General features: G+C 57.7%; 56 protein-coding genes (1 of these 56 cut by a window edge). 42 read left to right on the top strand and 14 right to left on the bottom strand.

The features are described 5' to 3' along the window. The first annotated feature begins 15 nt into the window (after positions 1-15). The gene (locus BN3796_RS17000; RefSeq protein ID WP_061709543.1) at positions 16-684 is read left to right on the top strand and encodes a YecA/YgfB family protein; all 669 of its coding nucleotides are present in this window, start codon (positions 16-18) and stop codon (positions 682-684) included. A gap of 28 nt (positions 685-712) precedes the next feature. Here BN3796_RS17000 and tyrP read toward each other — a convergent pair whose 3' ends face one another. The 3 genes from tyrP to yecR all read right to left on the bottom strand — a co-directional run bounded on the left by tyrP (position 713) and on the right by yecR (position 3,268). Continuing rightward, complete coding sequence (gene tyrP / locus BN3796_RS16995; RefSeq protein ID WP_238379243.1) at positions 713-1,864, bottom strand: tyrosine transporter TyrP; 1,152 nt, start codon at positions 1,862-1,864, stop codon at positions 713-715. 370 nt (positions 1,865-2,234) lie between these two features. Then, a complete protein-coding gene (gene ftnA, locus BN3796_RS16990) occupies positions 2,235-2,732 on the bottom strand; it encodes a non-heme ferritin (RefSeq protein ID WP_061709541.1) in 498 nt (165 codons plus the stop codon). Between the two features lie 200 nt (positions 2,733-2,932). Further along, complete coding sequence (gene yecR / locus BN3796_RS16985) at positions 2,933-3,268, bottom strand: YecR family lipoprotein (RefSeq protein ID WP_061709540.1); 336 nt, start codon at positions 3,266-3,268, stop codon at positions 2,933-2,935. A 263-nt stretch (positions 3,269-3,531) separates the two neighbouring features. Here yecR and BN3796_RS16980 point away from each other — a divergent pair, with 263 nt between their 5' ends. Beyond that, entirely contained in the window at positions 3,532-4,170 is a 639-nt protein-coding gene (locus BN3796_RS16980) for an RpiB/LacA/LacB family sugar-phosphate isomerase (RefSeq protein WP_061709539.1), read from the top strand. Positions 4,171-4,201: 31 nt separating this feature from the next. On the opposite strand, the gene BN3796_RS16975 is transcribed toward BN3796_RS16980, so the two are convergent. After that, positions 4,202-5,620, bottom strand: coding sequence for an MFS transporter (locus BN3796_RS16975; RefSeq protein WP_061709538.1), 1,419 nt, complete (start codon positions 5,618-5,620; stop codon positions 4,202-4,204). A 216-nt stretch (positions 5,621-5,836) separates the two neighbouring features. Here BN3796_RS16975 and azuC point away from each other — a divergent pair, with 216 nt between their 5' ends. Both azuC and BN3796_RS16970 read left to right on the top strand, forming a co-directional pair. Continuing rightward, positions 5,837-5,920, top strand: coding sequence for a stress response protein AzuC (azuC, locus tag BN3796_RS20770; RefSeq protein WP_148381824.1), 84 nt, complete (start codon positions 5,837-5,839; stop codon positions 5,918-5,920). Positions 5,921-6,026: 106 nt separating this feature from the next. After that, positions 6,027-6,278: a DUF2766 family protein gene (locus tag BN3796_RS16970; RefSeq protein ID WP_061709537.1), complete on the top strand. Its 252-nt coding sequence runs from the start codon at positions 6,027-6,029 to the stop codon at positions 6,276-6,278. 134 nt (positions 6,279-6,412) lie between these two features. On the opposite strand, the gene BN3796_RS16965 is transcribed toward BN3796_RS16970, so the two are convergent. Further along, positions 6,413-6,916, bottom strand: coding sequence for a non-heme ferritin-like protein (locus tag BN3796_RS16965; protein WP_061709536.1), 504 nt, complete (start codon positions 6,914-6,916; stop codon positions 6,413-6,415). A 496-nt stretch (positions 6,917-7,412) separates the two neighbouring features. Between BN3796_RS16965 and BN3796_RS16960 the strand changes: the two genes are divergently transcribed. The 6 genes from BN3796_RS16960 to otsA all read left to right on the top strand — a co-directional run bounded on the left by BN3796_RS16960 (position 7,413) and on the right by otsA (position 14,223). Continuing rightward, positions 7,413-7,970, top strand: coding sequence for a DJ-1/PfpI family protein (locus BN3796_RS16960; RefSeq protein ID WP_061709535.1), 558 nt, complete (start codon positions 7,413-7,415; stop codon positions 7,968-7,970). Between the two features lie 310 nt (positions 7,971-8,280). Continuing rightward, entirely contained in the window at positions 8,281-9,270 is a 990-nt protein-coding gene (araF, locus tag BN3796_RS16955; protein ID WP_061710049.1) for an arabinose ABC transporter substrate-binding protein AraF, read from the top strand. 66 nt (positions 9,271-9,336) lie between these two features. Further along, positions 9,337-10,851 (top strand): L-arabinose ABC transporter ATP-binding protein AraG, encoded by a 1,515-nt coding sequence (gene araG / locus BN3796_RS16950; protein WP_061709534.1) that lies wholly within the window; start codon positions 9,337-9,339, stop codon positions 10,849-10,851. Between the two features lie 14 nt (positions 10,852-10,865). Then, positions 10,866-11,846, top strand: coding sequence for an L-arabinose ABC transporter permease AraH (araH, locus tag BN3796_RS16945; RefSeq protein WP_061709533.1), 981 nt, complete (start codon positions 10,866-10,868; stop codon positions 11,844-11,846). Positions 11,847-12,020: 174 nt separating this feature from the next. Beyond that, the gene (gene otsB / locus BN3796_RS16940) at positions 12,021-12,824 is read left to right on the top strand and encodes a trehalose-phosphatase (RefSeq protein WP_061709532.1); all 804 of its coding nucleotides are present in this window, start codon (positions 12,021-12,023) and stop codon (positions 12,822-12,824) included. Continuing rightward, entirely contained in the window at positions 12,799-14,223 is a 1,425-nt protein-coding gene (gene otsA / locus BN3796_RS16935) for an alpha,alpha-trehalose-phosphate synthase (RefSeq protein ID WP_061709531.1), read from the top strand. Before otsB ends, otsA begins: the two co-directional genes overlap by 26 nt. A gap of 19 nt (positions 14,224-14,242) precedes the next feature. Here the strand turns inward: otsA and uspC are convergent, their stop codons facing one another. Next, the gene (gene uspC / locus BN3796_RS16930) at positions 14,243-14,671 is read right to left on the bottom strand and encodes a universal stress protein UspC (protein ID WP_061709530.1); all 429 of its coding nucleotides are present in this window, start codon (positions 14,669-14,671) and stop codon (positions 14,243-14,245) included. A gap of 787 nt (positions 14,672-15,458) precedes the next feature. Here uspC and flhD point away from each other — a divergent pair. The 22 genes from flhD to bglB all read left to right on the top strand — a co-directional run bounded on the left by flhD (position 15,459) and on the right by bglB (position 39,548). After that, a complete protein-coding gene (flhD, locus tag BN3796_RS16925; protein ID WP_061709529.1) occupies positions 15,459-15,809 on the top strand; it encodes a flagellar transcriptional regulator FlhD in 351 nt (116 codons plus the stop codon). After that, positions 15,806-16,390 (top strand): flagellar transcriptional regulator FlhC, encoded by a 585-nt coding sequence (gene flhC / locus BN3796_RS16920; RefSeq protein WP_187374045.1) that lies wholly within the window; start codon positions 15,806-15,808, stop codon positions 16,388-16,390. The genes flhD and flhC overlap by 4 nt, the downstream gene beginning before the upstream one ends. Positions 16,391-16,512: 122 nt before the next feature. After that, positions 16,513-17,400 carry a flagellar motor stator protein MotA gene (gene motA / locus BN3796_RS16915; protein WP_061709527.1) on the top strand — a complete coding sequence of 296 codons (888 nt, stop codon included), beginning with the start codon at positions 16,513-16,515 and terminating at the stop codon, positions 17,398-17,400. Next, positions 17,397-18,326, top strand: a complete 930-nt coding sequence (motB, locus tag BN3796_RS16910; RefSeq protein WP_061709526.1) for a flagellar motor protein MotB — start codon at positions 17,397-17,399, stop codon at positions 18,324-18,326. Before motA ends, motB begins: the two co-directional genes overlap by 4 nt. A 4-nt stretch (positions 18,327-18,330) precedes the next feature. Beyond that, complete coding sequence (gene cheA, locus BN3796_RS16905; RefSeq protein ID WP_061709525.1) at positions 18,331-20,337, top strand: chemotaxis protein CheA; 2,007 nt, start codon at positions 18,331-18,333, stop codon at positions 20,335-20,337. A 19-nt stretch (positions 20,338-20,356) separates the two neighbouring features. Continuing rightward, the gene (cheW, locus tag BN3796_RS16900; RefSeq protein ID WP_061709524.1) at positions 20,357-20,860 is read left to right on the top strand and encodes a chemotaxis protein CheW; all 504 of its coding nucleotides are present in this window, start codon (positions 20,357-20,359) and stop codon (positions 20,858-20,860) included. 387 nt (positions 20,861-21,247) lie between these two features. Continuing rightward, positions 21,248-21,817: a Csu type fimbrial protein gene (locus tag BN3796_RS16895; protein ID WP_061709523.1), complete on the top strand. Its 570-nt coding sequence runs from the start codon at positions 21,248-21,250 to the stop codon at positions 21,815-21,817. A gap of 12 nt (positions 21,818-21,829) precedes the next feature. After that, a complete protein-coding gene (locus tag BN3796_RS16890) occupies positions 21,830-22,366 on the top strand; it encodes a Csu type fimbrial protein (protein ID WP_061709522.1) in 537 nt (178 codons plus the stop codon). A gap of 15 nt (positions 22,367-22,381) precedes the next feature. Next, a complete protein-coding gene (locus BN3796_RS16885; protein WP_061709521.1) occupies positions 22,382-23,128 on the top strand; it encodes a fimbrial biogenesis chaperone in 747 nt (248 codons plus the stop codon). Continuing rightward, positions 23,104-25,482, top strand: coding sequence for a fimbria/pilus outer membrane usher protein (locus BN3796_RS16880; RefSeq protein ID WP_061709520.1), 2,379 nt, complete (start codon positions 23,104-23,106; stop codon positions 25,480-25,482). The genes BN3796_RS16885 and BN3796_RS16880 overlap by 25 nt, the downstream gene beginning before the upstream one ends. Continuing rightward, positions 25,479-26,438, top strand: coding sequence for a Csu type fimbrial protein (locus BN3796_RS16875; RefSeq protein ID WP_061709519.1), 960 nt, complete (start codon positions 25,479-25,481; stop codon positions 26,436-26,438). Before BN3796_RS16880 ends, BN3796_RS16875 begins: the two co-directional genes overlap by 4 nt. Positions 26,439-26,520: 82 nt before the next feature. Next, on the top strand, positions 26,521-28,182 hold the full coding sequence (tar, locus tag BN3796_RS16870; protein ID WP_061709518.1) for a methyl-accepting chemotaxis protein II: 1,662 nt from the start codon (positions 26,521-26,523) through the stop codon (positions 28,180-28,182). Positions 28,183-28,225: 43 nt separating this feature from the next. Continuing rightward, on the top strand, positions 28,226-29,824 hold the full coding sequence (tap, locus tag BN3796_RS16865; protein WP_061709517.1) for a methyl-accepting chemotaxis protein IV: 1,599 nt from the start codon (positions 28,226-28,228) through the stop codon (positions 29,822-29,824). Positions 29,825-29,842: 18 nt separating this feature from the next. Next, positions 29,843-30,709 (top strand): protein-glutamate O-methyltransferase CheR, encoded by an 867-nt coding sequence (cheR, locus tag BN3796_RS16860; RefSeq protein ID WP_061709516.1) that lies wholly within the window; start codon positions 29,843-29,845, stop codon positions 30,707-30,709. Further along, positions 30,706-31,755 carry a protein-glutamate methylesterase/protein-glutamine glutaminase gene (locus tag BN3796_RS16855; protein ID WP_061709515.1) on the top strand — a complete coding sequence of 350 codons (1,050 nt, stop codon included), beginning with the start codon at positions 30,706-30,708 and terminating at the stop codon, positions 31,753-31,755. The genes cheR and BN3796_RS16855 overlap by 4 nt, the downstream gene beginning before the upstream one ends. A 16-nt stretch (positions 31,756-31,771) precedes the next feature. Next, entirely contained in the window at positions 31,772-32,161 is a 390-nt protein-coding gene (gene cheY / locus BN3796_RS16850) for a chemotaxis response regulator CheY (RefSeq protein WP_061709514.1), read from the top strand. A 10-nt stretch (positions 32,162-32,171) separates the two neighbouring features. Further along, on the top strand, positions 32,172-32,816 hold the full coding sequence (gene cheZ, locus BN3796_RS16845; RefSeq protein ID WP_061709513.1) for a protein phosphatase CheZ: 645 nt from the start codon (positions 32,172-32,174) through the stop codon (positions 32,814-32,816). Between the two features lie 134 nt (positions 32,817-32,950). Further along, entirely contained in the window at positions 32,951-34,099 is a 1,149-nt protein-coding gene (gene flhB, locus BN3796_RS16840) for a flagellar biosynthesis protein FlhB (protein ID WP_061709512.1), read from the top strand. Next, positions 34,092-36,170, top strand: a complete 2,079-nt coding sequence (gene flhA, locus BN3796_RS16835) for a flagellar biosynthesis protein FlhA (protein ID WP_061709511.1) — start codon at positions 34,092-34,094, stop codon at positions 36,168-36,170. The genes flhB and flhA overlap by 8 nt, the downstream gene beginning before the upstream one ends. Continuing rightward, positions 36,170-36,562 (top strand): flagellar protein FlhE, encoded by a 393-nt coding sequence (flhE, locus tag BN3796_RS16830; RefSeq protein WP_061709510.1) that lies wholly within the window; start codon positions 36,170-36,172, stop codon positions 36,560-36,562. Before flhA ends, flhE begins: the two co-directional genes overlap by 1 nt. Before the next feature lie 258 nt (positions 36,563-36,820). After that, on the top strand, positions 36,821-38,404 hold the full coding sequence (locus BN3796_RS16825; RefSeq protein ID WP_061709509.1) for an MFS transporter: 1,584 nt from the start codon (positions 36,821-36,823) through the stop codon (positions 38,402-38,404). A gap of 4 nt (positions 38,405-38,408) precedes the next feature. Then, positions 38,409-39,548 carry a beta-galactosidase BglB gene (gene bglB / locus BN3796_RS16820; protein ID WP_061709508.1) on the top strand — a complete coding sequence of 380 codons (1,140 nt, stop codon included), beginning with the start codon at positions 38,409-38,411 and terminating at the stop codon, positions 39,546-39,548. A gap of 525 nt (positions 39,549-40,073) precedes the next feature. On the opposite strand, the gene argS is transcribed toward bglB, so the two are convergent. Continuing rightward, the gene (gene argS, locus BN3796_RS16815; RefSeq protein ID WP_061709507.1) at positions 40,074-41,807 is read right to left on the bottom strand and encodes an arginine--tRNA ligase; all 1,734 of its coding nucleotides are present in this window, start codon (positions 41,805-41,807) and stop codon (positions 40,074-40,076) included. A 238-nt stretch (positions 41,808-42,045) separates the two neighbouring features. Here argS and BN3796_RS16810 point away from each other — a divergent pair, with 238 nt between their 5' ends. Both BN3796_RS16810 and cutC read left to right on the top strand, forming a co-directional pair. Further along, positions 42,046-42,606 carry a VOC family protein gene (locus BN3796_RS16810; protein WP_061709506.1) on the top strand — a complete coding sequence of 187 codons (561 nt, stop codon included), beginning with the start codon at positions 42,046-42,048 and terminating at the stop codon, positions 42,604-42,606. Between the two features lie 86 nt (positions 42,607-42,692). Next, the gene (cutC, locus tag BN3796_RS16805) at positions 42,693-43,436 is read left to right on the top strand and encodes a copper homeostasis protein CutC (protein WP_061709505.1); all 744 of its coding nucleotides are present in this window, start codon (positions 42,693-42,695) and stop codon (positions 43,434-43,436) included. 107 nt (positions 43,437-43,543) lie between these two features. Here the strand turns inward: cutC and BN3796_RS16800 are convergent, their stop codons facing one another. Then, the gene (locus tag BN3796_RS16800; RefSeq protein WP_061709504.1) at positions 43,544-44,665 is read right to left on the bottom strand and encodes a YbdK family carboxylate-amine ligase; all 1,122 of its coding nucleotides are present in this window, start codon (positions 44,663-44,665) and stop codon (positions 43,544-43,546) included. A gap of 209 nt (positions 44,666-44,874) precedes the next feature. Between BN3796_RS16800 and BN3796_RS16795 the strand changes: the two genes are divergently transcribed. Both BN3796_RS16795 and BN3796_RS16790 read left to right on the top strand, forming a co-directional pair. After that, a complete protein-coding gene (locus BN3796_RS16795) occupies positions 44,875-45,348 on the top strand; it encodes a cold-shock protein (RefSeq protein WP_061709503.1) in 474 nt (157 codons plus the stop codon). A 42-nt stretch (positions 45,349-45,390) separates the two neighbouring features. Then, positions 45,391-46,089 carry a GNAT family N-acetyltransferase gene (locus BN3796_RS16790; protein WP_061709502.1) on the top strand — a complete coding sequence of 233 codons (699 nt, stop codon included), beginning with the start codon at positions 45,391-45,393 and terminating at the stop codon, positions 46,087-46,089. Between the two features lie 97 nt (positions 46,090-46,186). Here the strand turns inward: BN3796_RS16790 and betA are convergent, their stop codons facing one another. From betA to betI, 3 genes are read right to left on the bottom strand one after another with little or no spacing between them, the layout of a single operon-like run. Then, complete coding sequence (gene betA, locus BN3796_RS16785) at positions 46,187-47,851, bottom strand: choline dehydrogenase (protein ID WP_061709501.1); 1,665 nt, start codon at positions 47,849-47,851, stop codon at positions 46,187-46,189. Positions 47,852-47,864: 13 nt separating this feature from the next. Continuing rightward, the gene (gene betB, locus BN3796_RS16780; protein WP_061709500.1) at positions 47,865-49,337 is read right to left on the bottom strand and encodes a betaine-aldehyde dehydrogenase; all 1,473 of its coding nucleotides are present in this window, start codon (positions 49,335-49,337) and stop codon (positions 47,865-47,867) included. A 13-nt stretch (positions 49,338-49,350) separates the two neighbouring features. Beyond that, positions 49,351-49,938, bottom strand: a complete 588-nt coding sequence (gene betI / locus BN3796_RS16775; RefSeq protein WP_061709499.1) for a transcriptional regulator BetI — start codon at positions 49,936-49,938, stop codon at positions 49,351-49,353. A 128-nt stretch (positions 49,939-50,066) separates the two neighbouring features. Between betI and BN3796_RS16770 the strand changes: the two genes are divergently transcribed. From BN3796_RS16770 to nadS, 3 genes are all read left to right on the top strand, one after another. Further along, complete coding sequence (locus BN3796_RS16770; RefSeq protein WP_061709498.1) at positions 50,067-52,100, top strand: choline transporter; 2,034 nt, start codon at positions 50,067-50,069, stop codon at positions 52,098-52,100. Positions 52,101-52,235: 135 nt separating this feature from the next. After that, the gene (locus BN3796_RS16765; protein ID WP_061709497.1) at positions 52,236-52,541 is read left to right on the top strand and encodes a type II toxin-antitoxin system RelE/ParE family toxin; all 306 of its coding nucleotides are present in this window, start codon (positions 52,236-52,238) and stop codon (positions 52,539-52,541) included. 81 nt (positions 52,542-52,622) lie between these two features. Next, positions 52,623-52,907, top strand: coding sequence for a NadS family protein (gene nadS, locus BN3796_RS16760; RefSeq protein ID WP_061709496.1), 285 nt, complete (start codon positions 52,623-52,625; stop codon positions 52,905-52,907). A gap of 280 nt (positions 52,908-53,187) precedes the next feature. On the opposite strand, the gene BN3796_RS16755 is transcribed toward nadS, so the two are convergent. From BN3796_RS16755 to BN3796_RS16750, 3 genes are read right to left on the bottom strand one after another with little or no spacing between them, the layout of a single operon-like run. Then, positions 53,188-53,688 (bottom strand): Hcp family type VI secretion system effector, encoded by a 501-nt coding sequence (locus tag BN3796_RS16755; protein WP_061709495.1) that lies wholly within the window; start codon positions 53,686-53,688, stop codon positions 53,188-53,190. Continuing rightward, positions 53,688-54,044 carry a putative T6SS immunity periplasmic lipoprotein gene (locus tag BN3796_RS20375; RefSeq protein ID WP_073885263.1) on the bottom strand — a complete coding sequence of 119 codons (357 nt, stop codon included), beginning with the start codon at positions 54,042-54,044 and terminating at the stop codon, positions 53,688-53,690. The genes BN3796_RS16755 and BN3796_RS20375 overlap by 1 nt, the downstream gene beginning before the upstream one ends. Further along, positions 54,041-54,601 (bottom strand): hypothetical protein, encoded by a 561-nt coding sequence (locus BN3796_RS16750; RefSeq protein ID WP_061710048.1) that lies wholly within the window; start codon positions 54,599-54,601, stop codon positions 54,041-54,043. Before BN3796_RS16750 ends, BN3796_RS20375 begins: the two co-directional genes overlap by 4 nt. Positions 54,602-54,811: 210 nt before the next feature. On the opposite strand from BN3796_RS16750, the gene BN3796_RS16745 reads away from it, so the two are divergent. The 3 genes in view from BN3796_RS16745 to sitC are tightly spaced (at most 2 nt apart) and all read left to right on the top strand, a layout consistent with a single transcriptional unit that may run on beyond the window. Beyond that, positions 54,812-55,717, top strand: coding sequence for a metal ABC transporter substrate-binding protein (locus BN3796_RS16745; protein ID WP_061709494.1), 906 nt, complete (start codon positions 54,812-54,814; stop codon positions 55,715-55,717). 2 nt (positions 55,718-55,719) lie between these two features. Further along, a complete protein-coding gene (gene sitB, locus BN3796_RS16740; protein ID WP_061709493.1) occupies positions 55,720-56,526 on the top strand; it encodes an iron/manganese ABC transporter ATP-binding protein SitB in 807 nt (268 codons plus the stop codon). Next, positions 56,523-56,685 carry the beginning of an iron/manganese ABC transporter permease subunit SitC gene (gene sitC / locus BN3796_RS16735; RefSeq protein WP_061709492.1) on the top strand. The gene runs 686 nt beyond the window's last position, so only the first 163 of its 849 coding nucleotides appear in the window; the start codon lies at positions 56,523-56,525; the stop codon falls past the right edge of the window. The genes sitB and sitC overlap by 4 nt, the downstream gene beginning before the upstream one ends.

Below are 56,685 nucleotides of genomic sequence, written 5' to 3'. Positions count from 1 at the left end.
CGCAGGAGAATGACCATGTCTGAAGGCCCATTAAATGAAAGCGAACTGGCGTGGCTTGAAGAGACGTTAACCACTTACGGTCATGAAGAGGCCTCGTTGATTGATGTGTCAGAGCTTGACGGGATGCTCACCGCTATCCTCTCCGGGCCCGTTGTGGTGGAGCCTGATGTCTGGCTGGTGGCTATGTGGGGCGGGGAAAAGTATATTCCGCGCTGGAAAAACGATCGGGAGATGAACCGCTTTATCGATCTCTGCTTCAAGCATATGAACGATATCGCCGAACGCCTTAGCGACTATCCCGATCAGTTTGAGCCGGTGTTTGGCTATAACGAGGTGGATGGCCAGGAGTGGGTGGTCGTTGAAGAGTGGTGCTACGGCTACATGCGCGGCGTAGCGCTGACCGACTGGTCAACCCTGCCGGCGGAGCGTAAAGCCGACCTGGAGCATATCGCGCTGCACAGCAGCGATGAGAAAAGCACGCGCGTGGATGAGATGACGGAAGAGGAGTATATGGCGAGTGTAGAGGGTATCCGCCCTGCGGCGCTGCGCCTCTATCACTACTGGGCCGAAAACCCGCAGGCCGTCGCTAAAGCGCAGCCGCTGGTGAACGGCGCGAAAGTGGGCCGCAACGATCCCTGTCCCTGCGGTAGCGGTAAAAAGTTTAAAAGCTGCTGCCTGCATTAATAAAACGGGCTCCTGAGAGCCCATTTTTTTACCCCACGGCGGGCAGATGTCCGGTGGTAATTAAACACTGCACCAGGATCACCACGATCCCGCAGATAAGGACCAGGCAAAGCATTGGCTTGCCGCCCGCGACCCGGTAGCCCGCGCCGGGATAGCGCTGACGGCTTTTCCACGCCAGCAGGGCCGGGAGCAGCAGCGCCAGGACAGAGAGCGCCACACCCGCATAGCCCAGCGCCATCACAAATCCGCGCGGATAAAAGAGCGCGAAGGCCAGCGGCGGCAGAAAGGTAACGGCTCCCGTCTGGAGACGTCCCGCCACGGTATTACGCCGCCTGAAAAGATCCGCCAGGTAGTCAAACAGCCCCAGCGCCACTCCCAGGAAGGAGGTGGCCAGCGCCAGATCGGCAAACAGATGTACCGCCAGCTCCACGTGCGGTGAGGCAACCACTTCCCGCAGCGCTCCTAAAAAGCCGTTCAGACCGGCGTGCTGCGCCATTAATCCTCCCCAGGTGGCAGGATCAATGCTGCCCAGGGTAACCAGCTGCCAGCAGAGATAGGCGATAAGCGGGATCGCGCTGCCGGTGATAAAAACCCAGCGCAGCTTGCGGGTGTCGCCGTTCATGTAGCTCACGATGCTGGGCACGCTGCCGTGAAAACCGAAGGAGGTAAAAATCACCGGAATGGCCGAGAGGGCAAGCCCCTTTTCCAGCGGCAGCGTCAGAAGGTTGATATGGTGAACGTGCGGGGCCAGCAGGGCCAGCATCACCACCAGGAAGATAATTTTGGCGCTGAAAAGAAAACGATTAAAGAGATCCACCAACGAGGTGCCGACGCACACCACGCCAGCGCCCACCAGAGTAAAAAGCAGGGCGCCAGACGACGGGCTGAGAGCCATACCCCATCCATCGTTCACGCTGGAGGCGATAAGCTCCCCCGCGCCGCTAATATAGGCGGCCGTAAGGGCATACATCAGAAAGAGCATGCTCAGCCCGGTGAGCCATTGTCCGTAACGGCCAAGATAGCGCGCGGCGAGCGACCCCAGCCCGGTATCGGCGGGCACATGCTGATAGACTTCCAGCAGCAGAAGCGCCGTATAGCACATCAGCGCCCACAGACCGCCTAACAACAGCAGCGTAACCCCAAAGCCAACGCCCGCCGCCGCAAGCGGCATGGCAAGCATTCCTGCGCCAATCGTGGTGCCCGCCACGATAAAAATACTTCCAAGCGTTCTGTTTTTCACTCTTTCCTCTGTAGCGATTCTGTAACACAACCGTTTCTGCGGCGCAGGGTAAGGGAAAAGCGTAATCTCGTCAAATCACCGTTACAGATAGTGTATTGATATCTTTACGATATTGCGAGGGATCGTTCTGGAAAGGGCTGAGGCTGTCTCTGTGCTGCCCCGAAAAAAGAGGGAGCGTGAACCAAAGTTTTATAGTGAAGCTGCGGGAAAGTTATTTTCTGATGACATCAGGCGGTAAATCGGAAGCGGCGTTGCGCGGAAGGAAGCGTGTTGCGAAATACAAAGTGCCGGCGAACCGGCACTATCAGAATTAGTTTTGCGCATCCAGCGTCGCGAGCTCTTTGTCGATAAAGTAGAGCCCTTCTCCCGATTTACCCGCCAGCGTCAGTTTATCGATCACCGATTTAAACAGCTTCTCTTCTTCATGCTGCTCTGCGACATACCACTGCAGGAAATTAAAGGTCGGGTAGTCCTGGCTGCTCATGGCGGCATGCGCCAGTTCATTGATTTTTTGCGTGATCAGCTGCTCGTGCTCGTAGGTTGCGCGAAAGAGGGCGTCGAGAGAAGCATACTCTGCAAAAGGCGAGGCCACGTTTTCGATGCGGGGCAGGCTGCCGGTATCGTTAAGATAGTCGAACAGGCGCTGCATATGGGTCATCTCTTCCTGCGCGTGGCGACGCAGAAACGCCGCCGCCCCTTCAAAACTGTGAAAGCTGCACCAGGCGCTCATCTGCTGATAAAGCAGAGAGGAGTAAAGCTCCAGGTTCATTTGCTCGTTGAGCTTATTAATCATTTCAGGTTTCAACATGCGGCAACTCCATTTTATTTTCAGGGCAGGAAAGAGCGCCACTATAATTTGTTATTTATTTATTTGCAAAAGGTAAAATAAATATCTGAATTATTAAAAATACGAATGGGAATAACACGCATTGGCAATGACGGAAAATATAAACGAGAATTATTGAGAATATTAATAAAGAGCCTGCCAGCGCCAGGCTGGCAGGCGAGTTAATAGGCGGCTGGGGTAGATGACGGGGCGACGGACCAGGAGCATTTATATTGCAGGGTGATCTTCTCGTTCATACAGAGCGAGCCGCTAAAAAGGGTGCAGGTGGTCACCGGCTCGCCATAGCTTGTCGCCGTTGAATAGCCCATCGACTGACAGGCGCGGGTCGCGGTGCCGTGGGTGACATACTCATCGTAACGGGTATCCTGCAGCATAGCCTGTCCTGCTTCCAGCCTGACGATACCGCCCGGCGCATCCATGCTGCTCACCGTCGCCTCCCGGGTGACGCTGCAGCCCGCCAGCAGCAGAAGCGCAACGGCAAAACTTACTTTTTTCATGACGTGCCCTGTGTGAATGGTAACGGGTTATCCTACCGCGCAAGCGGGCGGGCAATGGCCTGAATAGCCGCGTAAAGCACCGTTTCTCTTCGCGACGAGGCGAAGAGGCCGCAGCGCTACAGAGCGAAGTGGGATTTTGTGAGCGCCTCTTTATTTTTTAAAACAAAATTTCATTTAATTTGAAAGTATGTTTGCCAGATAGTAAGGTTTAAGCGATGAGTTATCCATGGCGGGTCTACCGCAACGTATTCAGGAGATGAAGAATGAAAATTGCACTGATGATGGAAAACAGCCAGGCGAGCAAAAACGCTGTCATCCTTAATGAACTGAAGGGCGTGGCAGACGAAAAAGGCTTCCCGGTCTACAACGTGGGGATGAGTGACGAGAACGATCATCACCTCACCTACATCCATCTGGGCATTATGGCGAGCATTCTTTTAAATTCAAAAGCCGTTGATTTTGTTGTAACCGGCTGCGGCACCGGCCAGGGCGCGCTGATGTCTCTTAACATCCACCCGGGCGTCATTTGCGGCTACTGCATCGATCCGGCGGACGCGTTCCTCTTTGCCCAGATCAACAACGGTAACGCGCTCTCTCTGCCGTTTGCCAAAGGCTTTGGCTGGGGCGCGGAGTTGAACGTGCGCTTTATTTTTGAAAAAGCGTTCACTGGCCGTAAAGGCGAGGGCTATCCGCCGGAGCGTAAAGAGCCACAGGTGCGTAACGCCGGGATCCTCAACCAGGTGAAAGCGGCGGTGGTGAAAGAGAACTACCTCGACACCCTGCGCGCCATCGACCCGGAACTGGTGAAGACCGCCGTATCCGGCCCGCGTTTCCAGCAGTGCTTCTTTGAAAACTGCCAGGATAAAGAGATCGAAGCGTTCGTTCGCGGTATCGTCGGTTAATCCCAAAGCCAGCTTTGCTGGCTTTATTCTTTTATCCTTTCCTGGAAACCGCACTTCCTGCATCCCGGCTTAATCGCAGGGTATCCGCCATACCCAGCAGACAGATCAGCGCGATAAAGACAAAGGCCAGCCGAAAACCGATTCCCGGGAGGGCGGCCAGCCCCAGCAGCCCGCTTATCTGTTCGCCAAGCCGAATCCCAATTGCCCCAAGCGTAATGCCAAGCCCGACCGCCAGCTGCGTGGCGGTGGAGAAAAGCGTATTGGCGTAACTCATTTGCGACGAAGGTACATCGGCAAAGGCGAGGGTGCTGACGGCGGTAAACTGAACGGAGCGGAATACCCCGCCAAGACAGAGCAGCAGCATTATCAGCCAGACCGGGGTTTGGGGCGTCAGGAACGCGCAGGCGAGGAGGGCGATCACGTTGAGCGCGCCGTTTATCAGCAGCAGGCGCTTAAATCCTAACGCGCGAATAAGCGGCGTGGTGGCGGGTTTGATGGTGAGATTACCGACAAACACCGCCAGCACCAGCAGCCCGGAATGAAACGCATCCATCCCAAAGCCCACCTGAAACAGCAGGGGCAGCAGAAAGGGGACGGCGCTAATGGAGGCCCGGAACAGCGAGCCGCCATACATCGTGACGCGAAAGGTCTGCACCGCCAGCGCATCCAGACGGATCATCGGCCATGGCGTCCGGCGAAAGTGGCGAATGGCCCAGCCCAGCGCCAGGCTGCCGGTGATCAGCAGCGCCAGAACGGTGGCGCTCCGCATCTGTTCCCCGCCCAGAAGCTCCATCCCACAGACCAGGCTCACCATCGCGAGCGTTGTGGCAAGGAACCCCGGAAGGTCGAACGGACGGCGCGTATCCTCGTGCAGATCGGGAATGATCCGCAGCGCCAGCGCAATCGCGAGCAGCCCCAGCGGCAGATTAATGAAAAAGATCCAGTTCCAGCTGGCGTAGCGGGTGATAAACCCGCCGAGCGGTGGCCCGATAATGGGCGCTACCAGCGCGGGCCACGTCAGGGTGGCAATGGCGGTGATAAGCTGATGCCGGGGAGTGGTGCGCAGCACCGTCAGACGGCCCACCGGCACCATCAGCGCGCCGCCCACCCCCTGTAATATGCGCATGGCGACAAACTGATCGACCGAGGTGCTAAGGCCGCAGAGCACCGAGGCGAGGGTAAAGAGCGCTAAAGCCAGCGTAAAGACCTTGCGCGCGCCGAAGCGGTCGGCAATCCAGCCGCTGGCGGGGATCAGTACGGCGAGCGTAATCAGGTAGGCGCTAATGCCAATGTTAAGATCCACCGCCCGGACGCCAAAGCTCCTTGCCATATCAGGCAGGGCGGTGGCAATCACGGTGCCGTCGAGAAACTCCATAAAGAACGCCCCGGCAACCAGCAGGGCCGCCGGAGAGAGCCCGCGCCTCTCTTGTCCGCAAGGGTTTTCACTCATTGTTTTTCGCCGTTTCAAATTATTTTATAAAAATTTACTGGAATTTATATGTGCGTAAGTGACGGATTTTATTCGATAAAATTTAACAATCCGACCAGCTTGCTGCTTTTTCAAGCGTGATAAAGGTCACATAACCATTGATTTTTGTGAGGGCGATCATATTATATGCGGACAGACAATAACACCTGCATAACAAATCGCTGGAGCATCATGACCATGAAATTTCGCAAAATCCTGAAAAGCATGTGGGCTAACTATTGCAACACTTTTAAAGACGTACCCCCAGGCGCTATGTTCTGATAAAAAAACCTGCTTCGGCAGGTTTTTTTACGTCTGCCACAGCGATAGCGCAGATGTTTCGCTGCGGGTTTTGCTACTATGGCGGCCTTTAAAACAGGAGAAGCTTATGTCGCAAAATCAACACGCCGATCAGGAACTGGTCTCTGACGTTGTCGCCTGCCAGCTGGTCATCAAACAGATTCTGGATGTACTGGACGTTATCGCGCCGGTAGAAGTGCGCGAGAAGATGTCCACTCAGCTTAAAAACATCGATTTCACCCGTCATCCCGCCGCGGCCGATCCGGTAACGGTGCGCGCCATTCAAAAAGCCATTGCGCTGATCGATATGAAGTTCACGCCGCAGAGCGAGTCACATTAAAATAAACCCATGTTTTAAAAATAGATACGTTTTTTGCAAAACGCGGGCCGGAGGAAGAGGAGCGCTTCGCCGCTGGCCCGTCAGAAGGCGCCCTCTGTCAGAGAGGGCGTAATGAGGAGATCCCGAAAGGGGGATTAATGACGCTGGTCGTTAACTCTGTTGAGCAGGTAACGGTCAGTCTGCACCATGCCCAGTCCGGCATGTTTGGCGCTACGTACTTCATCCAGAACGGTTTTTAACAACTGCCCATCCCGCCGCTGCTCTTTTTCGATATCCTGAATAAAGTCAAAGGTGGAACTGTCATGCAGGGCTTTTGCTTCTTCAGCGAGCTGGTTTAAGGTCGCACAGCGTTTTTCGTAATCTTCCATCGTTTTCAGAAATAACTCTTCCAGCGAAGAGTAATCTTCATCGGACATGTCGATCGCCTTCACGATTGGGTTAGCGCCGACATGCTTCATATAATCGAAAACGCGCATCATATGTGTGACGTTGCTCTGCGCCTGGGTGCGCAGAAAAGCCGCTGAACCGTTGAGGCTATGTTCTGAACACCAGTCGCTCAGGCGCAAATAGAGATTAGATGCGTAAAACTCGAGGTTCATTTGCGCGTTGAGTTTCTGAATCATTCCTGAAGCAGCCATAAAAATATCCTTATTTATGTAGAGAGACATTTCACCGCAGAATAAATACCGGGCGCGCCAGAAGCAGACGGCCGCAAACCGCTATTCTGAAGTCAATAAAATGAGAATAGCGCTAAATCCAGAGTGAGAAAAGTCTTAACCAATTGGGTTTACGTTCCATTACAAATGATAATAACAGGATGTAACCCTTCTAAACATTAATAACCCTGTTCCCGGTCGCTAACCCCTTTAAAAGAGAGTTATTTCTCTTTGCGAAACGATTCGCTGCTAAGGGACTGATGAAGCTCGCACTTACATTATCGCTACAGGATTTATCCGAAGCGGGAACGTAATGAAGCATTGTTGAAAATATCCATTTTTGCTTATGCGAAAATTCCTATAAATAGCGCTTTAGATCAATTTTTCGCAAAGGGACAAAAACGTGATCCAGACACAGGTTTACCGTTTCACCATTTGAAAGAATGAAACGATGTTTTAATTAATTGAGAGGTGAAGGATGGCGAAGGTAGCGGTACTGCTGGCACCCGGGTTTGAAGAGGCGGAAGCGATTGTGACGATCGATATTCTGCGTCGTTTGCATATAGAGGTCGATACCCTGGCCTGCGCGGAGACCCGGGCGGTGGTGAGTTATCATTCTATACCCATGGTGGCCGATCATACGCTGGCGGAACGCAGCAGCGAGCTCTATGACGCGGTTGTGCTGCCGGGAGGCCCACAGGGGAGCGTTAATCTGGCTGCCAGCCCGGAGGTGGTGCGTTTTGTCAAAGCGCACGATGAGGCCAACAAGCTTATCTGCCCCATCTGCTCCGCCGCCGCGCGCGTGCTGGGGGGGAACGGGCTGCTGAAAGGGCGCCGCTACGTCTGTTCCGGCGATCTCTGGCAGACCATTCCCGACGGGGAATATACAGACGCGCCGGTTGTCGAGGACCAAAACCTGCTCAGCGGCAAAGGGCTGGGCCATGTTTTTGATTTTGCCTTTACGCTCTCGGCACGACTGCTGGGCGATGAGGCGCCGGTACGCGATCACGCCGATCACATCTATTATCGCTGGTAATCACCCGGGCGCGTCGTCGCCCGGTACAAGGATTGACTGGCTACGCTTATGGATCATTCTGCTTTGCCCTGACGTATTTGTCTGACAAATATCTTCCGCATTATGTCATTTTCCGCTGAATTTATGTACGCATTTACTGTAATTCTGCGGTGTGATGTCGCTCTCTTATGGATGATTAATTTCCCGCTAAAACTACTGCCAGTATTACCTCTTATTTCAAGGCGAGCGCTAATCCCTTGTTTTAAGACTGAATAAACCAGAAGCGTGAAAATAATCCCTGCATAAAAAAATGCTGAAGCTGGAGTCAACCATGCACAAATTTACTAAAGCGCTGGCGGCCATTGGACTGGCTGCTGTTATGTCACAATCCGCTATGGCGGAAAATTTAAAACTCGGTTTTCTGGTTAAACAGCCGGAAGAACCGTGGTTTCAGACAGAATGGAAATTTGCCGATAAGGCGGGCAAAGATTTAGGTTTCGACGTAATTAAAATCGCCGTACCGGACGGCGAAAAGACGCTGAACGCTATTGACAGCCTAGCGGCCAGCGGCGCGAAGGGCTTTGTTATCTGCACCCCCGACCCGAAACTTGGCTCGGCGATTGTCGCTAAAGCTCGCGGTTACGATATGAAGGTGATCGCGGTGGACGACCAGTTCGTTAACGCCAAAGGCAAGCCGATGGATACCGTTCCGCTGGTGATGATGGCGGCCACCAAAATTGGCGAGCGCCAGGGGCAGGAGCTCTATAAAGAGATGCAGAAACGCGGCTGGGATGTCAAAGAGACCGGCGTGATGGCGATTACCGCCGATGAGCTGGATACCGCCCGCCGTCGTACCACCGGATCGATGGATGCGCTCAAAGCGGCCGGTTTCCCGGAAAAACAGATCTATAAAGTACCGACCAAATCCAACGATATTCCCGGCGCGTTCGATGCCGCGAACTCCATGCTGGTGCAGCACCCTGAGGTCAAACACTGGCTGGTGGTGGGGATGAATGACAACACCGTGCTGGGCGGCGTGCGCGCCACCGAAGGGCAGGGCTTCAAGGCGGCAGACGTGATTGGTATCGGCATTAATGGCGTTGACGCGGTGAGCGAGCTGTCAAAAGCGCAGGCGACCGGCTTCTACGGTTCGCTGCTCCCCAGCCCGGACGTGCATGGCTATAAATCCAGCGAAATGCTCTACAACTGGGTGACCAAAGATGCTGAGCCGCCGAAATTCACCGAAGTGACCGACGTGGTGCTGATTACCCGCGATAACTTCAAAGAGGAGCTGGCGAAAAAAGGATTAGGCGGCAAGTAATGGATAGCGTTGGCGCGCCCCGGACAGAGGCGCGCTGGCGCAGCTCACTGGAATCACGGAGACGTTATGCAACAGTCTGAACCGTACCTCTCGTTTCGCGGCATCGGTAAAACGTTCCCCGGCGTTAACGCGTTAACCGATATCAGCTTCGACTGCTACCCCGGGCAGGTTCACGCCCTGATGGGGGAGAACGGCGCGGGGAAATCCACGCTCTTAAAAATCCTCAGCGGCAACTATACCCCGACCACCGGCACGCTGGCGATCCGCGGGCAGGAGGTAGCCTTCGCGGATACCACGGCGGCGCTTAACGCCGGGGTCGCTATTATCTATCAGGAGCTGCACCTGGTGCCTGAAATGACGGTGGCGGAGAATATCTACCTGGGGCAGTTGCCTCACAAGGGCGGTTTTGTGAATCGCTCGCTGCTCAACTATGAGGCGGGGTTACAGCTTAAACATCTGGGGCTGGATATCGATCCGCAAACGCCGCTGAAATATCTCTCCATCGGCCAGTGGCAGATGGTGGAGATCGCCAAGGCGCTGGCGCGGAACGCCAAAATTATCGCTTTTGACGAGCCCACCAGCTCTCTCTCGGCGCGTGAAATCGAAAACCTCTTCCGGGTGATCCGCGAACTGCGCAAAGAGGGGCGGGTCATTCTCTACGTCTCCCACCGCATGGAGGAGATCTTTGCCCTCAGCGACGCCATCACCGTTTTTAAGGACGGGCGTTACGTACGTACCTTTACCGATATGCAGCAGGTGGATCACGATCAGCTGGTGCAGGCGATGGTGGGACGCGACCTGGGCGATATCTACCACTGGCAGCCGAGGCAGCAGGGGAGCGAGCGGTTGCGGCTGGAGAACGTCAAGGCCAAAGGGGTACGCCAGCCGATAAGCCTGACGGTGCGCAGCGGCGAAATTGTCGGCCTGTTTGGCCTGGTGGGAGCCGGGCGCAGCGAGCTGATGAAAGGGCTGTTTGGCGGTACGCGCATTACTGGCGGGCAGGTCTATATCGACGGGCAGCCGGTGGATATCCAGAAGCCGGCGCACGCTATCCGGGCGGGAATGATGCTCTGTCCTGAAGATCGCAAGGCCGAGGGGATTATTCCGGTTCATTCGGTGCAGGACAACATCAACATCTCAGCGCGTCGCAAGTACATTCGCGCGGGCTGCCTGATCAATGACGGCTGGGAGGAGAGCAACGCGGCGCACCACATCCGCTCGCTCAATATTAAAACCCCCGGCGCCGAACAGCTGATCATGAACCTCTCGGGCGGCAATCAGCAGAAGGCGATCCTTGGGCGCTGGCTGTCGGAGGAGATGAAGGTGATTCTGCTGGATGAGCCGACGCGCGGCATCGACGTGGGGGCCAAACACGAAATCTATAACGTGATTTACGCGCTGGCGCAGCGCGGCGTTGCGGTGCTGTTCGCCTCCAGCGACCTGCCCGAAGTGCTGGGCGTTGCCGACCGCATCGTGGTGATGCGTGAAGGGGAAATTGCCGGTGAACTATTACACGAAGAGGCGAATGAGCAGCAGGCGCTAAGCCTCGCCATGCCTAAAGTCAGCCAGGCGGTTGCCTGAGTAAGGAGTTAATGATGTCCTCTGTTACGACCTCGCGCGCGCCGAAATCGTTTTTCAGCATCGGGCGCATCTGGGACCAGTATGGGATGCTGGTGGTTTTTGCCGTCCTCTTTGTGGCCTGCGCCATCTTTGTGCCGAACTTCGCCACCTTCGTCAACATGAAGGGGCTGGGGCTGGCGATCTCCATGTCCGGCATGGTGGCCTGCGGTATGCTGTTCTGCCTCGCCTCGGGTGATTTCGACCTGTCGGTCGCGTCGGTTATCGCCTGCGCCGGGGTCACCACGGCGGTGGTGATTAACCTCACCGAAAGCCTCTGGATCGGCGTGCTGGCGGGGCTGCTGCTGGGTGTCGCCAGCGGGCTGGTCAACGGCTTTGTGATTGCCCGGCTGAAGATCAACGCCCTGATCACCACCCTTGCCACCATGCAGATCGTGCGCGGCCTGGCCTATATCATCTCCGACGGTAAAGCGGTGGGGATTGAAGATGAGCGCTTCTTTACGCTCGGTTACGCCAACTGGCTCGGCCTGCCGGCGCCCATCTGGCTGACGGTGGCCTGCCTGATTATTTTTGGCTTTTTGCTTAACCGCACCACCTTTGGCCGCAATACGCTGGCAATTGGCGGCAACGAAGAGGCGGCGCGGCTGGCGGGCGTCCCGGTGGTCCGCACTAAGATTATTATCTTTATCCTCTCTGGCCTCGTTTCTGCCGCTGCGGGGATTATCCTCGCCTCGCGTATGACCAGCGGTCAGCCGATGACCTCCATCGGCTATGAGCTGATCGTCATCTCAGCGTGCGTGTTAGGGGGCGTTTCGCTCAAGGGAGGCATAGGAAAAATCTCATATGTGGTGGCGGGTATCCTGATTCTGGGCACCGTCGAGAACGCTATGAACCTGTTGAATATTTCACCATTCTCCCAGTACGTGGTTCGCGGCCTGATCCTGCTGGCAGCCGTGATATTCGACCGTTACAAGCAAAAATCGAAACGTACAGTCTGACTCTCTGCTGACGACAATTTGTACGGTTTTTTACCCACAGCTGCTCGCCTGAATCGCCCGCGGTGGACCAGAAAAGGCGGTTTGTCAAATGGCGAGCAGCGTCACACTGTCTATACTTACATTGCCAGAGACAGGGGCTGTTTTCCTGTCTCAATCAACTGTAAGGAGGAAAGGGTGGCAGACACGTTAGCCGTACCGCCTGTATTATCCGAAAATCTGGCCTTTTTCTTTGACCTCGACGGCACGCTTGCCGAGATCAAACCGCATCCCGATCAGGTAGCCGTACCCGCCGATGTCCTGCGGGCGCTTCATCAGCTCTCAGAGATGAATCAGGGAGCGCTGGCATTGATATCAGGGCGTTCCATGGCCGAGCTTGATTCGCTCGCCAGACCTTATCGCTTCCCGCTTGCCGGGGTACACGGAGCCGAGCGCCGCGACATCCATGGCAACACGCATATCGTTACGCTTCCCGAGGCGTTGATTAAGTCGCTGCATGCGCGGCTTTCTACTGCGCTGTCGATGCTGCCGGGCACCGAGCTTGAGCCGAAGGGGATGGCCTTCGCATTGCACTACCGCCAGGCGCCGGAACATGAGCAGGCAATTATCAGCCTGGCGCAGTCAATCGTTGAGGCGAGCGATCGTCTGGCGCTCCAGCCGGGGAAATGTGTGGTCGAGATAAAGCCAAGAGGGATTAACAAGGGGGAGGCGCTGGTCGCATTTATGGCCGAAGCGCCATTTAAAGGCAGGACGCCGGTGTTTGTCGGGGATGACCTTACGGATGAGTATGGATTTAACGTCGTCAATGAAGCAGGCGGCGTTTCAATAAAGGTTGGATTGGGTGAAACCGCAGCCAAATGGCGTCTCGCCAGTGTGGCGAGCGTTTGGCAGTGGATTACTGAAGTCGCTAACCAGCAACAACAACAAATAGCGAATAACAACAGGAGAAATCATTATGGGTCGCTTAGTCGTAGTATCTAACCGTATCGCACCACCGGACGATAAAAAAGCCAGCGCAGGTGGCCTGGCGGTGGGCGTATTAGGCGCGTTAAAGGCAGCTGGCGGTCTGTGGTTTGGCTGGAGCGGAGAGATTGGCAATGAGGATCAGCCGTTAAAAAAGGTGACGCAGGACAATATTACCTGGGCGTCGTTTAACCTGAGCGAAAAGGATTACGACGAGTACTATTCGCAGTTCTCCAACGCCGTGCTCTGGCCGGCATTCCACTATCGCCTCGACCTGGTCAATTTCCAGCGTGAGTCCTGGGAGGGCTACTGCCGCGTCAACGCGCTGTTGGCGGACAAGCTGCTGCCGTTGATTGAAGAGGATGATACCCTCTGGATCCACGATTACCATCTGCTGCCGTTCGCCAGCGAACTGCGAAAGCGGGGGGTGAATAACCGCATCGGCTTCTTCCTGCATATTCCTTTCCCGACGCCGGAAATCTTCAACGCGCTGCCGCCGCATGAGGAGCTGCTGGAACAGCTTTGCGATTACGATCTGCTGGGCTTCCAGACTGAAAACGATCGTCTGGCCTTCCTCGACAGCCTGTCGGGCAAAACGCGTCTGACCACGCATGAAGGCAAGTCGCACAGCGCCTGGGGCAAAAATTTCCGCACCGAGGTCTATCCTATCGGTATCGAACCGGATGAGATTGCCGCCGATGCCGCCGGTCCGCTGCCGCCCAAGCTGGCGCAGCTGAAAGAAGAGCTGAAAAACGTCAAAAACATCTTTTCGGTGGAACGTCTGGATTACTCCAAAGGGCTGCCGGAACGTTTCCTCGCCTACGAGACGCTGCTGGAAAAATATCCGGAGCATCACGGTAAAATCCGCTATACGCAGATTGCGCCGACCTCCCGTGGGGAGGTGCAGGCTTACCAGGATATCCGCCACACGCTGGAGACCGAAGCGGGGCGCATTAACGGCCGCTACGGTCAGCTGGGCTGGACGCCGCTCTACTACCTCAACCAGCACTTTGACCGCAAGGTGCTGATGAAGGTCTTCCGCTATGCGGAGGTGGGGCTGGTGACGCCGCTGCGCGACGGGATGAACCTGGTGGCGAAAGAGTATGTCGCCGCGCAGGATCCGAAGAACCCGGGGGTGCTGGTGCTCTCCCAGTTCGCGGGCGCGGCCAACGAGCTCACCTCGGCGCTGCTCGTTAACCCCTATGACCGTGACGATGTGGCCAACGCCCTGCACCGGGCGCTGGATATGCCGCTGACGGAGCGTATTTCACGCCATGCCGATATGATGAAGGTGATTCGTGAAAACGATATTAACAACTGGCAGGCCCGCTTTATCAGCGACCTCGGGCGTATAACGCCCCGCAGCGCGGAGAGCAATCTGCAAAAAAAGGTCGCAACCTTCCCTAAGTTGGCCTGATGGGACGCCCCCGGGAGCCTTAGCCGTTCCCGAGGGGCACCAGCAGCACATCCACCTGGCTTGCGCTGACAATCGCCTTCGCTGAACAGGCGGCGCGCGAGAAAAAGCTCTGGTTATGATTGCCGCAGATCACGAGATCGACCCGCCGCCTGGCGCAGAGATCGAGGATCTGCTGGCTCAGTTCGCCCGTGGCGATAAAGGTGTTCTCTATCGGGTAATCCGCACTTTCCACCAGCTCCGCCAGAAAGCGTTTCGTCTCCTCCTGCAACAGATCCCGTATATCTTCCAGCATCGGCGCGGCCAGCTGGTTATACATCTCCGGCTCGGCGGCGAGGGTGATCAGGCTTATTCTGGCGTTGAGCGGGCGCGCGATCGACACCGCTTTCGCCACCAGCCGGTGGCTTTCAGGGGAAACAGCTACAGAAACAAGCAGATGGGAATAACTCATTCATCGCCTCTCTACGCTTTTTTGCGGAACATACTTCAGCATTAGCGCGATTCCGCCTGCGCCGCAAGTAGGCAAAATGACAGGAATGTGATGGTTATCATAAATATTCATTAATTATTCTTATCAAAAGAATAACTGTTAACGGCAGCAAGTTGACCAAAATTAAATACTTAACTTAAATTTAACAAATGTCCGCCAGAAACGTTAAATGGTTTTAAAAAGCCATAATCGATTTTGTTATGATAACGATTGTCAACTGTTTAAAGTTGTTATTAGCTTAACCATTTGATTGTATACATAAAAGTTTGTTGTTTCTATTAAAGAAACTTGCCTTTCCGCCACTTTTCTCAAATTTCTCTTGCTTAGTTCACCGTCATAACAAGATGGCGCCCCTTATGCATGAGTATTCGATGATTCAGAATAGAATCGTGCCAGCTTTGTATAAAAAACGGGCAAATTAGAAGTCTCGCTGATGGATTTCTAACAAATATTAGGGTTAATTATGTGACGACCATCACACTTTTTTTAAAATTCCAGCAAGGCTGCATTGTATGTATTAGGGCGCGCGAGTAGAGTTGCGTCGATTTAGGAAAAATCTTAGGAATATGTAAGAAAGGATTAAAATGCGTAAGCACAATAAATACCTTTCTTTTTGCGTAATTTTTTAAACTTAGTCCTTGATTTAACTATGCATTTCGCCTTTTCTTTTTTCCGGGGCTTTCCCGGCGACATCACGGGGTGCGGGCTAACCGCATAAAATAATAATTGGTCATTCTGGATGGGAAAAATGCATACATCCGAGTTGCTCAAACACATTTATGACATCAATCTGTCATATTTACTGCTGGCCCAGCGTCTCATCGGTCAGGACAAGGCTACCGCGATGTTCCGGCTCGGTATTACCGAAGAGATGGCGACCACGCTGGGTGGGCTTACCCTGCCGCAGATGGTGAAGCTTGCCGAAACGAACCAGCTGATCTGCCAGTTCCGTTTCGATAGCCACCAGACCATTACACGCCTGACCCAGGAGTCGCGCGTGGACGATCTGCAACAGATCCACACCGGCATTTTACTCTCCACCGGTCTGCTTAATGAACTCAGCCAGCCGGATGAATCTGCCCGCAAGAAAAGGGCCTGACGATGAGCGAAAAGAGCATTGTCCAGGAAGCGCGCGATATTCAGCTGGCGATGGAGCTAATTTCGCTGGGAGCGCGTTTGCAGATGCTGGAGAGCGAGACGCAGTTAAGCCGTGGACGCCTGATTAAACTTTATAAAGAGCTGCGCGGAAGCCCGCCGCCGAAAGGGATGCTCCCTTTTTCAACCGACTGGTTTATGACCTGGGAGCAGAATATCCATGCTTCCATGTTCTGCAACGCCTGGCAGTATCTGCTGAAAACCGGCCTCTGCAGCGGCGTCGACGCCGTGATCAAAGCCTATAAGCTCTATCTGGAGCAGTGTCCGCAGCCGGAAGAGGGGCCGCTGCTGGCGCTGACCCGCGCCTGGACGCTGGTGCGTTTTGTGGAGAGCGGCATGCTTCAGCTCTCCCGCTGCAGCAGCTGTGACGGAAACTTTATTACCCACGCGCACCAGCCCGCGGGCAGCTTCGCCTGCAGTCTCTGCCAGCCGCCTTCCCGTGCGGTAAAAAGACGTAAACTTTCCCCGGAAGCTGCCGATAGTATTCCACAACTGCTGGATGAACAGATCGGACACGCTGTTTAACCTCTCTCTGTGGGCACCTCATTCCAGCAGCGGTATCTTACCGCTGCTTTTTTTTGGCCCGCACAGGGATAAACCCCCGGTCTGCGCATCCTTGCCATAGTCACTAGTGGAAGGATGATGTCGTGCTTATCTTATTAGGTTACCTGGTCGTTATCGGGACAGTTTTCGGCGGTTATATGATGACCGGCGGGCACCTTGGAGCACTCTATCAACCGGCTGAACTGATCATCATCGGCGGGGCAGGCGTAGGGGCGTTTATCGTTGGCAATAACGGTAAATCGATCAAGGGGACGCTGAAGGCGATACCGCTGCTGTTCCGGCGGTCGAAATACACCAAAACCATGTACATGGATCTGCTGGCGCTGCTCTATCGCCTGATGGCCAAGTCGCGCCAGCAGGGGATGTTCTCCCTTGAACGCGATATCGAGAACCCGAAAGAGAGCGAAATCTTCGCCAGCTATCCGCGCATTCTCGCCGACGCCATGATGCTCGATTTTATCGTCGACTACCTGCGCCTGATCATTAGCGGCAACATGAACACCTTCGAAATCGAAGCGCTGATGGACGAAGAGATCGAAACTCACGAGAGCGAAGCGGAAGTGCCTGCTAACGCGCTGGCGCTGGTGGGCGATTCGTTGCCCGCCTTCGGGATTGTCGCCGCGGTGATGGGGGTGGTGCACGCGCTCGCCTCCGCCGACCGTCCGGCAGCGGAGCTGGGGGCGTTGATCGCGCATGCGATGGTCGGTACCTTCCTCGGTATCCTGCTGGCCTACGGCTTTATCTCGCCGCTGGCGAGCGTGCTGCGCCAGAAAAGCGCCGAAACCACCAAGATGATGCAGTGCGTCAAGGTGACGCTGCTCTCCAACCTCAACGGCTACGCGCCGCCGATCGCGGTGGAATTTGGTCGTAAAACCCTCTACTCCAGCGAGCGTCCGTCGTTTATCGAGCTGGACGAACATGTGCGGGCGGTGAAAAACCCTAACCAGCAGACGACGACCGAGGACGCATGAAAAACCAGTCCCATCCTGTCGTCATCGTCAAAAAGCGCAGGCATAAAAGCCACGGCCACGGCTCCCATGGCTCGTGGAAGATCGCCTACGCCGACTTTATGACCGCGATGATGGCTTTCTTTCTGGTGATGTGGCTTATCTCCATCTCCAGTCCGAAAGAGCTTATCCAGATCGCGGAATATTTCCGCACGCCGCTGGCGACCGCGGTGACTGGCGGCCCGCGCATCTCCAACAGCGACAGCCCCATTCCGGGGGGCGGCGATGACTTCACCCAGCAGAAGGGGGAGGTCAAAAAAGAGCCCAATATCGACGCGCTGAAGCAGCGCATGGAGCAGGCGCGCCTGAAGAAGCTGCGCGGCGATCTTGACCAGCTTATCGAGGCCGACCCGAAGCTACGCGCCCTGCGCCCGCACCTGAAGATAGACCTGGTGCAGGAGGGGCTGCGTATTCAGATTATCGACAGCCAGAACCGCCCGATGTTTAAAACCGGCAGCGCGGAGGTGGAGCCCTACATGCGCGACATACTGCGCGCCATCGCGCCGATCCTTAACGGCATCCCCAACCGGATCAGCCTCTCCGGCCATACGGATGACTTCCCCTACGCCAGCGGCGAAAAGGGGTACAGCAACTGGGAACTCTCCGCCGATCGCGCCAACGCCTCGCGCCGCGAGCTGGTCGCCGGCGGGCTGGACGATGGCAAGGTGCTGCGCGTGGTAGGCATGGCGGCCACCATGCGCCTCAGCGACCGCGGGCCGGAGGATGCCATCAACCGTCGTATCAGTCTTTTAGTGCTCAACCGGCAGGCGGAGCAGGCGATCCTGCATGAAAACGCCGAAAGCCAGAATGAGTCACTGGATGAGTTAAAACAGCCCGGGGCTCTCCCTTCGGCTGACGTTCCCACATCGCCACCAGCCAATCCGAGGTGATAGCGTGAGCATGGATATTAGCGATTTTTACCAGACATTTTTTGATGAAGCCGACGAGCTGTTGGCCGACATGGAGCAGCACCTGCTGGATCTCGTGCCGGAAGATCCCGATGCGGAACAGCTCAACGCCATCTTCCGCGCGGCGCACTCCATTAAAGGCGGCGCCGGAACCTTTGGTTTTACCATCCTTCAGGAGACCACCCACCTGATGGAGAACCTGCTGGACGACGCGCGGCGCGGCGAAATGCAGCTTACCACCGACATGATTAACCTGTTTTTGGAAACCAAAGATATTATGCAGGAACAGCTTGACGCCTATAAAAGCTCGCAAGAGCCGGACGCTGCCAGCTTCGAATATATCTGCAACGCCCTGCGCCAGCTGGCGCTGGAGGCCAAAGGCGAGGCGGCTGTCCCCGCCGTCAGCCCGACCAGGCTGAGCGTCGTAGAACCGACCGCCGCCGCCGCTCCGGCGGGGGTGCGGATAGTATTGTCACGCCTGAAAGAGAGCGAAGTGGATCTGCTGGAGGAGGAGCTGCGTAACCTCGCGACCATCACCGATGTGGTGAAAGATAAAGAGAGCCTTGCCGCCACCCTCGATGATTCTGTAAGCCAGGATGACATCGTGGCGGTGCTCTGCTTCGTCATTGAAGCGGACCAGATCGCTTTTGAACCGCTCGCCGCTTCGCAGGTTGAACCGCCCGTCGTCGCACCCGCACCGGCCACGCCAGCGCCGGTAGCGGTAGCGCCGTCGCTACAGGCGGTGGCAAAAGAGAGCGTGGCGCCCAACCGCGTCGAGCGCGAAAAACCGGCACCCCGCGTCAGCGAATCCACCAGCATTCGCGTGGCGGTGGAGAAGGTGGATCAGCTTATCAACCTGGTGGGCGAGCTGGTGATCACCCAGTCGATGCTGGCCCAGCGCTCCAACGAGCTTGACCCGGTCACCCACGGGGATCTCATCACCAGCATGGGGCAGTTACAACGTAACGCCCGCGATCTGCAGGAGTCGGTGATGTCTATCCGCATGATGCCGATGGAGTATGTCTTTAGCCGCTTCCCGCGTCTGGTGCGCGATCTCGCCAGCAAGCTTAACAAGCAGGTGGAGCTGACGCTGATGGGTAGCTCCACCGAGCTGGACAAGAGCCTCATCGAGCGCATCATCGATCCGCTGACGCACCTGGTGCGCAACAGCCTCGACCACGGTATCGAGTCGCCGGAAAGCCGCGTGGCTGCGGGGAAATCCCCGGTGGGCAATCTTATCCTCTCGGCCGAACACCAGGGCGGCAACATCTGCATTGAAGTGACCGACGATGGCGCGGGACTCAACCGCGAGCGCATTCTGGCGAAGGCGATCTCCCAGGGGATGGCGGTTAACGAGAACATGACCGACGAAGAGGTGGGCATGCTCATCTTCGCCCCCGGCTTCTCCACCGCCGAGCAGGTGACCGATGTCTCCGGGCGCGGCGTGGGAATGGACGTGGTGAAACGGAACATCCAGGAGATGGGCGGCCATGTGGAGATCCAGTCGAAGCAGGGGAGCGGCACCACCATCCGCATTCTGCTGCCGTTAACACTGGCGATCCTCGACGGGATGTCGGTGAAGGTGGCGGACGAAGTCTTTATCCTGCCGCTGAACGCGGTGATGGAGTCTCTTCAGCCGCGCGAGCAGGATCTGCATCCGCTGGCGGGCGGGGAGCGCGTGCTGGAGGTGCGCGGCGAATACCTGCCGCTGGTGGAGCTGTGGAAAGTATTTGACGTCGAAGGCGCCAAAACCGAAGCCACCCAGGGGATTGTGGTCATTCTGCAAAGCGCCGGTCGCCGCTATGCGCTGCTGGTCGATCAGCTGATTGGCCAGCACCAGGTGGTGGTGAAAAACCTGGAAAGTAACTACCGCAAGGTGCCAGGGATTTCCGCCGCCACCATCCTTGGCGACGGCAGCGTCGCACTGATCGTCGACGTCTCGGCGCTTCAGGGTTTAAATCGTGAACAACGCGTGGCGAGCACCGCCGCCTGATTAAGTAAAAGGGTAGAACATGACCGGTATGAGTAATGTAACCAAGCTGGCCGGCGAGCCATCAGGGCAGGAATTTCTGGTTTTCACCTTGGGTGAAGAAGAGTACGGCATTGATATTCTGAAAGTGCAGGAGATCCGCGGCTACGATCAGGTGACCCGCATCGCCAATACGCCTGCGTTTATTAAGGGCGTCACCAATCTGCGCGGCGTTATCGTCCCGATTGTCGACCTGCGCGTGAAATTTTGCCAGGGCGAGGTGGAGTATAACGACAACACCGTGGTGATTGTGCTCAACCTGGGCCAGCGGGTGGTGGGCATTGTGGTCGACGGCGTCTCTGACGTCCTCTCCCTGACCGCCGAGCAGATCCGCCCGGCGCCGGAATTTGCCGTGACGCTGTCAACGGAGTATCTCACGGGCCTCGGCGCGCTGGGTGACCGGATGCTGATCCTGGTGCACATTGAAAAGCTGCTTAACAGCGATGAGATGGCGCTGCTGGATATGGCCGCGAACCACGTCGCCTGATATTCACGCCAGCCCGGAATAATTATTTCCGGGCTGCTTAACTTATATTTAATGTCTGCTAAAATATTATTTCCTTTCTTTCCGCCTTATTTTCCTGCAAAAAAGAGTTTTCCCCGCGTTATATTGTGAAATAAATCACGTTTTAATAAATATATCCTCCCGCTGCGCCTGAAATTCTTCGGGATTTATGTATCAACCTCCTGAAATTAAATGGTTTTATCTGTCAATCACCCGTTATGGCGAACATAATTTATAAGTTTGTTATAAATCGAAACCATAAACTAAATTTTGTTTAACTTAACGTTAACATATTTAAGCGGCGCTAACAGATTGAGTCTTATCCATAAAATGTTTAAACGCAGGGCAATCTTTGCCGGAGGGCTGTAAATGAAACGTAAACTCCTTCTCATCTGTTCTGGCGCGATCCTGGCGGCAACGGCGCAGCAGGCGCTGGCGGTGACCAGCAGCGGCACCATAGGCGCAACGCTGACGCTCACCAACGGGTGCCTGATCAACGGCTCGCCCACGCAAAACGGTATTAATTTCGGTACGCTGGATTTTGGTACGCACCCGGCAACCTTCTCCACGCTCACCACCCAGCTCACCGGCGCTAACGGGGGGAATACCTTCACCATCCAGTGTACGACCACCAGCTATACGGTCGCTATCACCGGCAATACCAATACCGCCGCGCCGGGTACCATCATCGGTACCCCCGGGACCCCAGCTCGCTACCTGATCAATACCGCGAACACCGGGCAGGGGGTCGCCTATAGCCTCTACAGCGACAGCGGCTATAACAACGTGATCGCCAATAACACGGCGATACCGGTCGCCTCCACGGCAGGCGGCGTCGACAGTTACACCCTTTACGGGCGTATCACCGGCGGCGGCAACAGCGTGACGGTGGTGCCCGGCACCTACACCGACACTATCAACGTTAGCGTGACGTACTAGCGTTCCCCCTTTATGAGAACGGATCTGCGCGCTGGCGCAGAGGGAAGCGTGCGCCTCTTTTTTCTCCTGGCGGCGGGGCTAATCGCTTCGCCCGCCGGGGCGGTGACCACCCAGTCCTTTCAGGTCAGCGCGACGATTGTGCCGGGATGCGCGGTCAGCACTGGCAGCGGCGGCAGTCTGGGGACGCTCAATTTTGGCACCCGCTCCGGGGTGGATCGCACCCAGGTCAGCGCCAGCTTTGTGCCCGACGGTTCGCTCTCTATCGCCTGCACGCCGGGCGTGGCGCTCTCCATGAGCATTGACGGCGGGCGCTACTACGCCTCGGTAAGGCAGATGCAGCGCGCCGGGGGAACGGAGAGGGTGGGCTACCGGCTTTACAGCAGCAGCTCGCTTGCCGCCAACAGTGAAATCGGGGTCAACCAGGCGGTGGCGGTGACCTATACCAACAGCAACAACATTGCGCTGCCGCTCTTTGGTGTGGCGCTTCTGACGGGATTGAGCCCCGCCGGAACCTATTCAGATCAACTTACCGTGACGCTGTCATGGTGAAACAGGGAGATGTCGATGAAGGTAGCCTTTTTACGCTATGGCGCGGCGGGCGTGGCGCTGCTGGCCGCCGGTATGGGACAAGTCAACGCGGCGGCCACCATCCTGCTGTGGCCTATCGATCCGTGGCTCTCCGCGGATACCCGGGCAACCGAACTCTGGATCCAGAATCAGGGCAACAGCCCGACCACCATGCAGGTGCGCATCGTACGCTGGAAGCAGGAGGGGGGCTACGAGCGCTACACCGCCCAGCAGGATGTGGTCGCCAGCCCACCCATCGTCACCATCAGCCAGGGCAGCAAACAGCTTATCCGTCTTATCAGGCAGGCCGATATCCCGGCGGGAGTGGAGCAGGCTTACCGCATCATTGTGGATGAGATCCCCCAGCCGAACGATAACAGCAAGCCGCAGATTGGTCTCAAACTGCAGATGCGCTACTCCATTCCGCTGTTTGTCTACGGACAGGGGGTAGCCACGATTCAGGAGGGGGCGCATCACGCGCTGGTCGAGACCCGCGACCTGAGCTGGCGCATCGTTCAGGAGGGGGGCAAGCCTGCTTTGCAGGTGCGTAATAACGGCGATATTCATGTGCGGCTAAGCCAGGTGAAGCTGGATAACCGCAGCGTAGCGGACGGGCTATTAGGCTATGTGCTGCCCCGCAGCAGCCGCAGCTGGCCTCTGCCGTCGGGCGTCAGCCGGGCAAGTAAGATGAGCGCGGAGATTAACGCCCGGAATACGCCATGGCAGTCGGCCCCCGTCAACTGAAACCGGCCATGGCGATCCTGCTCTGCATCAGCATAAGCGCCTGGGCCGGGGATGATGAACTGCCGCCGCCCCCCGATGCGCGGGCGGTGGCTAATGATGCGGTTTTCCAGCTGGCGCTGGTGGTGAACCATTATGAGACCGGGCAGGTGGTTCCCGTTACCCGGCGCGGCGGGGCGTTTTACCTCTCCGGCGCCGATCTGCTGCGTGCGGGCCTGCCGCCGGAGCATGTTCCGTCCGGCGAGGTCAATCTCTCCAGCCTTGCGCAGGTGCAGACGGAGTATGACAGCAACGGTCAGCGGTTGCTGCTGACGGTGCCGCGAGAGTGGGTGTCGTCGCGCATCATCCCCTTTGGCGGGCAGACCGCGCAAAATAAGCCTCACTACGGCAGAGGGGCATTGCTGAATTATGATCTCTACACCAGCCATAGCGAACACACCGGCGGGCAGGCCGCCCTGTGGCACGAGTTTCGTTATTTCAACGAAAACGGTTCGTTCTCGTCCACCGGTTATGTCAGGGAGAACTTCACCGGCGGCAGCGGCCAGCAGGAGGGGTACGTTCGCTACGACACCACGCTGATGATCACCGACGAGGAGGACGCCACCACCTTTATGGCCGGGGATGTCATTAGCGACGCCCTGAGCTGGAGCAGCAGCGTGCGGATGGGAGGCATAAGCTACGGGCGCGACTTCTCCCTGCGCCCCGATCTGGTCACCTGGCCGCTGCCCGAATTTTCCGGTGAGGCGGCGGTACCCACCTCGGTGGATCTTTTTATCAATGGCTATCGCTCCGGCTCCACCCGGCTTCAGCCGGGGCCGTTTACCCTTACCAATCTCCCCTATATCAACGGCGCGGGCGATGCGGTGCTGGTCACCACCGACGCGCTCGGACGTCAGGTGAGCACTACCTTGCCCTTTTACGTCACCAGCGATCTGCTCTCCACGGGATTGAGTGACGGCGCTATTACCCTCGGCAGCCTGCGGCGAAATTACGGCATCAGGAATTTTGACTACGGCCCGGCGGCGGGCAGCGGATCGTATCGTTACGGCGTAACCGACTGGCTGACCCTGGAGGGACACGGCGAGGCGGCGGAAGAGCTGGCGCTGGGTGGCGCAGGGGCGGTTGTGAAAATCGGCCGCTTCGGGGTGGTCAATAGCTCTTACAGCCGCAGCCGGATGCGCGACGACGAGGGGGGGCAAATCGGCTGGGGCTACCAGTACAGCACCAGCGAGTTCAGCATCACCACCCAGCATACCCGGCGCGATCGCGGCTTTGGCAACCTGGCGCTCTATGACCAGCAGACCGTCTACGACGAAAACAACGAGCCGGTCGCCACCCTGAGCCGCAATACGGATCAATATGCCATCACCTTCAATATGGGGGATTACGGCAATATTGGCGCGGCGTGGATAGGGGTGGAGAGCTTCGACGATCAGAAAACCGAACTGCTGAACCTCTCCTGGAGCCGCAACCTGTGGGGGAGCAGCAGTATCTACCTGGCCGCCAGCCGCGACCAGCAGCGGGACGACTGGACGGTGGCGATGTCGCTGCAGGTGCCGCTCGGCGAGCGGGACAGCGCGGCGGTGACCTTTGAGCAAACCCCTGACGCGGGCAGCACGCAGCGTATCAACTACAACCACTCCATGCCAACCGACGGCGGCTTTAGCTGGAATATGGCTTGGGCCAACCAGTCCCGCTCCCGCGACTATCAGCAGGCGACCCTCGGCTGGCGTAACAATAATATCGAACTGCAGGGCGGCGGTTACGGCGAAGAGGGGATGATGACCTGGTGGGGCGAGGCGATGGGTTCGCTGGTGCTGATGGACGGGGAGCTGTTCGCCGCCAATAAGATCAACGACGCGTTTGTGGTGATTAGCACCGACGGTCAGCCGGACGTGCCGGTCAGCTATGAGAACCAGCCTGTCGGCAGAACCAACCGCAACGGCTACCTGCTGGTGAGCGGCGTCTCCGCCTACTATCCGGCAAGCTACAGCATCAACACCCTCAACCTGCCGGCGGACACGCGCTTAAAAGAGACGGAGCGGCGAGTGGCGATCCGCCGCCACAGCGGCTATCTGGTCGATTTTCCGATGGAGCAGGAGCGGGTGGCGAGCGTTATTCTGCATGACGCCAGCGGCCTGCCTGTCCCGGTGGGGAGCCAGGTGCGGCGTCCGTCCAGCCCTGTGGCGGTGGTGGGGTATGACGGCCTCGCCTGGCTGGAGAACCTCCATGACATCAACGCGCTGGAGGTCACCACTCCGGACGGCAAACGCTGTTACGCCACCCTGACGGTGGGCGCGAATCCGGCCCATAAGCTGCAAACCTACGGCCCGCTGCTCTGCCGGGAGGCGCCATGAAGCGCCTGCTGCTGCTTTTTCTGCTGCTGGTCAGCTCCGGTGGCTGGGCGGCCTGTACCGTCAGCACCGTCAACGCCGCCTTTGGCAGTGTCACCTCCTTTGCCGTGGGCGGCTCGAACGAGCTGGAGGTGATGGGCAGGCTGGTGGTGCGCTGCGATACCATACTCAACGTGCTGACCAACGACTCCGTCACGCTCAGCTATACGGGCGCCACCGTCTCGGCCAGTAGCCGGGCCAACCTGAAGCGCACCGATAATACGACGGTGCCAGACGTTATCCCCGTACGGCTCTGCGGGCAGACCAGTTGCGGGGGCAGCGGCGAGGTACTGATTGGTCGATCTTATACCTGGAGCGGAGGGACCCTGCTGGGGCTGCTCGGCTCCCAGCAGTACAATCTTCCCCTCTACTTTCGGACCGTGCCGGGGCAGAACGTGTCGGCAGGTCCCTACCAGGTGGTGCTAAACTTCAGCGTCAACTATAACGTTTGCGCGGCGGGAGTGGGCGTCTGCCTCAGCCCGCAGACCGGCACCGTTGCCACCAGCATCACGCTGAATATGAACGTGACCAACGACTGTAGTACCTTCTCGACCCCCAACGTCAGCTTCGGCAGTTCGCCGGTCGTGCAAAACTTCCCCACCGTTTCCCAGTCGATCGGCGTCACCTGCACCAAGGGCAGCAGCTATACCATAGGAATTAACAATGGCAGCTACGCCAGCAATAATGTTCGCTATATGGCAAGCGGCAATAACCGCCTGGCCTATGAGATTTACAAAGCGGCGACCGGCAACCGCTGGGGCAGCACCGGCAGCGAACGCTGGGCCAGTTCCGCCTCCTCCCAGGTGAGTACCGACGGGCTTTTACGCACCTATAACTACACGGCAAAGGTGCTCCCCAGCCAGACCACGCCCGCGGCGGGCACCTACACCGACACCCTGGTGGTCGACGTCGCGTTCTGAGTGCGCTTTTCCCTGACGCAAACGTAAAGTTCCCTGCGCCCCTGCCGATAACACCGTTATCAAATCGTTGAGAAGGTGTTGTATGTTGAATCGTATCCGCATAGTAACGCTGCTGATGATGGTGCTGGTCATTTTCGCACTGCTCCAGCTGATTTCCGGTGGGCTGCTCTTCTCCTCCTTAAAGCAGAATCAGGAGAGCTTCTCCGCCGCGAACGACCTGCGCCTTCGGCAAAGCGAGCTGAACCTCACCTGGGATTTGATGCTGCAGACCCGTATCAACCTGAGCCGCTCCTCGGCCAGGATGATGATGGATCCGAACAACCAGCAGAGCAGCGCGAAAACGGAGCTGCTAAAAAATGCCCGCACCACGCTTTCGCAGGCTGCGAAACACTACGACGCCTTTCAGAAGATCCCTTCGCCTGCGGTGATGGCGCAGGCGGGCGCGGCGGTAGACCAGCGCTACCAGGCCTACTTTGCCGGGCTGACGGAGCTGGTGCAGTTTCTGGAGCACGGCAATATGGAGGCCTACTTCGCCCAGCCGACTCAGGGGATGCAGAACGCCCTCGGCGCGGCAATAAGCGACTACGCCAACGCCAGCAACGGGCTCTATCACAACGCCTTTAGCGAAAGCCAGAACGACTACCGCTTTGCCAAAGCCCAGATGGTGGGACTGGCCCTGGCCCTGGCGCTGGTGCTGATCGGCGCCTGGTACGGCATCCGCCATATTCTGCTGACGCCGCTTGGCCGGGTCATGGCGCACCTGCGGGAGATAGCCGCAGGCGATCTTACCCAAACCCTCACCCTCGACGGGCGCAACGAGATTGGCGCGCTGGCGCAGAGCGTCGACCATATGCAGCGCTCGCTCATCGCCACCGTCACCGACGTGCGCGAAGGATCGGAAGCCATCTATACCGGCACCAGCGATATCGCGATGGGCAATAACGATCTCTCCTCCCGCACCGAACAGCAGGCCTCCGCCCTGGAAGAGACCGCCGCCAGCATGGAGCAGCTCACCGCGACGGTGAAACAGAATGCGGATAACGCCCGCCAGGCGTCGCAGCTGGCGCAGACCGCCTCGGAGACCGCCCTGCGCGGCGGCAAGGTGGTGGATGGCGTGGTCAACACCATGCATGACATCGCGGGCAGCTCGAAGAAGATCGCCGACATTATCAGCGTCATCGACGGTATCGCCTTCCAGACCAATATTCTCGCGCTCAACGCCGCCGTGGAAGCGGCGCGGGCGGGGGAGCAGGGGCGCGGCTTCGCGGTGGTGGCCGGGGAGGTACGTAACCTGGCGAGCCGCAGCGCCAACGCGGCGAAAGAGATTAAGACGTTAATCGAAGATTCGGTGGCGCGCGTGGATACCGGCTCGGTGCTGGTGGAGAGCGCGGGCGACACCATGCAGGAGATTGTCAACGCGATCACCCGCGTCACCGACATTATGGCGGAGATCGCCTCCGCCTCTGACGAGCAGAGCCGCGGCATCGATCAGGTGGCGCTGGCGGTATCGGAGATGGATCGCGTCACGCAGCAGAACGCCGCGCTGGTACAGCAGTCCGCCGCCGCCGCCGCGTCGCTGGAGGATCAGGCGAGTCGCCTGAAGATGGCCGTGTCGGCCTTTCGCCTGCAGAGCGTAAAAAGCACAACCTCCCGGAGCCACAACGCCGGGAGCGCGCCTCTCTTACCGCCCGTTCGCCCTCGCGCGCAGGCGGCGGGAGATAACGACAACTGGGAAACATTTTGACTGACGGTTAACCGCGGCGGCTGGCCGCTTAATGGGAGCGTGGATGTTAAATCGTATTCGTATCTCGACCACACTGTTTTTGATTCTGATCGTGTGCGGTCTGTTGCAGGTCGGCAGTAACGGGTTGTCTTTTTGGGCGTTTCGCGATGGTTATCAGAACCTGCAGGAAGTCGAGAAGAGTAATCAACAACGCGCTTCGCTCGCCCAGGTTCGGGCAGTGCTGCTGCAGGCCAGCACCGCGCTGAACAAGGCGGGTACCTTAACCGCGCTCAGCTATCCGCCGGACGACATAAAGGCGCTGATGGGCGTGGCGCGCGCCAGCCTTAAGCAGGCTGACGAGCGGTTCAAAACCTTTAGCGCCCGGGAGGCGTTAAGCGAGAGGGAAAAGGCGCTCACCGCGCAGATGCAGAAGGGCTTTGCCGCCTGGTATGGCGATCTGGCGCACCAGGCGACCTGGCTTGAGAACAACCAGCTCTCCGACTTTCTGACCGCGCCGGTGCAGACGTCGCAGGCTGCCTTTGACGACAGCTTTAACGCCTGGCAGGCGGAGAACGATCGGTTTATCGCGCGCGCAGGTGAGGTGAGCCGCACCAGCTACCAGATCTCCGGCATCATTTTTGCGGCGGCGGTGGTGCTGGCGGTGCTGCTGACCGGCGGCTCCCTTCTCTGGTCACGCACCATGATCGTGCGGCCGCTGGCGATTATCCGCAGCCATTTTGACAGTATCGCCCAGGGCGATCTGGCGCGTCCGGTGGCGGTCTATGGCAGAAATGAAATCTCCGCCATCTTTGCCAGCCTGAAGGCGATGCAGGGCTCGCTTCGCAAGACGGTGACCGAGGTGCGCGAGGGGAGTTACGCCATGCATACCGGCATCGCGGAGATCGCGGCGGGCAATAACGATCTCTCCGCCCGCACCGAGCAGCAGGCGGCGTCTCTGGCGCAGACCGCCGCCAGCATGGAGGAGCTGACCGCGACGGTGAGCCAGAACGCGGATAACGCGCGTCAGGCCTCCGATCTGGCGAAGCAGGCGGCGCAGACGGCGAAAACGGGCGGTAGCCAGGCGTCGCTGGTCGCCAGCACCATGCAGGAGATTGCCGCCAGCTCGCAGAAGATTGGCGACATTATCAGCGTGATTGATGGCATCGCCTTCCAGACCAATATTCTGGCGCTCAACGCCGCCGTGGAAGCGGCGCGGGCAGGGGAGCAGGGGCGCGGTTTCGCGGTGGTGGCCGGGGAGGTGCGTAACCTCGCCAGCCGCAGCGCCAATGCGGCGAAAGAGATTAAAGGGCTTATCGAGGAGTCGGTCGCCCGCGTGCAGCAGGGATCGGGGCTGGTGGATACCGCCGCCCGCACCATGACCGAGATTGTCACCTCGGTGACGCGCGTCAACGACATTATGGGTGAAATCGCCTCCGCCTCCGACGAACAGCGCCGGGGGATCGAGCAGGTCGCCCAGGCGGTCACCCAGATGGATCAGGTGACGCAGCAGAACGCTTCGCTGGTGGAGGAGGCTGCCACCGCGACCGACCAGCTGGCGGGCCAGGCCGACCGACTGACAGGGCTGGTGGCGGTATTTAAGGTTAAAGAGCAGGCTGAAGCAGCGGAAGTCGGACGGCCACAGGCTGTACCGGTTGTATCCTAAGGGAAGAAAGAAGGCGCTATGACATCATCACCGCCCCCGGGGCAAACGTCACTTATGTTACAGATGACCCAGCGCCTTGCGCTATCCGACGCGCATTTTCGTCGGATATGTCAGTTAATTTACCAGCGTGCCGGGATCGTGCTCGCGGATCACAAGCGTGACATGGTTTACAACCGCCTGGTGCGGCGCCTGCGCACGCTCGGGCTGGATGACTTTGGCCGCTATCTTGGAATGCTGGAGGCCAACCCGAGCAGCGCGGAGTGGCAGGCTTTTATCAACTCGCTGACCACCAACCTGACCGCCTTTTTCCGCGAAGGGCACCACTTTCCGGTGCTGGCGGATCACGCCCGCCCGCAGCGCGGGGAATACCGCGTCTGGAGCGCGGCGGCCTCCACCGGCGAGGAGCCTTACTCCATCGCCATTACCCTTGCCGATACGCTGGGGATGGCGCCGGGCCGCTTTCGCGTCTTTGCCAGCGATATCGACACCGAGGTGCTGGAGAAGGCGCGCAACGGTATCTACCGCCTGGATGAGCTGAAAACGCTCTCCCCGCAGCAGCTTCAGCGCTACTTCATGCGCGGCACCGGGCCGCATGCCGGGCTGGTGCGCGTGCGCCAGGAGCTGGCGAACCACGTGGAGTTCGCCCCCCTGAACCTGCTGGAGAAGCAGTATGGCGCGCCGGGGCCGTTTGACGCCATTTTTTGCCGTAACGTCATGATCTATTTTGACAAAGAGACGCAGCAGGCGATCCTGCGCCGCTTTGTCCCGCTGCTCAAACCCGACGGATTACTGTTTGCCGGTCATTCGGAGAATTTCAGCAACCTCGTGCGCGAGTTCAGCCTGCGCGGGCAGACGGTCTATGCGCTGAGTAAGGAAAAAGCATGAGTAAGATCAGGGTACTGTCCGTCGATGATTCCGCGCTGATGCGCCAGATCATGACCGAGATTATCAACAGCCACAGCGATATGGAGATGGTGGCGACCGCACCCGATCCGCTCGTTGCCCGGGACCTTATTAAAAAATTCAACCCGGACGTGCTGACGCTGGATGTGGAAATGCCGCGCATGGACGGTATCGAGTTTCTGGAAAAGCTGATGCGGTTGCGTCCGATGCCGGTGGTGATGGTCTCCTCGCTCACCGGGAAAGGGTCGGAGATCACCCTGCGCGCGCTGGAGCTGGGGGCGGTTGATTTCGTCACCAAGCCGCAGCTCGGCATCCGCGAGGGGATGCTGGCCTATAGCGAGACGATTGCCGACAAGATCCGCACCGCCTCCCGCGCCCGGCTGGGGGCGCACAGGCCGCTCGCCGCGCCGGTGGCGCTCAAGTCCGGACCGCTGCTCAGCTCGGAAAAGCTGCTGGCGATTGGCGCTTCAACCGGCGGAACAGAGGCGATTCGCCATGTGCTCCAGCCATTGCCGCTCTCAAGCCCGGGTATTCTCATTACGCAGCATATGCCGCCGGGCTTTACCCGCTCCTTTGCCGAACGCCTCAACAAGCTCTGTCAGATTAGCGTGAAGGAGGCTGAGGATGGCGAGCGCGTGTTGCCGGGGCATGCCTATATTGCCCCGGGGGATAAACATATGGAGCTGGCGCGCAGCGGCGCTAACTATCAGATCAAAATTCATGACGGGCCGCCGGTTAACCGGCACCGTCCGTCGGTGGATGTGCTGTTTCATTCGGTGGCGAAACACGCCGGGCGCAACGCCGTGGGGGTGATCCTGACGGGGATGGGCAACGACGGGGCCGCCGGTATGCTGGCGATGCATCAGGCTGGCGCCTGGACCATCGCGCAGAATGAAGCAAGTTGTGTGGTGTTCGGCATGCCGCGCGAGGCCATCAATATGGGTGGCGTGAGCGAAGTGGTCGATCTTAGCCAGGTAAGCCAGCAGATGCTGGCGAAAATCAGTGCCGGACAGGCGATACGTATTTAAAGAGGAGTGGGATTTTATGGCGGACAAAGAGCTTAGATTTTTGGTTGTGGATGACTTTTCCACCATGCGTCGCATCGTGCGTAACCTTCTGAAAGAGCTGGGTTTTAATAACGTAGAAGAGGCGGAGGATGGGGTGGATGCCCTCAACAAACTGCAGGCGGGCGGTTTTGGCTTTGTCATCTCTGACTGGAACATGCCAAACATGGACGGCCTGGAGCTGCTGAAAACCATTCGCGCGGATGGCAAAATGGCGGCGCTGCCGGTGCTGATGGTGACGGCGGAAGCGAAGAAAGAGAACATTATCGCCGCGGCCCAGGCGGGCGCCAGCGGCTATGTGGTGAAGCCGTTCACCGCGGCCACGCTGGAAGAGAAGCTCGGTAAGATCTTCGAGAAACTCGGCATGTGAGGTGGCGGTGATGATGCAATCTGCAATGAAACCCACAGAAGACCATTCGCCCGCCGACATAATCGCCCGTATCGGCAGCCTGACGCGCATGCTGCGCGACAGCCTGCGCGAGCTGGGCCTCGACCAGGCGATTGCCGAAGCGGCGGAAGCGATTCCCGACGCCCGCGACCGTCTCGACTATGTCGTGCAGATGACGGCCCAGGCGGCGGAGCGCGCGCTCAACAGCGTCGAAGCCTCCCAGCCGCACCAGGATGAGATGGAGAAGGGGGCGAAAGCGCTGACCCAGCGCTGGGACGCCTGGTTTGAAAATCCCATCGAGCTGGCGGATGCGCGCGAGCTGGTCACCGATACCCGCCAGTTTCTGGGAGAGGTACCGGGACACACCAGCTTCACCAACGCCCAGCTGCTGGACATCATGATGGCGCAGGATTTCCAGGACCTTACCGGTCAGGTGATCAAGCGCATGATGGATGTGATTCAGGAGATTGAGCGTCAGCTGCTGATGGTGCTGCTGGAGAACATGCCGGAACCCGCCGCGCGCCCGAAACGCGAGAACGAGAGCCTGCTCAACGGCCCGCAGCTCGACACCAGCAAGGCGGGCGTAGTCGCCAGCCAGGACCAGGTGGACGATCTGCTGGACAGCCTCGGCTTTTGATTTCCCTCTCCCCCGGCGTGGCGGGGGAGAGTGCTAAAAACCTTCGAAAAGAGCCAGGATCCTCTGGCTTTTCCCGCCATTGCTTTTTCCCGCGGCTGGCATGATAGCCATGAATTTCAGGCAGCGAGCGCACCGTGGCAGAAGATAACGAGGACAAAACAGAAGCCCCCACACCCCACCGACTTGAAAAAGCGCGTGAGGAAGGGCAGATCCCCCGTTCCAGAGAGCTGACTTCGTTGCTGATCCTGGTTGTCGGCGTGTGCATCATCTGGTGGGGCGGCGAGTCGCTTGCCCGCAGGCTGGCCGCCATGCTCGCCGCCGGGCTGCGTTTCGACCACAGCATGGTCAACGATCCGAATCTGATCCTCAGCCAAATCATTCAACTGATTAAAAACGCCATGATTGCCCTGCTGCCGCTGATTGCCGGGGTGGTACTGGTGGCGCTCGTCTCCCCGGTCATGCTGGGCGGGCTGGTCTTTAGCGGCAAATCGCTGCAGCCAAAATTCTCCAAACTCAACCCCCTGCCGGGTATTGCGCGGATGTTCTCCGCCCAGAGCGGCGCGGAGCTGGTCAAGGCGCTGCTGAAATCGGTGCTGATGGGCAGCGCCGCAGGCTTCTACCTCTGGCACAAGTGGCCGGAGATGATGCACCTGATCAGCGAATCGCCCCTCACCGCGATGGGTGATGCGCTGAATCTGGTGGGGCTTGGCGCGCTGCTGGTGGTGCTGAGCATCATTCCGATGGTGGGCTTTGACGTCTTTTTCCAGATCTACAGCCACCTGAAAAAGCTGCGCATGTCCCGCCAGGATATTCGCGACGAATATAAGCAGATGGAGGGGGACCCGCACGTGAAGGGGCGAATCCGCCAGATGCAGCGCGCCGCCGCCCGTCGTCGCATGATGGAGGATGTGCCGAAAGCGGACGTGATAGTCACTAACCCGACCCACTACTCGGTGGCGCTGCGCTATGACGAGAACAAGATGAGCGCCCCGAAGGTGGTGGCGAAGGGGGCAGGGCTTATCGCGCTGCGCATCCGTGAAATAGGAACGGAAAACCGGGTGCCGATTCTGGAGGCGCCGCCGCTGGCGCGCGCCCTCTATCGTCATGCTGAAATCGGCCAGCAGATCCCGGGGCAGCTTTACGCCGCCGTAGCGGAGGTGCTGGCCTGGGTCTGGCAGCTGAAACGCTGGCGGCTGGCGGGCGGGCAACGTCCCGTCAAACCTGACAACCTTCCGGTGCCCGAGGCGCTGGATTTTTTGAACGAGAAGGAAAGTGATGGCTAATCTGGTAGCAATGCTGCGCCTGCCCGGCAATATGAAATCGACGCAATGGCAGGTGCTGGCCGGGCCGATACTTATCCTGCTGATCCTCTCGATGATGGTTCTGCCGCTGCCGGCGTTCATCCTCGATCTGCTGTTCACCTTCAATATCGCGCTCTCCATTATGGTACTGCTGGTGGCAATGTTCACCCAGCGCACGCTGGAGTTTGCCGCCTTCCCGACCATCCTGCTCTTCACCACGCTGCTGCGCCTGGCGCTGAACGTCGCCTCCACCCGTATCATTCTGATGGAAGGGCACACCGGCGGCGCGGCGGCAGGAAAGGTAGTGGAGGCTTTCGGCCACTTCCTGGTGGGCGGTAACTTTGCCATCGGTATCGTGGTCTTTATCATCCTCGTGATCATCAACTTTATGGTTATCACCAAAGGCGCGGGGCGTATCGCGGAAGTGGGGGCGCGCTTCGTGCTGGACGGGATGCCGGGCAAACAGATGGCGATCGACGCCGATCTCAACGCCGGGCTGATTGGCGAAGAGGAGGCGAAAAAGCGCCGCTCCGAGGTGACCCAGGAGGCGGACTTTTACGGCTCCATGGACGGGGCGAGTAAATTTGTGCGCGGCGATGCCATCGCGGGCATCCTGATCATGGTGATTAACGTGGTGGGCGGCCTGCTGGTGGGGGTGCTGCAACACGGGATGGATATGGGACATGCGGCGGAGAGCTACACCCTGCTGACCATCGGCGACGGCCTGGTGGCGCAGATCCCGGCGCTGGTCATCTCCACCGCCGCGGGCGTGATCGTCACCCGCGTCAGCACCGATCAGGATGTGGGCGAGCAGATGGTGGGGCAGCTGTTCAGCAATCCCCAGGTGATGCTGCTCTCCGCAGCGGTGCTGGGGCTGCTCGGTCTGGTGCCCGGTATGCCAAACCTGGTCTTTCTGCTCTTTACCGCGGCGCTGCTGGGGCTGGCCTGGTGGATGCGCGGGCGGGAGACAAAACCGCAGGAGCCGGCGGCCCCGGTCCGGCAGCCGGAGAACACCCAGGCGGTGGAAGCCTCCTGGAACGACGTTCAACTGGAGGACTCCCTGGGCATGGAGGTGGGCTATCGCCTCATCCCGATGGTGGACTTCCAGCAGGATGGCGAACTGCTGGGCCGCATCCGCAGCATCCGTAAGAAATTTGCCCAGGATATGGGCTTCCTGCCGCCGGTGGTGCATATTCGCGACAATATGGATCTGCCGCCCGCCCGCTACCGCATCCTGATGAAAGGGGTGGAGATTGGCAGCGGAGACGCCTATCCGGGGCGCTGGCTGGCAATTAACCCCGGCACCGCCGCGGGCACGCTGCCGGGCGAACAGACGATCGACCCCGCCTTTGGGCTGGCGGCTATCTGGATCGAGAGCGCCCTGAAAGAGCAGGCGCAGATCCAGGGCTATACGGTGGTGGAGGCGAGCACCGTGGTGGCGACCCACCTTAACCACCTTATCGGCCAGTTCGCCGCCGAGCTGTTTGGGCGCCAGGAGGCGCAGCAGCTGCTGGATCGCGTGACCCAGGAGATGCCGAAGCTGACCGAAGATCTGGTGCCGGGGGTCGTGACGCTCACCACCCTGCATAAGGTGCTGCAAAATCTGCTGGATGAGAAAGTGCCGATCCGCGATATGCGCACCATTCTGGAGACGCTGGCGGAGCACGCGCCGCTACAGAGCGATCCGCACGAGCTGACCGCCGTGGTGCGCGTGGCGCTGGGACGAGCCATCACTCAGCTGTGGTTCCCGGGCAGCGGAGAGGTGCAGGTCATCGGCCTGGATACGCCGCTGGAGCGGCTGTTGCTGCAGGCGCTGCAGGGGGGCGGCGGGCTGGAGCCCGGTCTGGCGGATCGGCTGCTGGCGCAGACCCAGGAGGCGCTGGGCCGTCAGGAGATGCTCGGCGCGCCGCCGGTGCTGCTGGTCAACCATGCCCTGCGTCCGCTGCTCTCCCGCTTCCTGCGCCGCAGCCTGCCGCAGCTGGTGGTGCTCTCTAATATGGAGCTGTCCGATAACCGGCATATCCGCATGACGGCAACGATAGGAGGTAAGTGATGCGTAACTGGCTCTGGCTGCTCTTTTTACCGCTGGCGGCAGAGGCGGCGGGAGAGGGGAGCTGGCAGGCGAGCAGTATCGGCCTGACCCTGAACCACCGTGGCGTGGCCGCCTCGTCGCGGGTGCTGGCGCCCGCGACGCCGGTTTCCGGTCAGATGACGCTGGTGGCCTGGCGCTACCAGCTCATCGGCCCAACGCCCGCCGGTTTGAGGGCGCGTCTCTGCTCCCAGTCCCGTTGCACCGAGCTGGATGGCGAAAGCGGCACTACGCACGCCTTTAGCGGCGTGCCCGCCGTTGAACCGTTGCGTTTTATCTGGGAGGTGCCCGGCGGCGGGCGTCTGATCCCCGCCCTGAAAGTGCAGCGTAATGAGGTGATTGTTAACTACCGCTAACCGCCCGTCTTTTCGCCATTTTTCAGCAGAACCTGAACGCAGATCGCAAAAATGGCCCCTCCTTTTGATGCAAAAGAAACGCTGTTTTATAAATCAGTGAAGCGCGTATTGGCTCTCTTTGCATTTTTGCCATCCCTGGCCTGGGGGTGGCAAAAACAGAAAGGTATCAACATAGCGATGCTTTTACTGTAGCCGTGTAAAAACTCCCGATGAGGTCTGTTTACAGGGAGTCTCCCAACACTCACAGGGTTGACGGCAATGAAAAAACGTAAAATCGGACTCGTAAACTATTTAGCGTACGGGTCAGGCGACTTCCTCGGGGCAGGCACGACAGCCCTCACCGCCGCCTGGCTGTTATATTTTTACACGACCTTCTGCGGGCTCTCCCCGATTCAGGCGACCTTCATTTTTGCCGCCGCCAGGGTGCTGGACGCGGTGGTCAGCCCCCTGATGGGCTTTCTGACCGATAACTTCGGCTCGACCTGGTTTGGTAAACGCTTCGGTCGCCGTAAATTCTTTATCCTGCTCGGTATTCCCTGCGTATTCAGCTATTCGCTGATGTGGGTTGGCGAGATGAGCTTCTGGTACTACCTGCTCACCTATCTGCTGTTCGATATCATCTACACCATGATCCTGGTGCCTTATGAGACGCTGGTGCCGGAGATGACCGATGATTTCAAACAGAAGACCAAATTTTCCGGCGCGCGCATTTCGATGGCGCAAATGTCGGCGATCCTGGCTTCGTTCCTGCCGGGGATCCTGCTGACCCACTTCGGCAAAGACAACGCCATCTCCTTCTTTTACGCAAGCCTGGTCTTCTCCGTTCTTTGCGCGGTGATGCTTATCCTTGTCTGGTGCTTCACCTGGGAGCGGCCGCGTGAAGAGTGGACCGAAGCGGCGCTGCGCGCCGAAGAGGAGAAGAAGCAGCTGACCTTAAGTCAGAGCATCAACCGCCTGATTATCGAACTCAGCTCCACCCTGCGCATCAAGATCTTCCGCCAGCATCTGGGGATGTACCTCGGCGGCTATATCGCCCAGGATGTCTTTAATGCAGTCTTTACCTATTACGTGGTCTTTGTGCTGATGCAGGAAGCGTCCATGGCTTCTAACCTGCTGGGCACCATGGCGACCTTCCAGTTTATCGCCGTAATCGGCATGATCCCGCTCTGCATTCGCTTTGGGCCGGCTCCTTCCTACCGTATGGTGGTGGTACTGTTCGGTCTCGCCTCGCTCTCCTATGCACTGCTCTACTATGCCGGTCTGAGCGATATCTATTCTCTGCTGCTGCTGGTATCGGCGATTGCCGGTCTGGGACGCGGCGGTATCAACTACGTGCCGTGGAACACCTACACCTACATTGCCGACGTGGATGAAGTCATTACCGGTCAGCGCCGGGAGGGGATCTTCGCCGGGATCATGACCCTGACCCGCAAGGCCTCCCAGGCCGGGGCGGTGATGCTGGTGGGGATCGTGATGCAGATGTCCGGCTTCGTCAGCGGCCAGAAAGTTCAGCCTGCAGAGGTGAGCCACACCATTCTGATGATCTTAAGCGTGGGTACGCTGCTGGTGCTCGCCTGCGGTTTCCTGGTCTCGCTGCGCTTTAAGCTCAACCTGCAAACCCACAGCACCCTGCGTGAAGAGACCGCCAGAATGCGCGAGTCCGGGCGCGCAATGCCCGAGGCGATAACGCCGCAGGCCCGCGCCACGGTGGAGATGCTGGCCGGGATGCCGTACGAGTCGCTGTGGGGCAATAACAATATCGGCTATCTGAATCGTAATAAACCGGCTGCGCCTTCCCTGAAGCCCGGCGCGGTCCTGAATTCGACATATCACAGAGGTTAAGAATATGAAGGTTTGGCCTGTCAAACATAGCCCATTACTCTGCCAGCCGGAGCGCTTTATCGCCCGGGATGAGCTGAAATCGCTGATTGAAAAGGTGACCCATAATCTGGTGAACATCCATGACAAAACCGGCGAATTTTTACTGCGGCTGGATGACGGACGCGTGATTGACACCAAAGGCTGGGCAGGCTGGGAGTGGACACACGGCGTTGGCCTTTACGGTATCTGGCAGTATTACTGCCAGACCGGGGATGTCGCCATGCGCGACATTATCGACAGCTGGTTTACCGAACGTTTCAGCGAGGGGGCAACCACCAAAAACGTCAACACCATGGCGCCGTTTCTGACCCTGGCGTATCGCTATGAAGAGACGAAAAACCCCGCCTGGCTGCCGTGGCTGGAGAGCTGGGCGGAGTGGGCGATGTACGAGATGCCGCGCACCGAACATGGCGGTATGCAGCACATCACCCTGGCGGAAGAGAATCACCAGCAGATGTGGGATGACACGCTGATGATGACGGTGCTGCCGCTGGCGAAAATCGGCAAGCTGCTGGATCGCCCCGCGTATGTTGAAGAGGCCATCTATCAGTTCCTGCTGCATATCCAGAACCTGATGGACCGGGAAACCGGGCTGTGGTTCCACGGCTGGAACTACGAAGGCCACCATAACTTTGCCAAAGCACGCTGGGCGCGCGGCAACAGCTGGCTGACCATCGTGATCCCCGATTTTATCGAGCTGGTGGATCTGCCTGAAGAGAGCGCCGTACGCCGTTATCTGCTCCAGGTCCTGAACGCGCAGATCGCCGCGCTGGCGAAATGCCAGGATGAGAGCGGCCTGTGGCATACGCTGCTGGATGATAACAACTCCTACCTGGAGGCATCCGCAACGGCCGGTTTTGCCTATGGCATTCTGAAGGCGGTACGTAAGCGCTATGTTCCGGCGGAGTATGCGACCGTGGCGGAGAAGGCGATTCGCGGGATTGTGAAAAATATCTCCCCGGAAGGAGAGCTGCTGCAGACGTCGTTTGGTACCGGGATGGGGAGCGATCTGGAGTTTTATCGCCAGATCCCGCTCACCTCCATGCCGTACGGGCAGGCGATGGCCATTCTCTGTCTGACGGAATATTTACGGAAATATTTCTGATAAAAAAAACCGGCATTTGCCGGTTTTTTATTGGCTATTTCCCCGGTGGCGCTGCGCTTACCGGGGCTACAAACGGTGGTATCGGTTTAACAGTCTTTGTAGGCCTGATAAGCGAAGCGCCATCAGGCATTTTCCCCGGTGGCGCTGCGCTTACCGGGGCTACAAGCGGTGGTATCGGTTTAATAGTCTTTTGTAGGCCTGATAAGCGAAGCGCCATCAGGCATTTTCCCCGGTGGCGCTGCGCTTACCGGGGCTACAAACGGTGGTATCGGTTTAATAGTCTTTGCAGGCATGATAAGCGAAGCGCCATCAGGCATTTTCCCCGGTGGCGCTGCGCTTACCGGGGCTACAAGCGGTGGTATCGGTTTAACAGTCCTTTGTAGGCCTGATAAGCGAAGCGCCATCAGGCATTTTCCCCGGTGGCGCTGCGCTTACCGGGGCTACAAGCGGTGGTATCGGTTTAACAGTCTTTGCAGGCCTGATAAGCGAAGCGCCATCAGGCATTTTCCCGCACCATTAAAACAGTTACATACGCTCTACGGTTTCGATACCCAGGGTATCCAGACCCAGCTTCAGGGTTTTCGCCGTCAGCTGCGCCAGCTTCAGACGGCTGTTACGTACCGCTTCGCTCTCAGCGGAAAGAATCGGGCAGTGCTCGTAGAAGCCAGAGAAGAGGCCGGCCACATCGTACAGATAAGCGCACATCACGTGCGGCGTACCGTCGCGGGCCACGATGGAGAGCGTCTCTTCAAACTGCAGCAGACGCGCCGCCAGCTGCGCTTCACGATCTTCATTCAGCAGAACGGCCGCGTTAGCCAGCACGCTTTCATCGATGTTCGCTTTACGGAACACGGAGAGCACGCGGGTGTAGGCATACTGCATATACGGCGCGGTATTGCCCTCGAACGCCAGCATATTGTCCCAGTCGAAGATGTAGTCGGTGGTGCGGTTTTTGGAGAGATCCGCATATTTCACCGCCCCGATACCCACCGCGTTCGCCAGTTTCTCCAGCTCGTCCGCCGGCATATCCGGGTTCTTCTCCGCCACCAGGCGACGGGCGCGCTCCAGCGCTTCGTCCAGCAGGTCAGCCAGCTTCACCGTCCCGCCCGCGCGGGTTTTGAACGGTTTGCCATCTTTGCCCAGCATCATGCCGAACATATGGTGTTCCAGCGGTACGGAGTCCGGCACATAGCCCGCCTTACGCACGATCGTCCACGCCTGCATCAGGTGCTGGTGCTGACGGGAGTCGATGTAATAGAGCACACGATCCGCATGCAGCGTCTCGTAGCGATATTTCGCACAGGCGATGTCGGTGGTGGTGTAAAGATAGCCGCCATCCTTTTTCTGGATGATAACGCCCATCGGTTCGCCTTCCTTGTTTTTGAACTCATCAAGGAAAACCACCGTCGCGCCATCACTCTCCACCGCCAGCCCTTTGGCCTTCAGATCGGCCACGATGCCCGGCAGCATCGGGTTATAGAGGCTTTCACCCATCACGTCGTCGCGGGTGAGCGTCACGTTGAGACGATCGTAGGTGATCTGGTTCTGGGACATGGTAATGTCCACCAGCTTGCGCCACATCTCAAGGAAATACGTATCGCCGCCCTGCAGCTTAACCACATAGCTGCGCGCGCGCTCGGCGAACGCTTCGTCTTCGTCGTAGTGCTTTTTCGCTTCGCGGTAAAACCCTTCCAGATCCGCCAGCGCCATTTCGCCCGCGTTCTCCTGCTGCTGCTTTTCCAGATACGCAATCAGCATCCCGAACTGGGTGCCCCAGTCGCCCACGTGGTTGGCGCGGATCACCTTATGGCCCAGGAACTCAAGGGTACGAACGGCCGCATCGCCGATAATAGTGGAGCGCAGATGGCCCACGTGCATCTCTTTCGCCACGTTCGGCGCCGAGTAATCGACCACGACGGTCTGCGCGTCGGGCTGGCTGACGCCAAGGCGGTCGGACTTCAGCGCCGCTTCCACATTCTGCGCCAGGAACGCCGGGTCAAGGAAAATGTTGATAAAGCCCGGACCGGCAATCTCGGTTTTGCTGGCGATACCGGCGAGATCCAGATGAGACAGTACCTGTTCTGCGAGCTGTCGCGGCGGCATGCCCAGTTTTTTAGCTACTGCCATCACGCCATTAGCCTGATAGTCGCCAAACTGCACCTTCGCTGACTGACGAACCTGCGGCTCGCAATCCGCAGGCGCGCCTGCGGCAATCAGTGCCTGACTGACTTTTTCGGAGAGAAGAGACTGAATATTCACCTGGATACCTTACATTTTCGCTGCGGGCAATCACTTCCCCGCGCAAGTTAAAGAATTAGGGCGGGAGTATACTGCAAATGGCCTTTGCCGTCAGCACTCCGCGCGCCGGGAGCGGATCGGAAAACCGTGGCGTTAAAGCTGCATAAGCATGCAGTCGCCGCGCCGGAAAATCAGCGGTTGGTCGGGCGGGCGCAACGGGGTAAATTAGCGCCTTTCAATCTGTTTAAGAGAGGCAACGATGGCGAACTGGCAATCCATTGAAGAACTGCATGATATTTCAGCTGATTTACCCCGATTCACCCAGGCGTTCACAGAACTTGCCACTCGTCTCGGTCTGGATATTGCGCCGCTTGCGGCCGATCACATCTCCCTGCGCTGCCACCAGAACGCCACGGCGGAGCGCTGGCGCAAGGGATTTGAGCAGTGCGGCGAGCTGTTGTCGGAGAATATCATTAACGGGCGGCCTATCTGCCTCTTCCGGCTGCGCCAGCCGGTCTGCGTCGCCCACTGGCAGTTTCACGTGGTGGAGCTGCCCTGGCCCGGCGAAAAGCGCTATCCCCATGAAGGCTGGGAGCATATCGAGATTGTCCTCCCCGGCGAGCCGGAGACGCTGAATGCCCGCGCCCTGGCACTGCTAAGCGATGAAGGACTCAGCCAGCCGGGGATTGCGGTCAAAACCAGCTCGCCAAAAGGGGAACGCGAGCGGCTGCCTAACCCGACGCTTGCCGTTACCGACGGTAGCGTGACGGTGAAGTTCCACCCCTGGACCATCGAACAAATTATCGCCAGTGAAGCGTAGGCGGCAGACGAATGTGAGCGGGCTCCGGGTCTGATGCCCGCCGGCATGGCATGATGTGGCGAGTTTTGACGAGTCAGGAGAGAGGGATGGCGCTACTGGAGATCTGCTGTTACAGCGAAGCCTGTGCGGTAACGGCGCAACATAACGGGGCGGACCGCATTGAGCTGTGCGCTTCGCCGAAAGAGGGCGGGCTTACCCCCTCATACGGCGTGCTGAAATCGGTCCGTTCCCGGGTGACAATTCCGGTTCACCCCATTATTCGTCCCCGGGGCGGCGACTTTTGCTACTCCGCAGAGGAGTTTCGCGCCATGCTGGAGGATATCGCTCTGGTGCGCGATCTGGGCTTCCCTGGTCTGGTGGTCGGGGTACTGGATGAAGAGGGAAGGGTAGATATGGCGCGGATGCGTCAGGTGATGGCCGCCTCTCAGGGGCTATCGGTAACTTTTCATCGCGCCTTCGATATGTGCGCCAGTCCGCAGCAAGCCTTTGATAGTCTGGCGGAACTGGGGGTGGCAAGGGTGCTCACCTCGGGGCAACAGCCGACGGCTGAAAAAGGATTGCAATTAATTATGGAACTAAACCGCGAATCCGGTGTTCCAATAATAATGGCGGGCGCAGGAGTTCGCGCCAGCAATCTGGAGCTATTTATACGCGCCGGGGTGAAAGAGCTGCATAGCTCAGCAGGCAGATGGACGCCTTCACCCATGCGCTATCGCAATACAGGGTTGTCAATGTCGACGGATGCCGCGGCGGATGAATATTCGCGCTACGGTGTGGATGGAGAGTCGGTTGCGGTAATGAAATCACTAATTGATCGTTATCACGTGTAGCAACGTACCGATTTTTACCGCGCATCATGTCGCCCAATATGATGCTTGCTCGTACCAGGCCCCTGCAATTTCAACAGGGGCCTTTTTTTATCCTTTTTTCGCCCGCGTTACGGGCTGGTCGCCCACAGTTCGCAATGTTTTTGCACCAGCGACGTGAGGGAGCCGCCGTCGAGGATAAAGTCCCGCATCCGCTGCGCCTCGCTTTTCTCCTGTTTCAGCATCTGCGCGATTTCGTTAATGGCGCTCATGCCGCCCAGCTTTTCCGCCGACGGCGCGACCCGCTCCAGAAGCCAGGCCATATCCTCGGCAATCGTGCGCTGTTCGCCCGTATGGACATCCGTCAGAATGCCCTGCAGCCCAAAGCGGCACGCCTGGAAGCGGTTAAATTTATAAAGAAGATAGTCGCGCTCCTGGTGTTTGTAAGGCCGCTCGGTCAGGAGCCAGTGGGCCGTCGCCTGGATCAGGCCGGTAATGTTGATGGCATGGGAGAGGGTCAGCGGCGTATCCATCACTCTCACCTCCACGGTGCCGAAATGCGGGCTGGGTCGGATATCCCAGTGCAGATCCTTAATGCTGTCGATCATGCTGGTATAGCTCAGGCGGCGAAACAGCCCTTCAAACTCCTGCCAGTTGCTCACCCAGGGCAGGTGGCCGTTGTCGGGGAAGGCGGAAAAAATATTGAGCCGCGACGAGGCGAAGCGGGTGTCGCTGCCCTGCATATAGGGCGAGGCTGCCCCCAGCGCGATAAAGTGCGGCACAAAGCGCGACAGGCCGTGCAGCAGATAGATGGCGTCATCGCCGTTCTGGCAGCCCACGTGGACATGCTGACCAAAGACGGTCGCCTGCTGAACCAGATAGCCGAACATCTCCAGCGTGCGGTTATAGCGCTCGTCGTCGCAAACTTCCTGGCGCTGCCACTTCTGGAAGGGGTGGGTACCCCCGCCGCAGATCTGCACGTGATGTTCCGCCGCGGCGCGCAGGATCACCTGCTGCATGGCGGAAAACTGCGCTGCCGCCTGGTCGATGTTCTGGCAGACGCCCGTGGCGATTTCCAGCATGCTTTCGGTGATATCGTGTTTAACTTCACCCCCCTTGATATCAGCCTTTACGGCGTCAATCAGTTGCGACGAGTCCTGGCTCAGGTCGTAGACAGGCGGATTGACCACCTGCAGCTCCAGCTCAACGCCGAGTGTGAAGGGTTCGGAAACATGAAAATCGGGTAAGGGCATAGCGCGCTCCGTTGTCTGTATTAGCTTAAGTATAGTCACCCGGCCAGGGGGGCGCGGCGCTGGATGGGCGCGATGCATTTTTTCGGAATGAGCGAAACGGCTGGCTGCTTTTTACTCGCCTTTTGACCAAAGCCGTAGTCGCCGCGGGCGTTGTGCTTTACACTGCGCGCTGCAAAAATTTGAGAGTCTATTTTCAGGCGGTAACGGTAATGAACGGAACAATCACAACGTGGTTTAAAGAGAAAGGCTTTGGCTTTATCAGAGATGAAAACGGCGACAATCGCTACTTTCACGTGATTAAGGTCGCGAATCCGGAGCTCATCAAGAAAGATGCAGCCGTGACCTTCGAGCCTGGCACCAATAACAAGGGGCTCTCTGCGTATGCGGTAAAAGTTGTCCCGGAAAGTAAGTACATCTATATCGCAGGCGAGCGCCTGAAGCTCGCTTCGATAAAATCCTTCGTGGTCTTTAGCGAAGAGGTGCCCGTCGAGAGCGGTATTGATAAAGAGAACGCGGTGTTGTCGGTCGGGATATTGATGAATAATATCAAACCCAAATCCACCGCGAAGCCGGGCGAAATGCGCACGGTGAAGAAGCTCGCGATTACGACCTTCCAGAAAACGACCCATATCTTCTCCGAAGATGAGATTGATATCGACGCCACTATTAAACTTCTGAAGTAAGCCTGCTATAACAGAGAGCTACCCCCTTCAGGAGTCACCGCCGTGCCCGAACTTAATCAGTATGGTCAACTTGTTAACGATCCCGTTCCCGACTGGCATGGCGCCGGCGTGCTAACGCGCACGCCGCTGACGGGCGTCTGGTGCGCCCTTGAGCCGCTGGACGCCGGGCGTCACGCCGCGGATCTCTTTGACGCTTACGCGCTGGGTGATAACAGCGACTGGACCTGGCTTGCCAGCGTCCAGCCTGAGAGCGTAGAGGCCACCGCGCGCTGGGTAGAGGGTAAAGTCGGGGATGCGGCGCTGGTGCCTTATGGGGTCATCGACTTACGCTCAGGGCATGCGGTGGGGCTGGTCTGCTACATGGCGATTGAGCGGATGGCGGGCTCGGTAGAGATTGGCCACGTCACCTGGTCGCGCAAAATGAAAAACAGCACCATCGGCACCGAGGCGGTCTGGCTGCTGCTGAAAAATGCCTTCGAAACAGGCTACCGCCGCGTCGAGTGGAAGTGTGATTCGATGAACGTTGCTTCACGCAAAGCGGCGGAGCGGCTGGGCTTTGTCCGGGAAGGGCGTCTGCGCCAGAAGCTGGTGCGCAAAGGGCGCAACCGGGACAGCGATATGCTCTCCATCATTGACGGCGAGTGGCCGCAAAGAGACATGGAGCTGCGGGCCTGGCTGGCGGCGGAGAATTTTGACGGGGAAGGGCGGCAGGTCAGGCGGCTTGAGGAATTTCGGAAATAATTTCCCCTCACCCCAGCCCTCTCCCCAAAGGGGAGAGGGGGTTCAAGTTCCCTCTCCCCTTTGGGGAGAGGGTTAGGGTGAGGGGAGCAGTTCGCACTCAGCGGCGAACCGGTGCCCCGTTCGCCACATAATAGGCCGCCGTGCTCTTCGCCAGCGGCTCGCGCCCGCGGATCGCGTCGGCAATCTTCTCGCCAATCATGATGGTGGTGGCGTTCAGGTTGCCGGTAATAATCTGCGGCATAATCGACGCATCCACCACGCGTAACCCTGCCAGCCCGTGAACGCGGCCTTCACCGTCGACTACCGCCATCTCGTCATAACCCATCTTGCAGGTGCCACACGGATGGAAGGCGGTTTCGGCGTGATTACGTACAAACTCGTCCAGCTGTTCGTCCGTCTGGCATTCAACGCCCGGGCTGATTTCACGGCCACGATATTTGTCCAGCGCCGGCTGGTGCATGATCTCGCGGGTGATGCGGATCGCGTCGCGGAACTCCTGCCAGTCCTGTTTGTGGGACATATAGTTAAACAGGATCGCCGGATGCTGGTGCGGATCGCGGGATTTGATGCGCACATGCCCGCGGCTCGGGGAGCGCATGGAGCCAACGTGGCACTGGAAGCCATGCTCCTTCACCGCGTTCGAGCCGTTATAGTTAATCGCCACCGGCAGGAAGTGGTACTGAATGTTCGGCCACTCGAACTCCTCGCGGCTGCGGATAAACCCGCCCGCTTCGAAGTGATTGCTCGCGCCCAGGCCGGTGCCGCCAAACAGCCATTCGGCGCCAATCTTCGGCTGGTTCCACCACTGCAGGGCCGGGTAGAGGGAGACTGGCTCCTTACACTCATACTGGAGATACATCTCCAGGTGATCCTGTAAGTTTTCCCCCACGCCGGGTAAATCATGTACTAGCGGAATATCGAACTGCTTCAGCAGCTCAGCGTTGCCGACGCCGGAGCGCTGCAGAATTTGCGGAGAGGCAATCGCCCCGGCACACAGCAATACCTCTTTGTTTGCCGTCGCGTTGGATGGGATAGTGCTTTCGCCCTCCAGCCACTCAACGCCCACTGCGCGCTTGCCGTCAAAAATAATGTGATCGGTCATGGCGTGGGTGCGGATGGTCAGGTTCGGGCGCGGTTTCGCCTGGTCCAGATAGCCGCGCGCGGTGCTGGCGCGTCGGCCCTGCGGCGTCACGGTACGATCCATCGGGCCGAAGCCCTCCTGCTGATAGCCGTTAAGATCGTCGGTGCGCGGGTAGCCCGCCTGCACGCCCGCTTCCACCATCGCCTCAAACAGCGGGTTCACGCCCGGCTTCGAGGTGGTAACGCTCACCGGACCGTCGCCGCCGTGGTAGTCGTTTGGCCCCACGTCGCGGGTCTCTGCCTTACGGTAATAGGGCAGGCAGTTGAGATAGCTCCAGTGCTCCAGACCCGGTTCTTTCGCCCAGTTGTCCAGATCCATCGCGTTGCCGCGTACATAGCACATACCGTTGATAAGCGACGAGCCGCCCAGCCCTTTACCGCGTCCGCACTCCATGCGGCGGTTATTCATAAACGGCTCTGGCTCGGTTTCATAGGCCCAGTTGTAGCGCTTCCCCTGCAGCGGATATGCCAGTGCGGCAGGCATCTGGGTGCGAAAGTCAAAGCGGTAATCCGGGCCGCCTGCTTCCAGCAGCAGGACGCTGGTGTTCGGATCTTCCGTCAGTCGTGTAGCCAGAACGTTGCCGGCAGAGCCGGCCCCGATAATGATGTAATCAAATTGCAAATAAACCTCCCGGTTAAAATATGGACTGGAATTTACCCATCTCAACCTGGATGGACTTCACCTGTGTATAGCTTTGCAGCGTCATGACGCCATTCTCGCGGCCAATGCCGGAGTGTTTGTAGCCGCCCACCGGCATTTCAGCAGGGGATTCGCCCCATGTATTGATCCAGCAGATGCCCGCCTCGAGCTGATGAATGGCGCCGTGCGCGCGGTTCAGATCGGCCGTCACAACGCCCGCCGCCAGACCGTAATCGGTAGCATTGGCGCGACGAATGGCTTCTTCATCGGTTTCAAAGGTGAGGATGGACATCACCGGGCCGAAGATCTCTTCGCGCACGATGGTCATCTCGTCGGTGCAGTCGGTAAACACGGTCGGGGCCACCCACGCGCCGTTATCAAACCGGTCACCCTTCAGCACGTCGCCGCCGCAGAGCACGCGCGCGCCTTCCTCTTTGCCTTTGGCGATATAGCGCATCACGCTGTCGCGGTGCGGGAAGCTGACCATCGGGCCAAAGTTGGTGCGTTCATCGAACAGATCGCCCGCGCGGATGCGGCCCACGCGCTCAACGATCTTCTGCTCAAATTCCGCCTTAAACTTCGCGGGTACAAACACGCGGGTGCCGTTGGTGCATACCTGGCCGGAGCTGAAGAAGTTCGCCATCATGGCGATGTCTGCCGCGAGATCCAGAGAAGCGTCGTCAAACACTATCAGCGGGGATTTACCGCCCAGCTCCATCGTCACCTCTTTCAGGGACGAGGCCGCGGCGTTCGCCATCACCTTTTTGCCGCTGGCGACGCCGCCGGTAAATGAGACTTTGGCGATGCCCGGATGCTCGGTCAGGTACTGTCCGGTCTCTGCGCCCACACCCGGCAGAACGTTAAACACGCCGTCCGGCAGGCCCGCTTCGGTGTAGATCTCCGCCAGTTTCAGGGCGGTAAGCGGCGTGACTTCGCTCGGCTTGAAGATCATCGCGTTACCCGCCGCCAGCGCCGGGGCCGATTTCCACAGGGCGATCTGGATGGGGTAGTTCCATGCGCCGATGCCCGCCACCACGCCCAGCGGCTCGCGCCGGGTATAGACGAACGAGGTGTCGCGCAGCGGGATCTGGCTGCCTTCCAGCGCCGGGATCAGCCCCGCGTAGTACTCCAGCACGTCCGCGCCGGTGACGATGTCGACGGTCGAGGTTTCAGAAAACGCTTTACCGGTGTCGAGGGTTTCAAGCGTTGCCAGCTCATCGTTACGTTCGCGCAGGATATCGACGGCGCGACGCAAAATGCGTGAGCGCTCCATGGCGGTCATCGCCGCCCAGATTTTCTGCCCGCGCGTAGCGCTCTCTACAGCGCGGTCAACGTCTTCTCGCCCGGCGGCCTGTACGCTCGCCAGGACTTCACCGTTCGCCGGGTTGATGGTCTCGAAGGTGCGACCGCTGGTGGCGGATATATAACCACCATTAATGTAAAGCTGCTGTTCTGCCATTCGGGACATAAATTCTCCTCGGTTATTCGGTCTTTAAATGCTGGCTGATAAAGTGGCTGGTGAGCGCACGGGCGCGGGTGTGATCCAGCGGCTTACCGCTCAGCGCCGCGCGCAGCCAGAGACCGTCGATCAGAGCGGCGAGCCCGTAGCCCGCCTCTTCAGCCTGTTCACGCGGCAGCTCGCGGCGGAACTCGCAGATCAGGTTCGACAGCAGACGGCGGCTGCTCACCTGCTGCAGGCGATAGAGCATCGGCTGGTGCATGCTGCTCGCCCAGAAGGCCAGCCAGGCCTTCATTGCCGCACCGCTGACCTGAGTCTCATCGAAATTGCCGTCGACAATTGCCTGTAAGCGCTGCTCTGCGCTGGCGTTCGCCACGGCGCGTAAACGGTTCAATACCGCGTCGCGCAACTGACCGGTGATGTCGCGCATGGTCGCTTCCAGCAGACCGTTTTTGTCCTGGAAATAGTGACTGACGATCCCTGTGGAGACGCCCGCCCGCCGGGCGATCTGCGCGATGGTGGCGTCATGCATTCCTACTTCGTTTATTGCGGCCAGCGTGGCGTCGATCAGCTGCCTGCGCCGGATCGGCTGCATCCCCAGTTTGGGCATTCTTGCCACTCCATTCATCAGCGTTGGTTAACTATTAGAACGGTTTTTGATTGGACGTTCAATATAAAATGTGTCTTAATTGTTGCGCTTTTTGGTTTTAATAGTTACAAAAAACATAAGGGTACTGGATGACAGATCTCACGCAGACCAGAGAAAAAGACAAAATCAATCCGGTGGTTTTCTATACCTCCGCCGGACTTATTTTGTTGTTTTCCCTGATGACGCTCTTTTTTAGCGACTTTTCCGCCGAGTGGATTGGGCGCACTCTGAACTGGGTCTCTAAAACCTTCGGCTGGTATTACCTGCTGGCCGCCACGCTCTATATCGTCTTTGTGGTCTGTATCGCCTGTTCGCGGTTTGGTTCGGTAAAGCTCGGGCCGGAGCACTCCCGGCCGGAGTTCAGCCTGCTGAGCTGGGCGGCGATGCTTTTTGCCGCCGGGATTGGTATCGACCTGATGTTCTTCTCCGTGGCCGAACCGGTCACCCAGTATATGCAGCCGCCGGAAGGGGCGGGGCAGACCATCGAGGCCGCGCGCCAGGCGATGGTCTGGACGCTATTTCACTATGGACTGACCGGCTGGGCGATGTATGCCCTGATGGGAATGGCGCTCGGTTACTTTAGCTACCGTTATAATTTGCCCCTCACTATCCGCTCCGCGCTCTATCCCATTTTCGGCAAAAAAATCAACGGCCCGATCGGTCACAGCGTGGATATCGCAGCGGTGATCGGCACCATTTTTGGTATCGCCACGACGCTCGGCATCGGCGTGGTACAGCTTAACTACGGTCTCAGCGTGCTGTTTGATATTCCCGACTCGATAGGGGCCAAAGCGGCGCTGATTGCGCTGTCGGTGATTATCGCCACGATTTCCGTGACGTCGGGCGTGGATAAGGGGATCCGTATCCTTTCAGAGCTCAACGTCGCGCTGGCGCTGGGGTTGATTCTGTTTGTCCTCTTTATGGGCGACACCTCGTTCCTGCTCAATGCGCTGGTGCAGAACGTAGGGGATTACATCAACCGTTTCACCGGCATGACGCTCAACAGCTTCGCCTTCGATCGTCCGGTGGAGTGGATGAACAACTGGACGCTCTTCTTCTGGGCGTGGTGGGTGGCCTGGTCGCCGTTTGTCGGCCTCTTCCTGGCGCGGATTTCACGCGGGCGTACCATCCGCCAGTTCGTGATGGGAACGCTGATCATCCCGTTTACCTTCACCCTGCTGTGGCTGTCCATCTTCGGCAACAGCGCGCTGTATGAGATCATCCACGGTAACGCGACCTTTGCCCAGGAGGCGATGACGCACCCGGAGCGCGGCTTCTACAGCCTGCTGGCGCAGTACCCGGCCTTTACCTTCAGCGCTTCGGTCGCCACCATTACCGGCCTGCTCTTTTACGTCACCTCGGCGGATTCCGGCGCGCTGGTACTGGGGAACTTCACCTCGAAGCTGAAGGACATTAACAGCGACGCGCCGAACTGGCTGCGCATCTTCTGGTCGGTGGCGATTGGCCTGCTGACGCTCGGAATGCTGATGACCAACGGTATTTCCGCGCTGCAGAACACCACGGTGATCATGGGCCTGCCGTTCAGCTTTGTGATCTTCTTCGTGATGGCGGGGCTGTATAAATCGCTCAAGGTGGAAGATTACCGCCGCGAAAGTGCCAGCCGCGATACCGCGCCGCGCCCGCTGGGCCATCATGACAGGCTGAGCTGGAAGAAGCGTCTGTCGCGCCTGATGAACTATCCCGGCACCCGCTATACCGCGCAGATGATGGAGACCATCTGCTTCCCGGCCATGGAAGAGGTGGCCCAGGAGTTAAGGCTTCGCGGCGCGCACGTGGAGCTGACGCGACTGCTGCCGGAGGAGGGGGAGACGCTGGGGCATCTGGATCTGAAGGTGCACATGGGCGACGAGCAGAACTTTGTCTACCAGATCTGGCCGCAGCAATATTCGGTGCCGGGCTTTACCTACCGCGCCCGCAGCGGGAAATCGACCTACTACCGGCTGGAGACCTTCCTGCTGGAGGGAAGCCAGGGCAACGATCTGATGGATTACAGTAAGGAGCAGGTGATCACGGATATTCTGGATCAGTATGAAAAGCACCTGAACTTTATCCATCTGCACCGGGAAGCGCCGGGAAATAGCGTGATGTTTCCGGATGTTTAAACAAAATCTGAAAACATAAGTATATCTGTGTTTATATACAGTTATATGACGTGGCGTTACTCAGGGAAGAGTAATATAGCGGCGGGAACCTGAAACACTATCAGGCGATTGCTGCTTCTCAAAAAGGAATTGTAAATGAGCCATGCAATAGAATTTATCGAAACATTACTTTTTACGCGCCAGATAAAGTGCATCGCGACAGATGATGAATTGAAGGAACTTCAAAAGGAACTGATTGCCAGGCCTGATAAAGGCGACCTGATTCAGCACACAGGTGGCTTGCGTAAAATTCGGATGAGCGCGGGGTCAAGGGGTAAGAGAGGTGGCGGCAGGGTAATCTATTTTCTTGCCACAAAAGAGGTCATCTTTTTGCTCATGGCCTATTCAAAAAGTACCCGGGATCGCCTGACTGATAAAGAGAAAGGTGAACTTAAAAACTAACCGATCTGCTGACCAAAACCACATTGAAAGGGAATCAAGGAGGGTGTACTATGTACCCTACGGAACAAGGAGAGAAATGTGATGAGTATCTTTGATGAACTGAAATCCTCACTGGAAGAGGCTGTTGAGATCCAGTCCGGTAAAAAAATGCCCGCAAGAATAACCCGCTATGAAGTCGCAGATGTTCGTGCAATCAGGGAAGAGCTTAATGTCACCCAAAGCGAAATGGCAAAGGCGCTTGGCACAAGCGTCGATACGATAAAAAGCTGGGAGTCTAAGCGACGTAACCCAACCGGGTTAGCGGCGAAGGTACTCAACGTGATTCGGGAGAATCCGGCGTTTTACAGAGCGCTTGCCGGGCAGTGAGTTGTCCATCATGCCGGGTGGCGGCGATGCCTTACCCGGCCTACAAAATGGTTCTACCGTAGGCCTGATAAGCGAAGCGCCATCAGGCATTAAATACGCAATGGGTTTAAGAGTGATATTTTCTTTCTTAAAATTACCTGCGAGATCGGACTAATGCCGAAGGAATAATGCAGAATTAAAGATTCAGCAAGAAGTCTCGAGAAGCTACGGAAAAAAACATCCGGGAATTGCAGAACGAGCCAATCCGAGCTACGCAGCCATATGCATTATGAGAAGAAAATTATGCGTTATTTTTCTCTTTCTGCGCAGGTTTTATCCATGCATCGTCATAAAGGATATTGCCTTTAACATAATTCCACTGAATGCCCCGAAACCGAAGCCCAACCACTTCATGCATATTCGGCGCTGAGCTGCCGGGGTAATAGACATGTGTGAAATCCAGAGATGAGATCACTACGCTGTCAAGCGTAATGGTATAGATCTCTCTTTCTGCTCCTGCTTCAACAATTTCATAATATTTGATAATGGCTTTTTGCAGGCGTCTGCCCTCGCAGGCGGCAACGGCAAGATAAGGACTCACTTTATCTAATTGCTTATGCAGAGTAACCGGGCTATGTTGTCGTGTTCCGGTCATATTTCCGGTATGACTATCGACGGCTAATTTTATGCCGTAACTGCTGTTCATAATTTCGATAGCACCTTCCCGGCCTGGCATCATGCAGTCGCCCTGAACGAGCATTCCATTCTCATCGTAGAGAAATAAGTAAGCGGGTAATGACATTATAATTCTCCAGGATTAGTTAGTTGCCCATCGTTATCAATAAAAAACTCATGTTCATAATCTTCATCATTTAGACCATAGTTGATTACGTAGGTATATCCATATTTCCAATTGATGTCTATGCAATTGTCAGGGTAGTTAAGATTCAATTGTTCTCTTCCAGAACCCGTCACGATAGTTATATCGCTACCTTCACTAGAGTAAATTGTATAGTAATTAAGTTTGTCTTTTTTATTTACGCTAAAGCAAAGATAATCTCCATTAATGTACGTGGCTCTGGGATGTGGTGCACGTTTGCCTCCAGGACAACCCGTCAGTAAAATGCATAGACTAAGTAAGGTAATTATTTTTTTCATCCAGGAAAACCTCTCAAAATCGCTTGGTATTTCTGAAGAAGGTAATAAATAGTCTCATTTCGATTAAAATCACGATATTCAAATAAATGCTCATTGTTTGTTAATCCATGATATTTCAATAACCAATAATCACTTACTATTGATGCCTGTTGCTCTAAACCATAATGCAATAGATCTGCTTTATCTAAGCTGTATGAATAATCAGCAATGCCAGAAAATAATCCTCTGGTTCTGACAAACATACCTTTTTGCGTCTGCCAGACGTGCATCATTTCATGCATGAATCGATGCTTTTTTCGGAGGCTTTTCTCTAGCGAAAAATCCGGTGAATACGTTTCCTCTCTATACCACATTTCCCCGTTGGGACTCATTGCCACATCAACCGGTTGCAGATTAAATGGAAGATAACTTTCCCTGTGCACCCACACCAGATGATAGCGAATGCTGTAACCGTAAAGTGTCTTAGCGAGAGCAATTTCCCCAATCGTGAGCTGCCTGACCCCACCCTGATTAATCGGGGTTCCCGATGTGGGGTGAATCCTTTCATTAACGGGCATATCAAATCCATTTATTTTGTATGGGTATTGAGCGTAAATCATACTCCTGACCGGGAGAGATTAAAGAAAGCACTTTTCCTAAAAGCCCCCTGATACCCCGCGTTGACATAACTTTAATGATAACAATTTTCATTTAAATATAGCCTGTGCTATATCTTATAGTTCAGGCTAATTTTGCTTTGAATTTAACCACCTCAGGAGACTTCTGCGATGCACCTACTGCAAGGATTGAAGCGTCTGTTGCTCGGCGCGCTGTTAATAACCGCCACCGGCGCGCACGCCGCTGAAAAGTTCCAGGTTATCACCACCTTTACCGTCATCGCGGATATGGCGAAAAACGTGGCGGGTGATGCCGCAGAAGTCACCTCCATTACCAGACCGGGGGCGGAAATCCATGAATATCAGCCCACCCCGGGGGATATCAAACGCGCGCAAAAGGCGCAGCTGATCCTGGCGAACGGTATGAATCTGGAACTCTGGTTCCAGCGCTTTTATCAGCATCTGAACGGCGTGCCGGAGGTGATTGTCACCAAAGGCATCACCCCGATGGGGATCAGCGACGGGCCCTATAACGGCAAGCCCAATCCGCACGCGTGGATGTCGCCGGACAACGCCCTGATTTACGTCGATAACATCCGCGACGCGCTGGTGAAGTACGACCCGGCCAATGCGCAGGCCTATCAGCGTAACGCCGAAGCCTACAAACAGAAAATCACCGCGACGCTGGAACCGCTGCGCAAGCAGGTGGCAGAGATCCCGCAAGACAAACGCTGGATGGTGACCAGCGAAGGGGCCTTCTCCTATCTGGCCCGGGATCTGGGACTGAAAGAGCTTTACCTGTGGCCGATCAACGCCGATCAGCAGGGTACGCCGCAGCAGGTGCGCAAGGTTATCGATCTGGTGAAAAAGCATCAGATCCCGGCGGTGTTTAGCGAAAGCACGGTCTCCGATAAACCTGCCCGCCAGGTGGCGCGGGAAACCGACACCCACTACGGCGGCGTGCTCTACGTCGACTCCCTGAGCGCGAAAAACGGTCCGGTGCCAACCTATATCGATCTGCTCAATGTCACCACCCGCACGCTGGTGCAGGGGATTCATGACGGAATGAAGGAGTAATCATGCAGAAGGGGATTGTTGTCACAGACGTGACCGTGACCTGGCGCAACGGCCATACGGCGCTGCGCGATGCCTCGTTCAGCGTGCCGGGCGGCTCGATTGCCGCCCTGGTGGGGGTAAACGGTTCCGGCAAATCGACGCTCTTTAAGGCGCTGATGGGCTTTGTGCGGGTGGCGAGCGGCGATATCACGATCCTCGGTATGCCGCCTCACCGGGCGCTGCGTCAGAACCTGGTCGCCTACGTGCCGCAGTCAGAGGAGGTCGACTGGTCCTTTCCGGTGCTGGTCGAGGATGTGGTGATGATGGGGCGCTACGGGCATATGGGGTTTCTGCGCCGGCCTAAAGCACGCGATCGGCAGATCGTGACCGAGGCCCTGAAGCGTGTGGATATGCTCGAGCTGCGTCACCGGCAAATTGGCGAACTCTCCGGCGGGCAGAAGAAACGCGTGTTTCTGGCGCGGGCGATAGCCCAGCAGGGGGAGGTGATCCTGCTCGACGAGCCGTTTACCGGCGTGGACGTCAAAACCGAAGCGAAAATTATCAGCCTGCTGCGCGAATTGCGCGACGAGGGCAAAACCATGCTGGTGTCGACGCACAACCTGGGCTCGGTCACGGAGTTTTGCGACTACACGGTGATGGTGAAAGGCACCGTGCTGGCGAGCGGCCCGACGGAAACCACTTTTACCGCTGAGAATCTGGAGCGGGCCTTCAGCGGTGTGCTGCGCCACGTGGTGCTCAGCGGCGCTGAAGAGCGCATTATTACCGACGATGAGCGGCCCTTTGTGACGCGTCGGCAGGAGGTAAAATGAACGCGCTTCTCGAACCCTTTGGCTACGAGTACATGCTCAACGCGATGTGGGTCTCGGCGATGGTGGGTGGGCTGTGCGCCTTTCTTTCGTGTTATCTGATGCTGAAAGGCTGGTCGCTGATCGGCGATGCGCTGTCGCACTCCATCGTACCGGGCGTGG

Source organism: Pseudenterobacter timonensis, assembly GCF_900021175.1.
GTDB classification, from domain to species: Bacteria; Pseudomonadota; Gammaproteobacteria; order Enterobacterales; family Enterobacteriaceae; genus Enterobacter; species Enterobacter timonensis.
Note: the sequence above shows the minus strand (reverse complement) of the source record. Positions and strands in the feature narration are given on the sequence as shown.

What these genes read in the sequence shown, in the direction of transcription:
- araF (WP_061710049.1), top strand. Translation starts at nt 8,281, where the DNA reads ATGCACAAATTTACTAAAGCGCTGGCGGCCATTGGACTGGCTGCTGTT.
- flhE (WP_061709510.1), top strand. Translation starts at nt 36,170, where the DNA reads ATGCGTAACTGGCTCTGGCTGCTCTTTTTACCGCTGGCGGCAGAGGCG.
- cheW (WP_061709524.1), top strand. Translation starts at nt 20,357, where the DNA reads ATGACCGGTATGAGTAATGTAACCAAGCTGGCCGGCGAGCCATCAGGG.
- tar (WP_061709518.1), top strand. Translation starts at nt 26,521, where the DNA reads ATGTTGAATCGTATCCGCATAGTAACGCTGCTGATGATGGTGCTGGTC.
- tyrP (WP_238379243.1), bottom strand. Translation starts at nt 1,864, where the DNA reads ATGCTTGCCATGCCGCTTGCGGCGGCGGGCGTTGGCTTTGGGGTTACG.
- BN3796_RS16885 (WP_061709521.1), top strand. Translation starts at nt 22,382, where the DNA reads ATGAAGGTAGCCTTTTTACGCTATGGCGCGGCGGGCGTGGCGCTGCTG.
- tap (WP_061709517.1), top strand. Translation starts at nt 28,226, where the DNA reads ATGTTAAATCGTATTCGTATCTCGACCACACTGTTTTTGATTCTGATC.
- BN3796_RS16895 (WP_061709523.1), top strand. Translation starts at nt 21,248, where the DNA reads ATGAAACGTAAACTCCTTCTCATCTGTTCTGGCGCGATCCTGGCGGCA.
- otsA (WP_061709531.1), top strand. Translation starts at nt 12,799, where the DNA reads ATGGGTCGCTTAGTCGTAGTATCTAACCGTATCGCACCACCGGACGAT.
- araH (WP_061709533.1), top strand. Translation starts at nt 10,866, where the DNA reads ATGTCCTCTGTTACGACCTCGCGCGCGCCGAAATCGTTTTTCAGCATC.
- BN3796_RS16770 (WP_061709498.1), top strand. Translation starts at nt 50,067, where the DNA reads ATGACAGATCTCACGCAGACCAGAGAAAAAGACAAAATCAATCCGGTG.
- betB (WP_061709500.1), bottom strand. Translation starts at nt 49,337, where the DNA reads ATGTCCCGAATGGCAGAACAGCAGCTTTACATTAATGGTGGTTATATA.
- BN3796_RS16970 (WP_061709537.1), top strand. Translation starts at nt 6,027, where the DNA reads ATGTCGCAAAATCAACACGCCGATCAGGAACTGGTCTCTGACGTTGTC.
- cheR (WP_061709516.1), top strand. Translation starts at nt 29,843, where the DNA reads ATGACATCATCACCGCCCCCGGGGCAAACGTCACTTATGTTACAGATG.
- BN3796_RS16750 (WP_061710048.1), bottom strand. Translation starts at nt 54,601, where the DNA reads ATGCCCGTTAATGAAAGGATTCACCCCACATCGGGAACCCCGATTAAT.
- BN3796_RS16855 (WP_061709515.1), top strand. Translation starts at nt 30,706, where the DNA reads ATGAGTAAGATCAGGGTACTGTCCGTCGATGATTCCGCGCTGATGCGC.
- BN3796_RS16745 (WP_061709494.1), top strand. Translation starts at nt 54,812, where the DNA reads ATGCACCTACTGCAAGGATTGAAGCGTCTGTTGCTCGGCGCGCTGTTA.
- cheY (WP_061709514.1), top strand. Translation starts at nt 31,772, where the DNA reads ATGGCGGACAAAGAGCTTAGATTTTTGGTTGTGGATGACTTTTCCACC.
- BN3796_RS16960 (WP_061709535.1), top strand. Translation starts at nt 7,413, where the DNA reads ATGGCGAAGGTAGCGGTACTGCTGGCACCCGGGTTTGAAGAGGCGGAA.
- BN3796_RS16980 (WP_061709539.1), top strand. Translation starts at nt 3,532, where the DNA reads ATGAAAATTGCACTGATGATGGAAAACAGCCAGGCGAGCAAAAACGCT.
- betI (WP_061709499.1), bottom strand. Translation starts at nt 49,938, where the DNA reads ATGCCCAAACTGGGGATGCAGCCGATCCGGCGCAGGCAGCTGATCGAC.
- nadS (WP_061709496.1), top strand. Translation starts at nt 52,623, where the DNA reads ATGAGTATCTTTGATGAACTGAAATCCTCACTGGAAGAGGCTGTTGAG.
- motB (WP_061709526.1), top strand. Translation starts at nt 17,397, where the DNA reads ATGAAAAACCAGTCCCATCCTGTCGTCATCGTCAAAAAGCGCAGGCAT.
- BN3796_RS16755 (WP_061709495.1), bottom strand. Translation starts at nt 53,688, where the DNA reads ATGTCATTACCCGCTTACTTATTTCTCTACGATGAGAATGGAATGCTC.
- flhA (WP_061709511.1), top strand. Translation starts at nt 34,092, where the DNA reads ATGGCTAATCTGGTAGCAATGCTGCGCCTGCCCGGCAATATGAAATCG.
- azuC (WP_148381824.1), top strand. Translation starts at nt 5,837, where the DNA reads ATGAAATTTCGCAAAATCCTGAAAAGCATGTGGGCTAACTATTGCAAC.
- BN3796_RS16880 (WP_061709520.1), top strand. Translation starts at nt 23,104, where the DNA reads ATGGCAGTCGGCCCCCGTCAACTGAAACCGGCCATGGCGATCCTGCTC.
- BN3796_RS16795 (WP_061709503.1), top strand. Translation starts at nt 44,875, where the DNA reads ATGAACGGAACAATCACAACGTGGTTTAAAGAGAAAGGCTTTGGCTTT.
- cutC (WP_061709505.1), top strand. Translation starts at nt 42,693, where the DNA reads ATGGCGCTACTGGAGATCTGCTGTTACAGCGAAGCCTGTGCGGTAACG.
- uspC (WP_061709530.1), bottom strand. Translation starts at nt 14,671, where the DNA reads ATGAGTTATTCCCATCTGCTTGTTTCTGTAGCTGTTTCCCCTGAAAGC.
- ftnA (WP_061709541.1), bottom strand. Translation starts at nt 2,732, where the DNA reads ATGTTGAAACCTGAAATGATTAATAAGCTCAACGAGCAAATGAACCTG.
- BN3796_RS16765 (WP_061709497.1), top strand. Translation starts at nt 52,236, where the DNA reads ATGAGCCATGCAATAGAATTTATCGAAACATTACTTTTTACGCGCCAG.
- BN3796_RS16800 (WP_061709504.1), bottom strand. Translation starts at nt 44,665, where the DNA reads ATGCCCTTACCCGATTTTCATGTTTCCGAACCCTTCACACTCGGCGTT.
- bglB (WP_061709508.1), top strand. Translation starts at nt 38,409, where the DNA reads ATGAAGGTTTGGCCTGTCAAACATAGCCCATTACTCTGCCAGCCGGAG.
- BN3796_RS17000 (WP_061709543.1), top strand. Translation starts at nt 16, where the DNA reads ATGTCTGAAGGCCCATTAAATGAAAGCGAACTGGCGTGGCTTGAAGAG.
- BN3796_RS16975 (WP_061709538.1), bottom strand. Translation starts at nt 5,620, where the DNA reads ATGAGTGAAAACCCTTGCGGACAAGAGAGGCGCGGGCTCTCTCCGGCG.
- BN3796_RS16875 (WP_061709519.1), top strand. Translation starts at nt 25,479, where the DNA reads ATGAAGCGCCTGCTGCTGCTTTTTCTGCTGCTGGTCAGCTCCGGTGGC.
- araG (WP_061709534.1), top strand. Translation starts at nt 9,337, where the DNA reads ATGCAACAGTCTGAACCGTACCTCTCGTTTCGCGGCATCGGTAAAACG.
- BN3796_RS20375 (WP_073885263.1), bottom strand. Translation starts at nt 54,044, where the DNA reads ATGAAAAAAATAATTACCTTACTTAGTCTATGCATTTTACTGACGGGT.
- BN3796_RS16890 (WP_061709522.1), top strand. Translation starts at nt 21,830, where the DNA reads ATGAGAACGGATCTGCGCGCTGGCGCAGAGGGAAGCGTGCGCCTCTTT.
- sitB (WP_061709493.1), top strand. Translation starts at nt 55,720, where the DNA reads ATGCAGAAGGGGATTGTTGTCACAGACGTGACCGTGACCTGGCGCAAC.
- flhD (WP_061709529.1), top strand. Translation starts at nt 15,459, where the DNA reads ATGCATACATCCGAGTTGCTCAAACACATTTATGACATCAATCTGTCA.
- BN3796_RS16965 (WP_061709536.1), bottom strand. Translation starts at nt 6,916, where the DNA reads ATGGCTGCTTCAGGAATGATTCAGAAACTCAACGCGCAAATGAACCTC.
- BN3796_RS16810 (WP_061709506.1), top strand. Translation starts at nt 42,046, where the DNA reads ATGGCGAACTGGCAATCCATTGAAGAACTGCATGATATTTCAGCTGAT.
- yecR (WP_061709540.1), bottom strand. Translation starts at nt 3,268, where the DNA reads ATGAAAAAAGTAAGTTTTGCCGTTGCGCTTCTGCTGCTGGCGGGCTGC.
- BN3796_RS16825 (WP_061709509.1), top strand. Translation starts at nt 36,821, where the DNA reads ATGAAAAAACGTAAAATCGGACTCGTAAACTATTTAGCGTACGGGTCA.
- cheZ (WP_061709513.1), top strand. Translation starts at nt 32,172, where the DNA reads ATGATGCAATCTGCAATGAAACCCACAGAAGACCATTCGCCCGCCGAC.